Source organism: Treponema sp. OMZ 803 (genome assembly GCF_024181165.1).
In the GTDB taxonomy this organism is placed as follows: domain Bacteria; phylum Spirochaetota; class Spirochaetia; order Treponematales; family Treponemataceae; genus Treponema.
Window position 1 is genome coordinate 980,415 of record NZ_CP051195.1, and the last position, 57,671, is coordinate 1,038,085.

Below are 57,671 nucleotides of genomic sequence, written 5' to 3' on the forward strand. Positions count from 1 at the left end.
AACAGCAGTTAATAGCACACGAAAAAGCATCATTGATTAAAAAATCGTTACAGCTTTTTCTACACTTGTTTTTTCTATACTGCTATCGTACACCATATTCATAAAAAGTCAAGCCCTTTTTGATACATTTTATATATTTATGCAATAAGCGTCTCACGTGTAATTGCTTGTGCAATTGCCCTGCTCATCTCTCGCTTCTTTTCTTTCCTCGCCTGCGTTTCATGGTTGCAGTAATGACGTAATACCCAAAGGCTTTTATGTCCGGTAACCATCATAATTTCACGTTCTAGGTATCCTTTATCCCATAAAATGACAGCCGCTAAATGACGATAGGAATGAATACTCAAATGCGGCACATAAAAGCCAAGAGTTTTCATCACGCGGATAAATTCTTTGCGTATTGAATCATAGCCGATCGGTCTATCGTCTCTTGTGCTATTATAGAATAAGAAGGCTTCCTCATTATCTTTTTGAGGGTGGGTATCGATAAACTCTTTTAATAAAGCGGTCAGTTGAGAAGAGATGGGAACTTCTTTATAAGATTTGTTTTTTGTGTCTTTCAAGATATGGCTACTGAAATGATAGTTTTTTGTGATACGTACGGTTGCCTGCGTTTCGCCGTCATTAAAAAGAATATCGGAAATTTTAAGAGCCGCGACTTCACCGATACGGCAGGCTGTTTCCAGAGCGAGTTTATTGATACAGTAGTGCATTTTATTTTTAAAATGTTCAGTAGTAGAAAAGAGCTGTACCGATTGATCGATTGTTAAAATGGGCTTTATCTCACATTCTCCTTTCGGCGGATGAATTTGCGGAGATATATCAGTATCGAGTAATCCTTCTTTATAAGCGAACTTAACCGTCTGTTGGAGCCATTCACTCATTTTTTTGAGGCTGCTTACTTTAAGAGAGCCCAAAAGGGAGACGAGAAATTTATTGATGTCTTTTGCCGTTACTGTATGAAGCGGGGTATTCTTAAAATACGGGAATAAACGCTTTTGCAGCATATAGCGTATTTTTTGAAACCGTGTTTTCCCCGGAAGGAGTTTTTCCTGTACGCCTTCCTCACGAAGGGTGGCAATGTAGGGGGAGCATTTCCAATCCCAAAAGGTTAAAGTGTAATCGACGAATGAAAGAGATGAATGACTATTTACGGTAGCGTTTTTTTTTACGTCTAGCGATTCAATGTGCGATGATTGTTGAGGATGTCCGCTCTCTTTTTGATTATCACAAGGATGAACGGAAGCGGCGAAACCGTACATATAAGAAGCGAGGGAGAGAATTTGGGAAAGCTCATCGGAAGGGATACGCTTATTTACGATCATTTTTTTGAATGTTTCGATAACTGCATGAACTTCAATGGCTTGTTTCTCTTCTTTATTGTGCTTTTGAGGTATACCGCCATAGAGCCAGCCGATAACAACTTCTTCAGCTTCTTGTCTGGAAGACTTACCCGTTGAGCGGGCTGTTAAGGGTTTGCCGGTTACCGGATCGATGAAGCGGCAATACCAAATACTGCCGCGGAGATAAAGGTAATATTTTTTTGTTTTCATAGGTTCGTGTGCTCCTTAAAAATCCTTCTATCAGGAAATAAAAATACTTATGGAAGGGCGGTATTCGCGTTGTATACCGGGGGCAATTGTTTCATAATGAAATGAAACACCCCTCCCTGTCCATATTTTTCCGATAAAGGCGGCGCATACTTACCGTCGTATCTTTCGTTCTTTTGATGTGTCGAACGATAAGGTTATTGTACCATTAACAAGGGAAAGAATGCAAGAGAAAACTTTTCCGGCTTTGCTTTTGCAGTTCTTTTTGCGTACGGATTTTCCATTTAAAAGTAAAGCTGCATCAGAAGCAGATAAAAGTGTGCCGTATGTTTTTTTCCATATGGTGAAGCGGCAGCCGGTAACGGGATACTGATTACAAGAGAATGCTTTTTCCATTTCAACGACTGCGCCGCCGCAGAGCGGACAGGTACCAATTTTTTGTTTTTCAAATACGGCTATGGAAAGCTGCTCTTTGCAGACATTTGAGACAAACGCTTCTATTTTTTCTAAGAACGTTTTTGAATCGGTTTTTAAGGCATACTCCCATTCCGCTGTTTCCCGTGCTGAAATAAGTGGAGAAAGAAGCGGAAATTTTTCAAGCTGCTGAATTAAGAAAATCCCTTTTTCCAAAAGATGAAGATTCTTTTTTTCCTCATGTATGTAGGCGCGATCCAAGAGCGTTTGAATAATTGCAGCGCGGGTTGCTTCGGTGCCAAGGGAGGCACTGTGCTTTCCGTTTTCTTTCGGCTTTTCCATAAATTGCAAAAGCGAGTCATAGCGATAGGGCTTTTTACTCTGTGTTTTCTTTTTTTCTGTCCGTACTTCCTTGCAAAGAAGATGCGTTGTATCAATATCATCAAAAGTATTTTCTTCACCCTTATCCGGTACACCGGTTTCATCGGAGTTTTCACCTTCCTTTGAGAAAAGTGATTTCCATCCGCTTTGAAGCGTCTTCCGCCCTCGTGCAATAAAAGGCACACCATCTATCGTAAGAAAGAGTGTTTGCATTTCATAAACAAAGAGATGAGAAAAAGAAGCAAAGAATTGTTTTACGACAAGAGAGAATACCGCCTTTTCAGTTTTTGAAGCAGTATCTGGAATTGCTTGCAGGGGAATTAACGCATGGTGATCTTCAAGCTGCGCATCATTAAAGAGACGGGTATTACGAGCCTCCAGTAACGCAGTATCAACAGCGCCCGTATATTCAGGATATACAGCACTCATGCGTTCAAAGACATCTTTAATAAGCGGAACGTCGGCACTTCCCATCACACGGCTTGGAGTGCGGGGATAAGAGAGGCATTGATACTTTTCATAGAGTGTTTGTGCAATGGCAAGGGTTTGATCGGGAGAAAGGGAAAGAGAAGAAAAGGCAGCACGTTGCAGTGCACTTAAATTAAAAAGGAGCGGAGGGACTTCCTTTTTTTGTTCTTGTTTTATTTCTTGTACGGCTACCGGTTTTTTTGAAAACCGGTCAGGAGTAAAACAGTCGTTTTGGAAAGCAGTGGTAATCGAGGCGTCTTCATTTTTTGTATAGGCCTTTGCCGTGAAAATAGCCTCACTTGAGGCTATTTCCGCGACATACTCATAATAAGGAGTTGGGATAAAGTCCGCGATTTCTTTTTCCCGCCTGAATATTTCGGCGAGTACGGCCGTCTGCACTCTTCCGACCGAAAGGAGTGTTTTTGCATGGAGGGATAACAGACGGGAAATATTGATTCCGACAAGCCAATCGGCTTTTTGGCGGGCATAGCCTTGACGAGCGATATCATTATAGTCGCTTAATGGTTTCACCTTTTTTAAGGCCTCTGTAATGACAGGCGGTGTAAGCGCAGAAGATGTCCAAAACCTAAAAATATTTTTCGTATCAGTGATGCCTGCTTCGTTTAAAACGATGCGGGCAATAAGCTCCCCTTCACGGCCTGCGTCGGTCGCGATGATGATAGTGTCACTTTGGTGTGTTTGTAATAATGACACGACAAGGTTAGCTTGTTTTTTTGACGCTTCAATTTTTTTAAAACGTATTGTGTGAGGGATAATCGGCAAATCCGAAAGGCTCCACTTTTTATAGTGTACTTCATAATCTTCAGGATCGAATGCTTGAAAAAGGTGTCCGAGACAATTGGTAATAAGATAGCGGCTGTTTTCATAATAGGAGCCGGTAAAGGGAACCGCGAGGGCGTGGGCAAATGCTTTAGCGACGGAAGGTTTTTCAGTTAAAATAAAAGTCATAAAAATAATATAAAGTATTGCAGTAATAACATCAATATGCTATACTCACAGGTGTCCTAAAGAGGCAAGATAAAGGAATGTTAACGCATTTTTTTTTCTGCCTAGTGCATGGGATAGAAATTTGTGAACACCTGTGCGCAATGTTATCTGAGCAAACAAAATTATATTTGGTGCATCAAATATAATTTTGTTATACATGGGGCGTTTTGGTGATTTTTCAGTTCTTACCGGTTTTTAGCAATACACTTGAGGCTTAAATAGCCTCAAGTGAGGCTATTTCATTTTGAGGAAAACGATGGCAATACAGTTGAACCTTGAAAGGCTTGGTGCATACGAAAAAGATCTTTTTAAGATCAAGCGCGTGCATAAAAAGAATGACATGAAAGAAGCGCAAAAGCTTTTTACTGCACTAAAACGCCGACTGCACAGCGGTGAACAAATAGGGGTGCCAAAAAGCGGCGGTAGAATAGTCGGCTCTTTACGAAAGCGTCAGCAGCGCTGCATGGTGAAATTTTTTTATGGGACAAAAATGAGTGCGCATCAAAAATATCTGGAAGAATATATGCCGCAAAAAAATAAAGAAGCGGTTCTTGAAAAACCTGAACTATTCGGAAGCGATAGCGAAGAATATAAGGCGCACATGAGTGATAAACATTTTAAGTTTATTATTTCTCCCGAGCGAAGTGATATAAACTTAAAAGTCTTAACTGAAACACTGGTGAAAAAAATCAATACGCTTTACGGGCTTGATGTTTATTATCAAGCGGCAGCACATTACGACACCGCGCATCCGCATGTGCACCTTCTTATCAATGGCGTCGATAAAAACGGGCGTGTCATTGAGCGGTTTCCGAAAGATTTTATCAAACACACCTTTCGTGTGATGGCACAGGAAGTATGCACATCACTTTCAGGGTATCGTACGGTCGAAGAAGTTCGGCAAAGTAAAAGCGACTTATATAAAAGCAATCGCTTTACCGCAATTGATAAAGCAATACAGGCAAGTGCATGGAGACGTGATGAGCGAAGTAAAGCAATTATTTTCACCCATGATTCACTGTTAGTAAAAAAGCGGCTTGAGTACTTATCAGCGCTCGATCTTGCCCGTCATACCGGAAGCGGTCGGTATGAGCTTAGAGACGGATGGGATGAATCGCTTAAAAATATGGGTAGGTATAACCGCTTCCTTGAAGTATGGAATACTTATAAAGGAAGCGGAAAACAGTTAAGTGTCTATCAAGGAAAAGAGGAACTCACCGGAATTATAAAGAAGGTGTATACGATGAATGATGAAGATACATGGAATAACGGATTTGTCCTTGAGACGGAAAAAGGAATTTATTATGTTCCGACACTGCACAATATCGCAGAGCGTTTTATTGGTAAAACAGTGAAGTATCGCGGAGGAAATATCCACGGGGGTGGAAAGCAGCGAGGAAAGATTACGCTTTATGGCAGAAATGCGTAGGTATTTTATATGAAAATGTAAGGAGCAAAAGATGAGTAAGAAAAGTGAATTTATACGAGGTAAACCGACTCGAAAAAAAATAACAGTTATTATGGATATCCTTAATTTTGTTATTCCGATTATCACCGTAGTCGGCGGCTTTTGGTGGAGTACACAAGTTTTCGCACGCCTTATGCGCTATAATCCTCATATTATCAGGTATCCGTTATTTCGCTTTCCTTCAGGATATCCGGTGTATAATCCGTTTGTGTACTTCGGCTGTTTCATCAAATACTTTCTTCGTCCCGGCTTTGATGTGTATTTATTCCGCTCAATAAAGCCAGCTCTCATTGGAACAGCAATCGCGATCGGTTTTATTATTCTGTATGTCATTCGCTCGTTACGGCAAAAGGAAGAACATCTTTATGGAACGGCGCGATGGGCAACAGAGAAAGACCTTAAAAATGCAGGGATGTTTCGTGAAACCGGCGTCGTATGCGGGCAGACGGCAGATGCTGAAATCAGTGCCGAGTACAATGCAAAAGATGATGCCGTACGCCTTAAAACAATATCCGAAGGCAGAAGGCTCTTGTGCCATTCGGGGAAAACCAACACCCTCTGCCTTGCTCCGACACGAAGCGGGAAAGGTGTATCCGTTATTATTCCAACACTTTTAAACTATCCGCATAGCGTCATTGTCTTTGACCCGAAGGGGGAAAACTGGAATATTACGGCAGGTTTTCGAAAGAAATTTTCACACTGCCTTAAATTTTCGCCCATTTCACGTGATACGCTGAGGATCAATATTATTGATGAGATACGGGACGGAGACTTTATGTATAGCGATGCGAACCTCATCGCCGATATTCTTTTTGCAAGTGATAGTGCCAAAGATTCAGGGACGGAACAATTCTTTAATAATAGCGCCAAAGATTTTGTTACCGGTGTTATTTTGCATGTGAAGTATTCCGGCCGTTATCCTGCAAAAAATCTTACTACCGTGTTACGGCTCATATCGGAGTCAAATGCCTTTTTCTCACAAGGACAAACGGAAACCGACATTAAAAATCCGCTTGTCGAGGCGATGCTCAAAGATCCTCACAGCAGCAATAAAAGCGCTTGTAAGACAATCGCCGGATGCGCGAGTAGGCTTTCAAAAAATCCGAAAGTGCAAGCGGACGTCCTTTCGACGTGTTTTTCAAAATTGCAATTATTTGAAGATCCGCTTATTGAAAACGCGACGTGCGCAAGTGATTTTTCAATTGAAGATTTTATTGCAACAAAGCGACCGATTTCACTGTATCTGACGGTGCCGTATGCGCATATCAAACGGATTGCACCGGTATTCCGCTTACTCATTGAATTTATGCTCAGGAAATTTTCCGAAGGGGAAACACAGTATGGAGCAGTTAAGCTTTCTGAAGATTTACTTTTTATACTCGATGAGTTTCCGATACTCGGCTATTTTCCGTTTCTTGCAGAAACGATGGGTGTTCTTGCAGGTTATGGGGTACGTTTTTTAATCATCTGCCAAGCAATGAATCAGCTTGTGAAATTATATGGACAGGAACACCCGTTTTTAGACCACTGTGAAAACACGATTGTTTTCAGGCCGAGAAAGCCCAGTGATGCGAAAGTCTTTACTGACTTACTCGGTAAAGAATCGGTCGTGCATGAAAACATTTCACAATCAGGAAGGAGGTTCGGCCCGCTTGATAACCGCAACCTTGCCGCACAAGAGATACAGCGGGATTTAATGAATCCTGATGAGCTTACAAAGCTTGATTGGAATTCACTTCTTTTAATTAACAACGGTATGCCGTATATCGGAAAGAAAGTGGTCTACTTTGATAGTCCTCGCTTTAAAGATCGCGCCAATATTACGGTGATGCAAAAGAGAGATGAGCTATTAAAGGAATGTGTCGAGCTCCCCTCAAATGAGGGTGTCAATATTTTTGCACGGTCAGCTGAAGTCGAAAAGGTGATGGCAAAAGATACGCCACTATTTTTAATGAGCGGACAGGACATCCATGTCGAAGAAGCGACGATGGAAAATGCAACACTTGCCGATTTTCTTGAACCGCTTCCGCAGGAAGGTGAGCGGCATTTTTGCGACCCTTCCGATCCGTGTATCCAAGAATTAAAAAGGAGAATTAGCACACTGGAATTACAAATAGCCAGTGAGAGTGAAAATGAATGGGAGAATCAAGATGATGAGGTTTTCTAAACGAGACTTTTTGCAACGAGATAAAAAACAAAGGGAATACGATGAAAAAGACAAATAAACCATCAGTGCCAGCTTTTTCAGGAAGAAAAGGGCGGTTTATTGCTACACGCGTTGATCAAAAATTGTATGAACTGCTCCAGCTGAAAAGTAAAGAACAGCGTCAGTCGCTTTCCGATATTGTTCGTGATGCACTTGCACTCTATGTTACGCAAGAAGTGAATGATAAAAATTTATTCTATGATGTAATTTCTCAAGTGAAAAGTCTCCTTTATTTTCTTGAAAAAAAGGTCGATTTTCACCGGGAACTATGGTTTTATTCTCTTATTCCGCAGTTTGCTAATTACGTCGATTATTTCGATAAAACGGCAGAAGAAAAAAAACAGATTGGATCTATCGCCGTCAAACGGCGTAATGATCTTTTAAAAAGTTTCACCCAAAGAATGTACCGGCAGCCGTCGGTGATAGAAAATTTTTTACAAGATTTTCTTGAACAAAGTAATGCAGTGGAAGAAAGCCAGGGATAGACAGTATGAGCGATGATGATATTCGATTAAAACGACAATATGATAACCTTATGCGGGATTTACAGCCGCTTGAGTGTTATCTTGCTGACAGTGAAGTCACCGATATTGCAACCCTTGCAGACGGTGAAATTGTCATAGAAAAATTTTGTAAAGGAAAAGAATTCACCGGAATATATCTTACGGAAGGACAGACACAGCGGATTACGCGAAGTCTTGCGACGGTGCTCCATAAAGAGATTGAAAACTCGCGTATTCCAACGCTTGAAGGTGTTATTCCTCATTACAATGCACGTATCCAAGCGGTCTTTCCGCCGTGGACAAAGCGGACACAAGTATATATCCGCCGTCCTGCGCAAAAAGTATTTACGCTTGAGCAGTATGTTGATCAAGCATTTATGACGGAGGAACAGTATGACGTAGTAACAAAAGCAATTAAAGCGAGAAAAAACATTATGGTCGGAGGAGCGACCGGAAGCGGGAAAAGCACATTTTTAAATGCCGTGTTACACAAGATGGTGGAATACACGCCCGATGACCGGTTTCTCATTATTGAAGATGTCCCTGAATTGCAGTGTACGGCACATGATGCGCATTTTCTTTTGACAAGTTCAAAGGAAGCTTCCGAAGCAATCGCCTCGGCAATGCGTATGAAGCCACGCCGTATTATTTTCGGGGAATTACGTTACGGCAGTGTCGCTAACGAGCTCTTGAAGGCATGGCAGACCGGGCATCCGGGAAATGCTACGACTATTCATGCAGAAAGCGCACCGCTCATGCTCGCGCGTATTCAAGGGCTTTTACGGGAAGTTATTATCGGCTCATTACCTCCTGTATCGGATGCAATACATGTATGTGTGCATTTGACTGCAACGGAAACGGGACCAAAGGTCAACGAAATACTCGATACGTCGATAAGCGGACTTGATGAATACGTCAAGGAAATGCAACGCATTTCTTTATAATGCTATTGATGGTATAACCGCAATATATTATAGTATTATAGACTGTACGGTAATAAAGTCTGCGCTATCACAGATGTGGTAGGTATATGGGCAGATGACGGCGGCGGAGCTTCATATCAATGAAGTATTCAATGTGTCGATAAACAGCACGTTTTTTTACAATGATATTGATGTTATTACATCAGTATCATTGCAGTATATCGCGCGCTGTAATTTTAAGGAGTGTTACATGAAAAAGAAAGTGCGTGAAAAACTTTCACACAGCACAAAGCTGTCCTCTAAACGGACAGGGAATGGGAAAAAAATAATCGCATTTTGTATTGTTTTTTTCATCTCAATTGTATGCGCCTATGCAGATAGCGGACGAAGCATTGGAAAGCTTGATGATTATGCTCGATTGATTTTGGGCATCTTTACGAGTTTTTGGATGAAAGCCCTCTGCGCGGTAGCTTTTATCATTATTTGTATACGGGCAATTACCGTCGGTCGTGACGAACCGGGGCTTATCAAAAAATACATTCCGTGGGGAGTCGGTGTTTTACTCCTTTTAAGTGCCGGACAAATTGTGAATTTCTTCTTCAACGGGAACGAAAATATCGCTGACCAGCTCGGATGCTTAGTACAAGCGGTATCGCTGCTTGTTGCATAACAGGCTATAGGTAAGGAGAAAAAAGAATATGGCGAAAGTTGTAACGCATTTATGTGCTGCGATACGGCAATATACGGACAAAGACGGAAAAGAAAAAACACAGTATCAACGGATTGGCTGTGAAATGGAAGATGAAACCGGAAAACGTTTTATCATTCTTGACCGCTTCATCGCCCTTTCAGGGCTTCCTGATTTTTCGAACGGGAAATATAGCGATTCGGTTTTGGTATCGAAATTCCCGGTAAAGAAAAAAGGAGAAGCTGAGATTGAGACAAGTTTTGAAAGTGAAGAAGTCGATAACGGCATCTTTTAAACCTATTTGATACGAAACAAACGGAGCGTATTGAATAGCCAATGCGCTCCGTACTCGTAAGATGTGGAGTGCGAAAAAATGGAAATGATAAGTGATTATTCAATACCAATTCATAGAAGCCTCATACAGGTTGATATGCTTTTTGGTATTGGAACAAAAGCGGCGATCCTTCTTTTAATTGTTACGGTGGTCATAATACAGATTACCGGCGCATGGTTTTTAATCGTTTCAGCGGCACTTTTTTTTCTCATGCGATTACTCGCAAAGAATGATCCATATTTATTGGATATTCTTTTTGATTCGGTTTTGCAACAGGATATTTACTATGGATAAAGAAGACGGCGAAGATCTGCGTGAATACGATTTCGCACTCGCTTTAAGCGAAGAGCGCAGGATAAGCGTACAGGAAGCGCTCTATAGCTGCCAATACCTACGGGATTTTTTCCGTGAAAAAATTCTTGAAGGAAAGTCCGTGTATATCCACGGCATTGGCCGATTCCAGGTGAAAAAAAGGAAATTTCGGCATTGTAGAGATTTTCAGTCAGGGCAAGACATAGGGGAAAAAGAAGTTTCGATTCTTCAGTTTACAAGCGCCCATTCATTACGAACACAGTTAAGAAAAAAATAATGGAGGTGGAAAAACGAAAAACCTATTAAAAAGCCTTTTTAAACCACGCCGGTTTATTGAAGGGTTCGACTTAAAAAGGTACAAAGAAAGAAAAAATATGTTTTCCTCATGGTGTCCATGGGCGACACTGTTAGCAGATGGACTCGTTCTTTTAAAGAATGGAGCACTGTTACAAAGCTTTGCCTTTTCAGGGCCGGATCTTGAATCGGCATCGGCGGCAGAAATTGCAGGAGTATCGGCACTTTTTAATGACGCTGTAAAACAGCTCGGCGGACGATGGGCGGTACAACTTGAGGCGCAACGGTATAAAACAACCGTGTATCCTTCAGCGCAGTTTGACAATCCTGCAGCATACATTATCGATAAAATACGGGAAGGCATATACTCAGCCGGTAAGGAAAATACGCATTTTGCTTCTTCATATTACCTTTCCTTTACGTATGAACTGCCCTCTGATTTAAAACGAAGCAGTACTCGCTTCTTTTTTTCCGGAGGAGATAAAAACAAAGGAAGTTACACGCTCAACATCGATGCAATTATGGGGGAGATAAAAAGTTTTCAATCGGTAACGAGTAAAATAACAGACACGCTCAAGCGCGCGCTTGTTATTGAATCGCTCAATTCCGATGAAATGCTTACGTATCTTCACACGTCCGTTTCACTGAAATGGCATCCGTTAAAAGCGCCTGAGTACCTTTTGTTTTTGGATAAGATTATTACTGATTCAAATATCGAAAACACGATTCCATTAAAGCTCGGAGACTATTACGTGCCGGTTATCACAATTAAAGATTTCCCGCAAGAAACGTATCCTGCCATTTTTGACCGGCTCAATCGCACCGGCATTGAATACCGCTGGTCAACCCGCTTTATCTGTCTTGATAAAAAAGATGGATTAAAAGAAATCGACAAGTGGCAGGCGCGTTTTCATGGGGGAAGAAAAAGTGCGAAGCAAATTATGACTGAGTACACCGAAAAGCACGAATCAAGCCGCGTAAATCAAGGTGCGGTTGCCCTTGAAGCAGATGCTTCGGCTGCACAGGTAGAGGCGATGACAGACTTATACCGGTTCGGCTATTACACCTCGACACTCGCCGTATGGGATCGCGATCTTGAGAAAGCGGAAGAGAAAGCGCGTATTTTGGAAGGTGAAATAGCCGCTTGTATGTTTAACAGCATCCAAGAGACGGCCAATGCATTCGAAGCTTTTCTTTCGATGATGCCGGGTAATGTCTATGCGAATATCCGCCGCCCCTTAATTTCAAGCGGGAATCTTGCCCATATCATTCCGCTTTCTGCCGTGTGGACAGGGATTATCCATAATGATTTTACCGAAAGTATTTCAGGATGTGCATCGCCTCTTTTAACCTGTTCGAGTAATTATGCAACACCGTTTTTCTTTAACTTAAATGTCGGTACCGTCGGACACACGTTCTTTTTCGGGCCGACGGGATCGGGAAAATCGACAATCTTAGCGCTCATTGCCATTCAATTTTTAAAGTATCCGGATAGTAACGTTATCATATTTGATAAGGGCAAAAGTGCACGCAGCGTTACGATGTCCGCAGGCGGCGTCTATGCAGAGCCCGGTATCGGAGACATCGGCTTTCAGCCGCTTGCAGACCTTACTACCCCGTCAGATATTTTGTGGTGTGCAAGTTTTATCGAAGTACTTTTAAGCGAACAGGCGGTTGCCGTTGATGCTTCAATGCGGAACGCCATTACCGAAGCGTTGAAGCTCATGAAAGATATTCCGCTTGAAGATCGTACCCTCACCACCTTTACCACCTATGTGAGCTACACAAATCCTTCCACTGGTATAAACGACATTAAAGCCGGTTTAAGCCCGTACCTGAAAGGAGGACAGTTCGGCAATATCTTTGATGAATCGGAGACGTCGCTTCCGTATTCAAAGTGGACAATGATAGAGATGGGCTCCCTTATGGACTTATCTGAAAAGGCGGTTCGCCCTGCACTCGTTTTCTTATTTAAATACATCGAACGTATTTGGAAAGGAACGAATGCGAAACCGAAACGGAAAAAAGAACTCACCCTTTTAATTCTCGATGAAGCGTGGCTGTATCTCGATAATCCTGTTTTTGCGACTCGTATCAAAGAGTGGCTTTTAACGTGCCGTAAGGACAATGTGTTTGTCGTTTTTGCGACGCAGCAGGTAGAAGCAGCTCGCCGATCAAGTATCGCTCCTGAAATTGTACAATCGTGTCTGACAAAGGTCTACCTTGCAGACCGCAGTGCACAGGATGCTATTCAGAAAGAAGCGTATCGCTATTTCGGCTTAACCGATGCGGAAATTTATGCGATTTCAAAGGCACAGCCGATGCGTGATTATTTTTATAAATCTTCGCTCGGAACACGCATGTTTAATCTTAATCTCGAAAAAGGGCAGCTTGCAATTCTTTCAAGCGATCATGCCTACCTCGATTTACTTGAGCAAAAGTACGGAAGGAACTCAAAACGGTATCTTGTTTTTGAAATATTAAAACATCGAGGAATCCCATTTACTCATTTTTTTGATCGGCAAACACTAACTGAATTATTGAATGAAAGGAGCTTACTATGAAAAAAGTACAGTGTATTATTCTTGCCATTCTTCTTTTCGCAGCTCATACCCATGCACAAATGGCGGTTTTTGATCCGACCAATTGGTTAACAGCTATCGATACCCTTTATGCAACGTATGATCAACTGATGAATACGGTTCAACAGCTCAAGACACAGTACGAGCAGCTGCAACATGCATACGAGATGGCAAAGACATGGGATTTTTCAAAACTAAAATGGGATGGAGACTGGGATTTCCGTAATGAAATTAGTAATGCCGGAGCTGCGGTCAACCGGCAGCTGGCAGGCTTACGGAACATGAAAGAAGCGCTCCAAAGTCAAAACATTCGATTGGGAGGAGTAAGTTACAGTATCGCCGATTTAGTCGGTGCCGGAGATGTAAATAAAAATATTTTGCGTTTTATTGAGCATGGCGCCGAGTGGATGAGTAATGATCAGATGAGCCGCGCGGTACGCGGTGTCACCGGAAAAATGAGCGAAAGAGAAAAACGCGCTATTTGGAGCAAATACGGTATAAGCCCCGAGAACTTTGTTTTTGTCAAAGAGACGGAAAAGTTTTTGAAAAAACAAGCCGATCGGGTAATTGCCGCAGGACTTGATGAAAATACCAATGAGCTCATTGAATCAACGACAAAAAAATACGGAGACGTGTTTGCTGCTGCTATGAACGGTAAAAACCCGACGGAACTTTTACAGCAGATTGCGGCAATGTTTAAATTGCTTGGAGAGCAGGTAAACACCCTTAATACAAGCTTAAATCAAATCGGAACGCTGTACGCAACCCATACCCAAAGAGAAAAAACGCAACAAGACATTGCTCGCGATACGGCAAATACCATCAATGAGGCGCAAAAACGAGGGACGCCTTCCAGCATGTTTGTTACCACAAGTGAGGATAAATAAAAGGAATGAATTATAATTGGATTGACGTTCCATTTCTCGATGCGATGGAATATTTTTCGAGCATCTTTTATTACTTTCTCACTGTTGCAAAACGGCTCGGCTACATCGTTGCTCTCGTCGGGATCGGCTGGACGGCAATACAGCTGATGTTCGCATCCGTTTCGACGGAAAAAGCCTTGAAAGGACTCTTTTTTAAGTTCGCCCTTTTCTTTTTTGTACTCGCTGTCTATCATCCGGCAGTTACCCTTCTGGCAAAAACCGTCACGAAGTGGGGAGTGAGAGCTGGAGACGGGGATAATGTTATTCAAACAAACCTCGAAACGTTATTAAAGAAAGCCGAACATGATTTACAGATTGCAGAATCTCTTGAAGCAGGTGGAAATAATACAGCTGCCTCAAGCGTCACGGCAATACCGCAAATGAAAAGCCTTAAAAACACTCGCATAAACGGATCGCCGCTTGTAGGATCAGATGTTATCGATTCTCAAGGGAGAGAACAGTACATCAATACGGTCAATAAATACCGCAGTACGGAAGAAAACCGCGAATGGGCTGAAAAGACTATTAAAGCAGTTAGTGCTGTATTAAAGCCTACTTATTATAAAGATAAAAACGGCAACCTTATCAAAGCATATTACCTTGACGTTATGATGAAAGGGAAAGGCGGCGTTGCAAGTTCCTTTGTTTCCCCGAATGCGATTTTACGCATCGCACTTTTAACGGCAAATATTTTAAATAGCCGTCAGATGGATTACCTCACCGTTAAAATGGAAGAAGGAAAAAAAGATGCCGGTTGGCTTTCGATGAATAATATCGGCATAGTTCATTTAACGATGGGCGACATCGGAAACACGCTTCTTACGTGGTTGTGCTGCCTTTGTCTTATCGTCGGCTCTATTTTTGCCATTATTCAATACGTTATGTGCATTTTGGAATACTCCATTATTGCAAGTATCGGCATTGTATTCGTGCCATTTGTACTATTTGACGGAACAAAAAGTTTTGCTCAAAAAATTATTCCTGCCCTCACCGGTTTTGCCATTAAGCTTTTAGTGATGACGTTGTGTATTTTCTTTGTCTTTTATCAGTACCTCTACCTTGCAGGGACACAAATGGGAGAGACAAGCCCGCTTGATTGGACGGTTTTTGCCTACATCGCGTTTATGATCATTATCAGCTGGGTGTTAACGCAAAACGCACCACAGATTGCAATGACACTTCTAACGGGAAACCCGCAGCTTTCGATGGGAGAATTTATGCAGGCGGTCGGAACGGGGGCGGCACTCGGAGGAGCAGCCGTTACCGCTGCTGCCGTTACCGGTAAGGGAGCGCAGATGATGAAGTCAGCAGGTGCAGCGCTTATTGGCGGAACGACGAATGCAGCTGTCTCAGGAGCGGGAATGTTGGCAGAAGCGAAAGCGGCAAAACAAGCGGCCGTACAAGATTTACGTGCTAAAGGATATAGCGCCGATGAAGCGGCAGCCGTTGGTAATAGAGCCTACAGAACATCAGTCGCAAGCCATATTAAAACCGGCTTTAAGAGTATGGCTCACAGGCTCTCTCATGCCGAAGGTTCTGCAGGCAGTAATGGCGGAGGATTTGCAGGAGGCGGCTCTCGCTTTGTAAACCGCTATAGCGGTAAAGACGGAAGCGGTATGGATGCCGTCAAGCAGCCTGACGCTAATCACAGCTCGTTTAAATACGCAAAAAATCCTGAGACAGGGGCGTCGCTTACCGCAGCCGAATTTTTAGCGGAACGGCGAAATGCCGGTACGGCTCAAGGGACAGCAATGAGTGCAGCGTATGCACCGAAAAACACACCGCCTCACGGGTCGCAAAAAAACATAAAAAGCTCTATCGAGTTACCGCAAGCCCGTGAACAAAGAAGTCTTTCTGAACCTTCACGTGAAGCGTTACCTGAACCGAAGCCGCGTCTTCCGGCTCCGTAATAGAGGATTATAAAAAGAAAAAAAATTTTTCTTTAAGGAGAATAAAAAGGGACACTACTATGGGAAGTAAAATTTATTTACCGAAAGGGTTTAATACCACACCATTTAACCGGAACATTAATAAAAAGGGTGTTGAAGTAGGTTTGCGTCATTACGATGAACTTATCGGCGCAGAAAATGAACACAATATTGCATGGCGTTTCGTAGCGCTTTGCTCAATACTTGCCTTCTTTCTTTCTGTCGCCGTTAATTTTTATGCCGTTACGAGACCTGCAACGGTACCGCTTGTGATCACCGTCTCTGAAACCGGAGAAGCAAAGTATGTCGGAGACATTTCACACCTGTCGTACGGAAACATCAAAGTACCTGAAGTCGCCATTAGACGGCAGCTTGAAGACTTTATCACCTACACAGGAACGCTTTCAACCGACGGCGCGGTTATAAAAGCAAACATTGCACACTGCTATGCGATGTTAAACGAAACGGCTGCCAGTAAATACTCAAATCTCTTACGTGACAAGCATCCGTTTGAGCTTTTCGGGAAAGCAAAGAAAAATATCCTTCTTGAAAGTACCTTAAAGCTTTCTCCGCAAACCTATCAAATCGATTATATCCAAAACACCACCACCCTTGCAGGGCAAATTACCTCACGCATCCGCTACCGTGCTGTTATCAGTATGGCGTGTATGCAGCCGCCTGAAGGAAAAGAAAAAACAAACCCGCTCGGTATTTATATTACCGATTTTGACATTACCGAAGTCAACGTGCTTCAAAGCTCAAAAGAGTAATTTTTTTGCATAAGGAGTTTATGATGAATAAAAAGTATTGTATTTCAGTTTTTTTTATTGCTGCCCTCATGGCAACGAGCTGTATGACAACCCGTTTAGTCAATGAACCGATTCCGGCAGAACGTGTCAGTGAAGGAAATGCGCAGACACGTGAAGAGGAAGAAAAAGCAACCGAACGCGAAGATGAAAAGCATTTGGTTGAACTTCTTGAAAAAGAAGTTGATGTTGCAAAAACGGTTGTCTATGTTGAAAAGCCCGTGTACCGGCCGGCTGAAGCAAAAAATGATCCGCTTGCACGGGAAAATGTTCAAAAAGGACTTCCTGCAGCAAAGGCGGCAATCGATGGCGCCTTACGGATGCCTGAAAAATATTCAGGCGCAAAGATGCTCTATGATTACGATGAGCGCTTCGTTTATGAAATTTACTGTAAACCCTACCACATCACCGACATTGAACTTGAACCGGGGGAGGAAGTATGGGAAGCCCCCTTTGTTTCTGAGCCGGACGTGTGGCAAATAGGTGCGGGGGTGAGTAAAAAAGGAGGAGCGGATGTCCAGCACTTTTTTTTAAAGCCGTCATATTCAAAGCTCGCAAGTAACATGATCATTATCACAAACCGCCGGATCTATCACCTCAACTTGCGAAGCTACAAAGACGATTATATGGCGATGGTGCAGTGGAATTATCCGCCTTCCATGCCATACGTTATGGCAAAATCTGAAAATGCGGTTAATTCCGTTAAAAGCGTTTTAAGCGGTACTTCTCCTGAATTTTTATCCTTCGATTATAAAATCAAGTATTCACCATTTAAAAAACCGGCCTTTATCCCTATTCGTATCTACGATGACGGAGCAAAAACGTATATCGAAGTAGACGAGCAGGTACTGCACGGACAGCTGCCCGCCCTTTTTGCTGAAGACAAAAACATTATCAATTATCGCGTAAAGGGTAATCTTTTTATTATCGACCAGCTCATTACCAAAGCAACGCTCCGTCTTAATAAAGAGAAAGTCATCATTGAAAAACTCAAAAGCAAAAGTAAATAATGCAGGGAGAAATTAAGTATATGAGTGATATATTCGGCTTTGACGACGTTCTTGAAGGAGCGGAAAACGATACCGGCAATGAGTTTACCGGAGGAGCGCCGGTTACGAACGATGAGCTGTCAGGAGAACCGGCAGGTGATAATGAAAAGAGCCCACCACACGGCGAACAGACAAATGGCGATGAAATTATTGCGGACTTTTTTGGAGATGAAGAAAATGCCGCTTCATCCGATTACGAACGAGCAGGTGAAATCCCAGTAAGCGATTCTGATGAAAGCGATAACGATGCACAAGGTGCGTTCGATACGCAAAATCCAGTACTGGAAGCAGCTGCTGAAATGCAAGAAGCATCGAGCGAGGCTGTCCATGCAGATGAAAAATACTCCGCGCAACAGGCTCTCTCAAGCGGTAAAAGTGCGTTAAAACTGAACCGCCAATTAATCTTTTATTTTACTGTTATGGGCATTTTATTGCTCGCTGCTATCCTTATCTTTTTCACTTCATTTCGGAAAAAACCGGAAGAAAAGAAAACCATTGCAAAAGCATCAGAACGCTATGTCCCGGACTTTCCGCTCTCTCAAGGAAATGAAAAAGAAGGAGAGAAAAACACCGCCCTTTCTGAAACCCTTGCAAAAGAAGATCCTCCCGATAACACGAGTCCCTATTATTACGAGGAGCCTGTCGCCTCTTCCGAACAAAATACTTATACCTATCAAGGTGCGGCAGGAGGTGGAGCTTCGCGATCAAAAAGGCCTGATACGCGCAATAACGCAATTCAAAAACCAATCCAAGGGATTAAAGGCTTAACCCCCACTGGAAGAACAGCACAGAGTGCTGCACAAGGCTCCTATCAAAGTGGCTCAGATTCCGCAATAGCTGCTTCTCAAACAAACCCGTATGCGCAATTCGGCCTACCTGCAAAAGAAGATTTAATGAAGCAAATCCTTTCTCAGCAAGGCTTACGTGGCGGCTTTATCAATAGTTATGATTCTCAGAATAACCAAAGCGGCAAGGAAAACTTTTATACGAGCGGAAAAGGAACAAGCGATGCCGGACAATTCCTTTCTGCCTTTTCAATTTTTCAAGGTACGATTATTCCCGCGGTTCTTATTACCGGCATTAACACCGATTTACCCGGAGACATTATCGCACGGGTAACGAGTAACGTATATTCTTCGCAAACCGGTCAATTTTTGCTCATCCCGCAAGGTACACTTCTTTTTGCCTCCTATAATTCGTCTGTTTCGTATGCACAAAATAGAGTCCAGATTGCATGGCATACGCTTATACGACCTGACGGGTTTATGATGGAACTGGGCAATATGCAAGGTGCCGATGCACAAGGCTATGCGGGAGTGCGCGGAAAGGTTGACCACCATGTATGGGCATTTTTAGGCGGTATGCTTTTAACAACCGCTGTCGGACTTGGAGAGACGGCGCGTAAAGTCGAACATAAAGTCGAACAGTTACCAAAAAATTCATACCTTAATAGTGCGACTAATAGCGCCTATGATGCAACAAAGCGGCTCGCTGATAAAATTATCGACCGTGCTCTTGATATTCAGCCAACCATTGTTATCGCTCCCGGTGAGAGTGTGAATGTTTTAACGAACGCGAACCTTGCGCTCCCACCGGTTGCCCCTCCGGCGGTCACTCGCCGCTATATTCGGCATTAATATATATCATATATTGATGTTATAACATTATAATAAGGAGAAAATGATGAAACACCGCATCACCCCACTTTGGAAAGCGCTTTCACTGCTCATTGCCCTACAGCTCAGCGCTTGTTCGCTCTTTATGAAGCCCGACATTTCAAAAGGAAGTGATATCGAGCTCAATCAACTCGAATGGGAAAAATCCATCCTACAAATGAAAGCAGGCGGCATGGAACACGTAAAGCTCACCGCCTCACCACGGGAAAAACAGCGTAACGCCAAAATTACGTTCGAGTATGATGAAAAGATTATTAAAGTGATAACGAATAACTATGGCGTCGTTATTGAAGCACTGAAAGCCGGCCGTACTGTTCTGACAGCTCGAAACGGTTCCTTAAGTACCAACCTTGTTATCACCGTCGACGGATATGCAGAAGGATATACCCGTCCGCCATACATTTATTCGCAAGCAAAAGTATTAACTTTAAGACCTTTTGTCCAAGAGCGCATTTCTGTTTCCCTTTACGCAGGGCAACCGGAAGACGGAAATCAATTCAGTTGGACGAGTGAAAATCCGTCTGTCGCTGAAGTTATTCCGAACGGTCAATTTGCCCTCATCGAAACAAAAGGAGAAGGAAACACCCGTATTAAGGTAACACATCCGAAGGCTGAACACCCTTATACGATCCTTGTCTATGTCTTTGCCGATAACCAAAAACCGACCTTTATTACGACGCAAGAAAATGTCGTTACCCTTCAAAAAGATAAGGGAGAGCGTACGATTACCGTTGACCTTGAAAATCCGCAAGGAACCGTTAACCCTGCAAGTTATCGCTGGACACTTTCCACTAAAGACGGTAAAAATCCGTGCGTCAAAGTCGAAACGAACGGCAATAAAGCTGTTCTTACGCCACTCGAAGAGGGAAGTTCCCTTCTACAGGTTTCTCACCCACAGAGCGCTTACCCGCTTGAAATCCTCGTTCGCACCGTCGAAATCGTTAAAAACGTGCATATCGAATTGACGAAAAAATATGTTGAGCTTTCAGGAACGGCGACAGAGACAATTACCGCGACATTAAAAGGGTTACCGGCAGATGCTTCTTCCTATGATACCAATGCGTTCGTATGGAATATCGAAGAAAATACCTGCCTTGAATCCGTCGCTCATGCCGACCAGCTCTACCTTTCGGGAAAGGCAAACGGTATCGTCCGCATCTCCGTCTCACATCCGAAAGCGCAATATCCGCGAGAACTGTTTGTTTCCGTTATTAATCAACAAGCCGATGCCCTTGATGCCTCACGCTATATCACTACAACTCAAAACTTTATTCGTACTAAAGTAGGAGCTTCCGCTATTCAGCTTGATGTTCAGCTTTTCGGCGGCGAAGAAGGTGATGAGCGAGATTTCGTCTGGACGGTTTCAGGAAAAGACGTTGAAGGAAGCAAGGCCGCTATTATTAAGCTTGAAACGCCGACTGGTACCAGTATCTCCCGTGCAGCAGCCCCCACGTATGCGTTCGGTAAAGCGCTTATCACACCATTGAAAGAAGGCACGGCAACGATCTCAATTACCCATAAGAAAGTAAAATACCCGACCGATATTATCGTAAAAGTACTTCCCTCTTATGCCGTTCTTGAAGATCCCCTCTATTTTACCGGAACCTCTCTCGAAACACTCGTCAACGGTGCGGCAAAAGATATTTCTGTCCGACTTGCAGGCGCTCTTAAAAAAGAAAGCGATAACGAGAAAATCAGCTGGAAGTCAAGTAACGACACGGCTCTTTCCGTAATCGGAACCGGAGAACAGGCTCATATCAAAGCCACGGCGAGCGGAAATACCGTTTCCTTTATTACCGTAAGCCACCCAAAGGCCGAAGAAAATAAAAAAATTACCGTCCTTTCGGCAGACTCAGAACAAGACCTTCAAAATATGAAAGTCCTTTATGCTGATAAGTATTCCTACGGACTAAAGGCAAAGGCGGAAACGGAAGCGTTTATCTCATATTACGGATTATCGGAAAGCGAAATCGAATCCCTCGTCTGGATGGTACAGGATAACCGCATCATATCCCTCGAAAACCCGACCAATGCACAAACGCACAAAGTGCAGCATACGATGGCAAAGTTACGCGGTTTAAAAGCAGGGCAAACAACCGTTACCGTGAGTGTTAAAAATATCCCGACCATTAAGCCGGTAAAACTCACCGTCACCGTTTACCCTGAAAACGCCGACCTTTCCGTACAAGGGCAAGCGCCTTATCTGACCACCGACCAAAATGTATTGGTGCTTTCAAAAGCCGGACAAACCGGCTCTCTACAGGTACGAGCCATCGCACTTTCTGAAAGCAAACAGCAGGCGATTACTTGGACACTCGAAAAGCCCGGCATCATCGCTCTCGCTCCGAACGGCTCATCAGCTCATGTAACAGCCTTACAGGAAGGAGAAACAAAAGTCATTGTTTCTCACCCTGATAGCCAAAATGCACTCACCCTCTTTGTCAAAGTCGGAAGTGAGTATATTCACAATAACCCTAAAACGGCTTTTATCTCACTGAGCGCGGATACCGTATCGCTCGTAAAGGATGCAAAACCGGCTACCTTAAAGGCAACCCTCACCAATGCACAAGGTGCTCAAGGCGGCTTCTCTTTTACTATCGACCATCCTGAAATCGCTTCTCTTTCAAGTACCGACGAAGGAGTTTGCGTTATAACGCCGGTAAAAGCAGGTCAGGCGCAGATTGAGGTAAAAAATAAACACTGCCCCCTCTCCCGCAAAGTTCTGGTTCTTGTCGCAAATTCTCCTGAGGAACTGAAAGGACTGACCTATCTTACGACCAACACCAATGTCGTAACGGTTTACAAGGGGCAAAATAGAAATGTCTCTGCTGCAGTCCGCAATAGTGACGCTCCAATCCTTGACGGCTTTCGGTGGGAAAGTGCCGATAAGGGAATTGCAACCGTTGAACAAAGTTCCGGCGCTAATGCCGTTATCCACGGCAATGAAATCGGTACCACCCGCCTTACCGTCTCGAATACTCACTGTATCTATCCGCTTGAAATTATCGTCCAGTGTGTCGATCCTATCCTTGCAAAGAATCATCCGTATATTGACACTCCGGCAAATATTGTTCCTTTGACTGTACGTGCAAACAATATGCCCGGCGGATGGCAAACCATTACCGCTTCCCTTGAAGGAGGAACCGAAGCGGATAATCAGAATTTCAGTTGGGCAATCGAAGATTCTTCTATCGCCCAGATGTATGGACAAGGCTCCTTATGTAAGGTGCGTGCACTCCTTGCAGGTTCGACCCGCATTGTGATTCGCCACCCAAAAGCAGAAGAGCCGTGTTACGTTCTCCTTCTCTGTGATGCAGCCCCTCAAACGAATTGCTCCATCTCCGTTCGTGAATCGATTATCACGATGAAGCCGTCGGAAGGAGATAAAACGATTACGGCAACCCTCATCAACGGTACCCTTGAAGATAAATATGCCTTTAAGTGGTGGGCAGATACCTATGATGTTATTAGCCTTAATTATTCGGCAAATATCGCCAGTATCCGCCCCATCGGCGAAGGGGAAACAACCATCCATATCACCCATCCGAAAGCACCTTATGAACAGGAAATTAAGGTACGCGTTAGCGAATATACCGAATTTGCCTTTGCTGCCGACTTTATTACCCTTACCGAAGGAAAGACTCAGTTCCTTTCGATGAAAGTCCCGTCTTCTTCGATAAAAACGCATATCGAGTATATCAGTGAAAAACCGACGCTCTGTATGGTAACCGGTACCAATAAGACTGCTCAGCTTACCGCCTTAAAACAAGGTTCTACGAAAGTAAAGGCACGCCTTATCGCTACTAAAACCGGCGCTGTACAGGCAGAAGCCGAAATTCTGGTAACGATTGAAAAAGCCGACCCCGATATGGTCTATATCACCGCCTCTAAAACCGTCTATATGATTGAACAAGGCGCGACGCAAACTATTACGGCGAATATTCAAGGGAAAAATATTACCCCTGTTGACGTGCAGAATTTAAAGTGGAAAAGCTCTGAGCCTTCCATTGTCAAGCTTGCCGCGGCTTCTTCTACCGGCATTTCCATGGGACCGGAAGCGGTCTTACAGGCGGTCGGACAAGGAGAATGCACCGTTACCGTCAGCCACGAAAAAGCGCAGTCGGATTTAGTCTTAAAAATAATCGTTCCCGGAAAGGATAAACAAGAGATTACCTTAAACAAAACCTATATTCGCCTCGAGACAGGTTCTCAGACTGAAGTAAAGGCGAATATTCCCGGCGGTAAACCGAACGATTATAAGATGATTGAATGGTCGATTTCAAAGTATAATGGAGAAACGATTGCAAATGTGCTTGGCAAGGGACAATCCGTTGCCGTCTATGCGGTAAAACCCGGTAAGTCCGCCTTACGTGCGACACTTCCGAACGGCAGCGTCGCAGAGTGCGAAATCCTCGTCGAAGCAAGTAGAGACTTACAGTTTTCAACACAAAGCATCCGCGTTGCTCCCGGCGCTACACAGACCTTTACCTATCAAGTTTCTCCTTCTGATGTCGCCGTTGAATGGCGCACCTCTTCGGATGATGCCTTCTCTTACTCCGTCGATACCGTTAAAAAGGAAGTGGCGGTTACCGGCCGTAATGAAGGAAACGGTATCCTCACCGGTGTTACCCAATACGGCAATAAGGCGTCCATCCGTATCGTCTGTGCATGGGATTATGCCTTGACCCTCGGAAAGTCTGCAATCATAAGCGAGCCGGAAATTAACCCCGCACGCCCGGAGGACTTCGTTATCCCCTATACCGTTAATCCGAAAGACGCCGTCTTAGAAATCAATTGCGACACCGATATCGCAGGTTTCATCGTCGATAAAGAGAAAAAGAAAATCTTTATCACCCCGAAAAAAGAAGGGGAGACAAATCTTACCGTTACTGCAAAAAATCCGCATAAAGACGACTATACCTTTGCTACCCGTAGCTGTATGATAAAACTACGCTACGCGAAGGTGCACTTGACGGTTGAAAAAATTACACAAACCGGAAACTTCAGTCGCTTCGATAAAGGCATAAACCGTATCACCGTCGGCGACGGAGAGGACTTTACCTTCCGCATCGTTGCCGATAAAGAGCGTGCCGACCTTACCGTTACCAATGCAACCTTTACAGCAGCAAATGGTACTGAGATAACCCTCAAAGAAGATACCTCAGGCGCAGCGGATATGTATACGCTTTCGCACCCGACCGATTACCTCGAATATCGCTACCTTATCGATAAAGATGTAAAGTGCTGGATAAATATGGGCTGGATGAGGGAGAATGATTGGAAAGAATGTTCAAATATCGGCTGGCGGTATTTTAATACCGAATACGAAGGAGCGCCTCCGGGGAAAAAAGGACGTAACGGAATGGCTTTTTACGGCATAAATAACATAGGATACGAAATAAAATTAGACCCTCAAAGATATTCCAATAAAGACAATGAGATATTTTTAACAGTACGTGAGGATTCGATGCTTGCTAACTTTGTAAGATTCGAGACAACTCCGTGTACGCCATATTATGTTCTCGAAGCGGAGTTTAAACGCAACGGTTTATGGTATAAGCCGGCAATTCAATATGAAAATACAATTGTAAGGCAATGGGGTACATGGGTGTGGCAAACTAGATATGAACATGATTCGTATGACAACCATCCTGAAAAAAACTTACATAATTTTGCACGTTCTCCGGTTGATTCAAAGGAGGTAAAAGCCAATAATTTTGTAGGAAACCTTACCGTTACCTATACGCACCTCGGAAAAGCCGGAAGTCAAAAAATACCGGTTTATTTTGAACAGAGAGGCTGTGCGAAAGATCAATAAAAAATAAAAAAGGCTGCCTGTCATCATAACGGGCAGCCTTTTTTAGGCATTATTTACTAAAAACGTTCAACAATCCGCTTGATTGCGTGAGGGTGTATATTGGTCTCATACCTGAAGCACTTTTTTGTTGAGGCGTATCAACCGATTTCAATACTAATTTTTCTCCGTCATACGAAATAAGATATACCTCTTCATACGTATTGCCTTTAAATTGAAACGAACGGACTAGCTGTCCGTTTGAAATTGAATAAGTACCTGTAGAGTTATCCGAATCAATCACATCCTCTGTTTCCGGGTTAATAAGCGTTTCTTTTAGACAATATGTTTTATCCCTCCTAAAAGTTAAAGAAATATCTTTGAATGCATATTTCTTACTGATGTACATACCATCTTTATATTCAGCCTTACCTTCGGTAACAGCTTTCTGTGCATATTTAAATGTTTCTTTTCCAGACCCTTGAGTCTCTAGATCCGGAGTGTAATAAAGGATGGCGCTGCCGGTGAATACCGCTTTATCTTCTGGGGCGACGTCTTCATCCTTATGATTTGCCTTCCCCTTTTGAACACCGGAGGTCATACCCATCCCGCAAGAGAGCACTGCACAGACTAAAGTGATAAGCGCTATGAGCTTTATTCCTTTTTTCATACAACAACTACTCCTTCACTTTTTGTTGTTTATTCGATACTCGATAGCCATTCGGTTATCGTTTGTTATACAAAATTAAGTATACGTTACCGGCACACAAAATGCAACAAGAATTGATCATTCGTTCTTCTGCTCTTTTTTATTACTTTCTTTGCCATAAATAAAAACCCCAATCAGTGAAGCTACTGCCCCTATGAGCACAGAAAGTCCAATAATACTTTTTCCCAAAAAAAGTAACCCAAGTCCACCACATATGGCAATAACACCCAGCAGGAAAGCAAAAATTTGACCTTGATGAGTTCTTTGAACTGCACCGGTAATAACTGTTTTTTCTATTACCATACGATGTTCTTGTTGCTTTTCATAAGCAGCTAAGAATCTTTCTGTAATACCGGGCTGTATTGCCTCATACGCTGCCAATTCTTCAGCCGGAGGAAGAATTGATGCACGTGCCTGAAATTGTATAATAGATTGGTGGTGGTTATACGATACATCAGGAGTATTTTTTGTTTTAGGAATTAGCGAGCTGTGCTTTTTTGACATTGATTCGTTATTCCTGCAAAAGCAATTGCGGCATCTGCCCGTAAAGCATCCATATCGGCTTCCAGTGTCTTTTGATCATTGGGATATGATAGGACAATATCGTCATATGGAGTATATACACCAAATAAATCGATAATACTTGCAATGCCGTCTACAACCGATGGCTTTGATAATAAAAGTTTTGTCATTGAATAGTACTCCAAAAGAATTTTTTGATTGAATGCTCAAGCGAGCCGACAACCTGACCTTCCATAGGTAGCTCTTTTCATCATTTACTACCTCCCTTGTTATACATAAAATATGTTAGTGTATTAAGCAGTTTTTTGCAAGCAGATAACAAATTGTTACTTTTCTCGTTTTTCATAGATGAACCAAAGGTCTGGGTCGATCCAGTGCCGTAAGGCGCGTATCATAGAATACGAAGGAAAGCTAAAAGCCTTCCTGGTCTTCAAGTTATAGAGCTGATCATAATTAATACCGTTTTCAGCACACCATGAGTAAGTAAGCGGCTCTAAGTGATTATGCCCTGCTGAATATTCCCTCACTATTCGGTAATCATCCGGGCCGGTAAAGTGTTTTTGCTCAGGCTTCGCTTCTGCCGTCGAGGTTACCCACCAAGAAGGCGGAATAACATTCCGTAAGCGAAACATCGTCTCGTAGGTCGGTTTTGTCATACCGGTGATATTTCTAAAGAAAGAGATGTACTCAAGTCCATTCTCAAGCGCAAAGGAGCGGATACTCCTCCCGCTATTTTTTACAAATTGAACTGCATACAGTTCGCTTTTATCTTCAGCGGGTTTGGTTGCTTCTGCAACAGGTTCTTGTGTAAGGTACTGCATCAAGGCCGCTTCGATAATCTTTGATTGCGAAACGCCGGTCTCTTGTTCTTTCTTAAGCAGTTTATCATAGAGATTTTTCTTTATATTTGCACTTATTTGTTGCATCGTAGTGTTCCTTCAAACATGCTACTCATCGTAAACCTCTTTGCGATGACCTACTTCAACAACAGTAATTACAAGCTCTTTATCAACAATTCTGCAAAGAAGCCGATAATCGCCCACCCGATACCGCCAGAAGCCTAAGAGGTTTCCTACAAGCATTTTCCCACTAGCTCGTGGATCGCTCATACCTTCCAGCTTCAAAATAAATTTTTGTATTTGCTTCTGAATAGGCGTATCAAGCTTCAAAAAAAACTTTTTCGCCTTATCAGAAAAAACAACTTTCATAACCCAGCCTCAGCAAAAACATCTTCCGAAGAAAAAGACTTTTTACCAGACTTTTCATAATCAGCCCAAGCAGCGACAGCAGCTTCATAATCTGCCTTATCTTCAAGGCATTCATTCAGGAACAACTCCGCCGCCTTGTTCATAAACCAACTTCGAGAGCAACCACGATAATCACAAAAATCATTGATTTTCTGAAACATATCGGGCTTAAAACTCACGCTCATACTCTTAGCTTTAGCCAAAACTGCCATAAATACCCCCAAATAACACCCCTTACGGGGCTATCATCTGATACTAAAAATAGTACTTATTTAATAATTTTATTAAAAATATTAGAATTATTCATATTTGTCAAGCAGTATGGGGTAAAATAACAACCGAGAAAGGCTTCAAAGGACTAAAATTTTCTAAAACAGCATCGATTGTATTGTACGGATAGCTTTTGCGATCAAGAAAGGAATATTGTAATAACAGAAGATGGCTAAAACCGCCAGCATACTCAGCTTGAGCGCGAACATAAGGAAGCGTAACAACCGCGACCGTCGCCGGTATGACTGGTGCGGAATAATGATAATATACGACTCATCATCGTCAAAAAAACGCATCATTGTTTTCCTTACAGGCCGCTGTGTACCGCAGGCTTATGGGGACTATCGGTGAAACGGTCGATATAGTGTGCAAGGCGCATCAAATAATGAATATCGATCGGCTCTTTTATGCGGACAGCAATATATATCCGTTCACTTTTTTTAAAAAAACGCACTAGAGACAATTGCAAAAAGGATATTAAGGAAGGAGAAGCAAAGGTGAGCCGTAAGCCCATCGGATCGCGGATATTCATTTTATTTTCCTGCCTGCAAGAAAGGAGTAGACCATGCTCGGCAATGTTTTCAATGATACAATCATATTCATAGCCGTCTATCAAGGCCGTTTGATAGAGTTGTTTAAGTCCGAATGTTTTCCAATAAGTAACTCCTACTGGAAGCCGTCTTTCTCCTCGTTTATCTGCTGTTTCAAAGCGGCTTTGAAGAAATGCAAGTTTATATGCTAATTCTAACGGTAAGGTATGAGTGAAGACTGCTGTGTAATGCCGCCTTTTACCGCGAACGCCGGTTAATTGTACCGGCACCGATAAACGTTCCCCTCGATAGGTAATAAGCAGTTTATCATGTCCCTGTCTCGGGGACAATTCCGTAATACAGTAAAGCTGCCATGCTTCTTGAAAGAAAAAAACCGGAATACACGAATGAGGTGTTCCAGCCTCCTCAATTACAATCTTTTCAATCCCTAAATAGCTTAATACCTGTTTATCGACATGAATCACAGGGGACACTCCTTTTTCCTTGTTTGGCATACCAATAGCCGTATTTTTCTAACAACGTGATAAGCGTTCTTTTACCCATCTTTTTTTGATCGAGGAGCAGCCCCAACTCTCGATAAAAAAGTGCATCAAATCCAAAATACGCACCATAAGTAAGGTTATCTAAAAGAAATAACATCCGCTTTAATACATCAATACGCCTCCCAGTCGCGGTGTATAAAACGGTTACCGCAGGCCTTACCAAAGGAAGTATCCGTTTACATCCGGCTTCTTTCCCATAAATAATGTATGCACGGCGCATGGAAGGGAAGGTGTAAAAAAGGATGACGGGGCTTTTATCATCAAAGGTAAAGACGGTCGCATCCGGAAGCGTTTCAACATGGGCGGCTCCTCCGTGTGCGAATAAAGACAGTCCCTTTTTTTCAGATGGAATAGATATGGTAATCATACTATATAAGATAATGTATTGTAGTAATAACATCAATACGATATACTAAGAGTATAATATTGTAGGAGGAATTGTATGCAAGGATTCTTGCCTCCGGCGCCTGAAGTGCGCGTTTTAACTCAAATTACCGAATCATTTCATCTTTCAAAAGATGAAGCGGAAACCGCTTTGTTACTCCTGAAAGCCCGTGCCGAAACCCTCGATATGTCATTCGATGAGTACCTTTCAACGTACCATCCGAAAGGTTTTGTCGTTTCCGATACGAGCCTTCCGGATGATGTAAAAGGCTATACAGCCTTTTTATCAGGTGATGCCCGTGCCCTTATCGGGGCAGGGAAAAATGCGGACTTTTTCACCTTTGTCCATGAAGCCGCTCATGTCTTCAGGCGGCAGTTAACCGGAACGCTTAAAGAAAAGGCAGAGAAAGTCTTTAAGGTAGAAGAAAGTACATGGACTGAAGCGCAGGAAGAAGCGTTTGCTTTCGGGCTTGAACAGTATATCCGCTTACGCCTTGCGGCTTCCGAAGACCACCACCTCGTCTTTGAAAAAGGAGCGGCCTTCATACAGCGCGTTTATAACGGCCTTGACCGAATTATTCCGCTTAATCCCGAAATGATCCGGGTATACGATGAGCTTTTTACAGCCGAACGGTTTATGTTTAATCAACAGCGCTTTGATGAAGCAGTCGATACCATCAGTACTCAAAAAGATGCATCGCGGTTTGCTGAAAGTCATCTATACCTCGGTATGACGCCGCCTATCTATCAAGAACTCGGCTTTGAACGTTTACCGGTGATGATAACTGCTCGTCATATTCAAAATATTATGCAGCCGGAAAAAGAAGGAAGCGTTCCCAATTACCACGGACTTACGCCTGAGATGATAAAACAAATTCCGGATGCGTTAAAAAAGCCGCTTCTTGTTATGCAATCGCAACGGAGCGATAGTAAAGAAGATATTATTGCGGTTGTTTCATTAAAAGATAGTGAAGGCCGCCCGATCATTATCCCGCTTTCACCGAATAAAAAAGGTTTTTTCAATGGTATCGAAATTGATATAACGCTTGCAAAAACAATATACGGAAAAGATCGCTTTACCACTTTTTTACAAAAGGCAGTACAAGAACAAAGAATTTTATATATAAATGAAAAAAGCCGAGAATTAGCAATCCCGGAGCTCCAATTGCTCCGCAACTACCATTCTCAGCTTCTGTATGAAAATATAGCAGCATATCATGATTCTGTCAAGCAGAAAAATCCCGGCATTCCGCTTCTGTATCAAAAAACAGCGTATTATGTAGGGCAGCAGGGGGCATTTGATTTTTTAAATGATCCGGTAAAGCAGGATGCTGTAGCAATGTCTCACAGTCCTCATCATACCGTTTCGCATATCGATATCGCAGCGGATAAAAAAGAGGCAGACGGTATTGCGAATGCGAATACCCTAAAAATAGTCAATAATACCGCACTCAAACGCGTGCAGCTCTTTTTTCCGGATAAGCCATCTGATGACGTCAGAAGCGATTTAAAAGCGCATGGCTGGAGATGGTCGCCGCGCAATTTTTGCTGGCAGCGGCTCAATACCGAAAACGGTCTTGCCGATGCCGCCAGAATTCAAAAAACATGGTATCCTGAAAAAGAAGAGAAGCAAACACCGAATATAAAGCTGGAAAACGTACCGCCGGTTTCTACAGAAAAGCAAGAGTTGCCTGTTACCACTGAAAGAAAAGAGATAGTTCTTACCCGGAAAGACTTTGCTAATGCCCAAAAGGTTATTCCACCTTTGCAGTACCGCACAACGGTCGCTTTCGCACGGCAGTCAGAAGATGCAGAATTCTTTAAGGGAATTATTAAAACTGTTTCCGAAACAGTTGAAACAGATCGCACTACCTCTGACAAAAGACGAGGAAGGAAACAAGGACATCCGATTCTTTTCCGCTATTTTCATCCATCCGGTACTGAATACTACGTGTCTGACATTGATAAAACAAACGGAGAAGTCTATGGCTTTAGTATTTTAAACGGAGACCTTGAAAACGCCGAATGGGGATACAATAGCCTTGACCATTTACGTTCGGTGCCGAACATAGAGCTTGATTACCATGTCCCTGAAGGGATGACCATCGAGCGGCAGCTGCATAAAGCGTATCCTTCTTACTTCCCTGAACCGGAAGATGAGATTAAAAACAGAGGAAAAGACCTTAAAAAAGAAATGACGCAAACGCCGCAACCGATAGTAGTAGCACCGCTTATACAGAAAGGTGAGTATCCTCCGATACAAGAAGTCGATTGGTTTGAGGCTTCTAGAGGATCGTGGAATCAGTTTTATCCGAACGGTACCGGTTCTAAGCCATATATCGAGGTTTATTATCAAGATGCAAAAAATCGTATCATGCAATATCATCATAAAGGCGCATCAAAAACTGATTTTGGCGCATTGCTCGAGGGTGTGAACGATGTGGTATTTAATGCAGAACACCTTGGGAATACGGCAACCGATAATTTTTTAAAGAGGTTTAAAGCGTACGGTTTTTACCTTCAAAAACAATATACCAATGAAAGAGGTGAGCGGCAGTTTATTCTGATGATCCGTGACGGCTCAAAATCGGGGAACGTCGAAATGATCCCCGAGCGGAAAGGTACTGTTTTGCGCTATACAGTATTAACCAAAAACGATGAGAAAACGATACTTGAAACAAAAAACTTTGAGAAAATTGATGATGCGCAAGCCTACATGGACTTCAAGCGGAGAAGATTAAATGAAGAGGTTGAATATGGACGGAACATTGATAGCGGAATACCGGACGGATCGGGGAACCGTAATACGGAAATGGGAGATGCCGGACGGACAGAAGGTGCAGGAAGAGATACCGGCATGGATGACGGAGCGCTTGAGCGCGGAAGAGAAAACACTGACAGAGCGAATAGCGTACCGCATTACGTCGGAGAATTTCAGCCGCATTCTCAAGGCGATGAGCAGAGAGGAAGCACTTTTGTGGGCGGTCCAGATGAACCGCAAAATGGGAAGATCTCTCACCGAGGAACATCTAATATCGACTCTGATCAACCTCGAAATGGATCTGTAAATGCAGAAGGTGGCGACCAGCCAACTGTCGGGGCGGTAAAACGTATCAGGGAACAGTGCCTGACGCTCTTAAACGAAAAGAGCGCCGATGAACTTACGGCCGAAGATAAAAAAGTTCTTGCCCGGTATGAAGGAGGAGGCGGAACGGGAGAGACAGAACGAAGTGCCAGCGAAGTCTTATATGCCTTTTACACGCCGAAAGCCGTTTGCGATACACTGTGGCGTCTTGTAGATGCGTATGCTCCTGATGTAAAAACCGTTCTTGAGCCGGCAGGGGGAACGGGGCGTTTTTTAGAAGGGCGAGAGCTCAATGACTGCACCCTGATCGAACCGGACGAGACCGCAAGCCGCATTGCCCGCCTTTTACATCCTGCAGCCCATGTGAAAACACAATCATTTCAAGAACTCTTTTTTAAAGACGGTGTTATTCATCGCCCGCAGTATACGGAAAAACCGTTTGACCTTGTAATCGGTAACCCGCCGTACGGTGTCTATAGCGGTTTTTATAAGGGCAAAGGAGAAGGAGCTTCTCACAGCCGGTACGAGCAGTATTTTCTTGACCGAGCGCTCGATGTGGTAAAGGATGGCGGACTTGTTGCATTTGTCCTTCCTTCTTCTTTTTTACAGAGCGCAGAAACGGAAGGAAAGCGCCTTATTGCCGCAAAGGGAACGCTCATCGATGCGTGGCGCCTCCCTTCCGGCGTTTTCCCTACAACCGATGTTGGTGTTGACCTCGTTATCGTCAAAAAAGAAAGAGGATATGAAAAAGATTTTTCACTCGATTCTTTTTTTACCCGACACCCTGACCATGTTCTCGGAGAAGAAAAAGAAGGAGTCAATCGGTTCGGCCGGAAAGAAATAAAAGTAATTCCATTTGAAGGAGAGACGCTTGAAGCAACGCTTGCGCGGGTTATCCCTGAAAACATGCTGAAACTGGAAAAAGAAGAACCACCGCTCCAAGAAGCTGCAACAAGAGAAGCACTGCAGAATGAAACGCAAAAAACGCAAGAACAAATCATGCGTGAAAATGTCGAAATGGCACAAGCACTTGCCGATAGCATTCCGGTTGAACCGGACGGTAGTTTTTCACAAGAAAAACAAGCAGCACTTGCTCGTATGGAATATCTTCGAATGCACTACCTTACGGTAACTGGAATGCGGCAACAAACGCAAAACGATACGGCAGCAGCGGCAGCGGCGAAACAAGAACGTACACGACTCTTAAAAAAGCATGCCGATAGCAAAAATGAGTATATTTTGACCCTTATTGCTCAAAAGGAAGGGTATATTGACTATCTTGAAGACTGTAAGAGCGGGACGGTCAAAGACCCGTATCGGGAGCATGAAACCCTCATCACCGAAACGGTACAAGCACAGCGTACGCAAAATGAAACACGTAAAACGGTGCACGCGGATATACTTGAAAACGAACCGATCCAGTCTGCTCATGCACCACAGGCGCGAAAGAACATACCGGCAGATGAAGTCCATGCAAAGGCACCGATAAAAGAAGCGACAACAAAACCGCATACAGCGCAAACACAAAAGGCTCAGCGGCAGCCGGTACCGAATAACGATAAAATGAAACGGCATGAAGGTAAGCTTCTATCCGCTTCTGAGTTTGCTGCTAAGTACGGTAAAACGCTCGATGAGCGGGAAGCTCCGCTTTGGAAAGCGACCGACTATGAAGGGAAAATTGATGCCGCCGCGTTGACGGATGAGCAAAAAGCCTTTATTGCACAGCACCCCGATTATATCAAAATCAGTGAAACGGCATGGATGCACACGGTCAATTTTACCAAAGGTAATATTTATGAAAAGCTTGAGGTGCTTGAAAAAAATAAAGAGTCGATTGGCGATGCGCTGTACCAAAAGCAAAAAGAGATGCTTGAACACGCATTACCGCCTGAAGTACCGTATGAAAAACTGACCATCCCCGTCCATTCAAATCTTGCCCATGAGTTTATCGTTGCTCGTGATGACAATGGAGTTCCGTATAACCTGAGGGAAGGTTTTATAAAATGGGCAACCGGTGAGCAGTTCCTTTTTGAAGCGGGACTGCCTCTTTCACACCCCTCACGAGTGACGCTTAACGATGAATCGCCGGTACGACCGGAAGACTTCCCGGCAGGCATCTACTGGAGCTCTATTGTCTCGTATATTGATCGGGATCCGGTACGAGCACATCAAGAGTATACGCCCCAAAAAAAGAAGGCGGCCCAGCTTGAAGCTAACAGAACGCGCACTCTTCGGCGCGAAACGGCTGAACGACTTTTTAACCGTTATATCCAAGAAGGGGTACCTGAAGGAAAACGGAGTGAGCTTTTGAAGGCATGGAACCGCCGCTTTAACGGGTATCGTGCTGCCGATTATGCCAAGCTGCCGCTTTTTGTTTCCGGTATGAGCGAGAAAAAGGACGGGGAAGTGTTTACCCTCTATGAGCAGCAAATAAAGGGGATTTCATTTTCAACCGACAAAGGAAACGGTATCCTTGCCTATGACGTCGGCGTCGGTAAAACTGCTTGCGGTATTGTTGCAACCGTTAATCAAATCCAAGCAGAAAGAGCTCATTGTCCTCTTATTTGCGTTCCAAAAACGGTGTATTCAAAGTGGCTCCATGATATAAAAGAACTGTTCCCGACCATCCCGGTAAACGACCTTGGAAATTTCAGTGAAGAAAAGCTCAAACCCTTTTTGGTCGGCGAACACGGACTTTCCCTCGAGAAGGGCAGTATATCCTTATGTACGCATGAAGCGTTACAAGCGATAACCTTTAAAAAACAGACGCTTGAAGGAGACTTAACCGTCGATTTACTCGATGCCCGCAGTACCGTAAGCGGTAACGCATGGGATAATGCACAAGAGAAAGAGGAGATACAAAAAATATTAGGAGAAGCCTCTTCCGTAAAAAACGGGTACGTCTATTGGGAAAATACCGGATTTGACCATATCACTGTTGATGAAGCGCACCGGTTTAAAAACCTTTTTACTATGCCGCGGCCGCAGTATGATGATGGGGCAAAACGGCAAGCCAATGAATTTGAAGGTATTGGAAGCGGCACGCCTTCAAAGCGGGCACAAAAGCTTTTTGCCATTACCCAGCTTATCCAAAAGGAAAATAACGGTAGAAATGTCTTTCTTTTAACGGCGACACCCTTTACAAATTCGCCGACGGAAATCTATTCAATGCTTTCATATGTCGGGCGGGAAAAACTGAAAAGAATGCACCTGTATAATCTCGGTTCCTTTATGACCGAATTTGCCGAAACGCATACCGAATGGGCGGTAAAGCCGAACGGAGAAATACAGCCGAAACAGGTGATGAAAAACTTCCGCAATGTGCAGAGCCTTCAAAATCTTTTGACCGAATATATTGATAAAGTCGGCGCAGAAGAAGCAGGCGTTATCCGGCCGATAAAACGCGTTCATGCGATTGAGCTTGAAGCGACGGAACTCCAGAAAAAAATTATCGAAGCAGAAACAGCGCGCTTAAGCACAATTTCAAAAGATGATCCGGGCGGAGTGCTTGTCGCGATGAATAATATGCGCATGGCGCTTTTATCCCCGGCACTCGTGAAAGCAAGCAATTATGATTTTGCGCTGCCTCCCATGAGTGAACTCGTTGAAAGTTCTCCGAAATTAACTTTTGTCTGTAATGCCATCGCGGCTTCTTATAAAAAGGTTCCTGCAGGCGGGCAGGTAATGTATATGCCGCGCGGGGTACAAGAAGCGGAAGAAGTAAAACGGTATCTTATTGCGCACGGAGTTCCGGAAAAAGCAATCGGCATTATCAATTCCGGAACATCAAGTAAAAAGAAAGATGAGATGACCGAACAGTTCAATGATAAAACAGCTCCATTAAAAATCATTATCGGAAGCGAGACTATCAGCGAAGGAATCGATTTAAACGGTAATTCTTTTGCCCTCTATAACTGTATGCTCGGTTGGAATCCGACTGAAAGTACGCAAGTTGAAGGGCGTATTTGGCGGCAAGGAAATGAGCAAGGTCATGTCCACATTACCTATCCCCTTATTACCGATTCCATCGATTCGCTGATGTATCAAAAGCATGACGAAAAGTCCTCCCGCATCAATGCCTTGTGGAGCTATAAAGGAGATGTCCTCGATGTCCAAGATATTCGCCCCGAAGAATTAAAGCTTGATCTTATCAAAGACCCTGAAAAGAAAGCCTCATTTATCATAAGCCGAAAGAAAGCTGCATTAGAAGGAGATCGGGCAGTCATTGACCTCAAATTGAGCACCATCGATTCGATTATCGAAAAAAAGCATGCCATAGCTATCAACCTTGCTGCAGCCGAAAGATGTGATGCCAAAGGAGAAGTACGCTTTTATAAGACAAAACTACAGCTACTTGAAAAAAAAGAAGCTGCTTGCGATATCGATAGTGAGCACAGCGCCGCTATGCGAATTGCCGAACTCAATGAAGAAAAAAGAAAACTTACTGAACGCATCGATTCAATCGAAAAGGAAAAACCGCGCCTGATTGCCGAGGCGAAGAAAGCACAAACAGCGGAACGTTCTCTTGCAGGCTCTCTTGCTGATATTACCGAAAACTATGTACAAAATCTCTTAAACGACTTAAAACCGATGGCAGAGGTAAGAAAAGAAATTGAGCTGGACAGGAAACGCAGCGCTCTTTCTACAAAAGAAGTAGTTGAAAATATACCGAATGAAAAAATTCTCTCACATAAGAATGTCGAGATATCGCTTGAAGCGGTTAACAAAACGCAATCGGTGCAGCCGATTATTGCACCGCTTCGCTCATCTTCCGGTAGCACGGCAGAGACGGTTACGCGAGCTGTATCAGGAACAGTCAATACAAAAGCCACACAAAAGAGTGAAAACCAAGCGACACTATTTGAGCGAGCAGTCCCTTCGTGTTACGCACGCATTGGAGGCAGAACGCTTTCAGTCCAGTCTCTCGCACAATTACAAACACACTTTTCTTTCCGTACTGTTGCGAGCAATAATACCTCACCTTTACAACCGCACGAGATTACCGCTGTCGCTCATGCGTTCGCCGATATGGCCGATGTCTTACACCTACCTGATAAACAAATCGGAGTTTTTTCAACGCTTGCCCTTTCACTCGCCGGAACACAACAGAAAAGAAGTGGAACTCATTACGATCGGAATAAACAAACACTCTCCTTAATGCATGGAAAATCAGGCGGCCTTTTAGCTGAAAAATGGTTTTCTGCCTTCGACAATCTTCTTTATAGTGCTGCTACCGGTCAAAAAAAAGATGTGTGTCTCACTGAGATTCCTCAAGGAAAAGGAAAAATCAATCAAGCGTTTCAAAACCTTATCACAGCTATTACGGAAAAAGAGGATAAAACCCCATCCGATTATCTCCGTCATGCCCAGCTACTCGACGGAAAAAAGGCGGCTCATCCGTATTGGGCTCGGAAGCAGAATTTAGCAGCACGTGCATTTTCTGCGTATGTCTCCGATAAGCTTGAAAGCTTAGGGAGAAAAAATACGCTTTTATGCTTTAAGTCGGATAACACCTTTTATAAAACACGTACTCCAGCGCAAGGAGTACCAAAGCCGTATCCTGAAGGGGCAGAGCGTGCCCGCATCAATAAAGCGTTCGATGCACTGTTTGACGCGCAGCGGCAATTCCTCTACATGAAAGAACACCGACCGCTTGTCGCACAGACGGTAAAATCGCATCGTACTGTTACCTTTGAGCGATAGGCTTTCATCTACTGTATATTGATGTTATAACATTTATATTGTATACTGCTGATAGAAAAGATGTTAATTGATAAGCGGCTCCGGAAACCAGTTGCCGCGTAAAAGATGCTTTTCAGACCTTTCATTCTTGTACGGTGATAATGATGAATACTCAAGAAGAAAAAATGACCAATCAAACAAATGACCGTAAAACAGGCGTTACTTTCAAACCCATTACGGAACTACAAACCGAGCATATGCTCGATCTTTTGGAAAAAGGAAATCTGCCCTTCATTCCGGATAAAAAAGGATTCTGCGATACCCGTGCTGTTCGTAATGCCCTGACCGGTTATGAGTTTACCGGTATCAATCAAATCCTTGCAAAAGCATATTTGCATGAAAAAGGCTTAGACGGACACGATATTTTAACCTTTGATCAAGCGAATAAGTGCGGCGCCGGTATCGAAAAAAATGCTAAAGCGTTCTCACTTTCCTTTCAGGATATGAGTAAACGCGATGAAAACGGGAAAGCAAAGGTCGTGATAAATCACTACTTTGCCGATTCCCACGTAAAGCGGCCGGAGAAATTACCATGGCTTGAAACAGTGCCGCAATCTACAAAAGACAGTATTGAACCGCGCTCTTCAGATCCAACAAAATATCTTGGGTGTTATCTTCTTAGCATGCACTATGGTATAAGTTTTACTCCTCCTGCTGCACTTGCAGCAGAATTTTCTCAAAAATTTAAAGAAGCACTCCAAGCTTCCCCCTCCAATTTATTTAAAATCGGACGGGATGCACAAAGATGGATGAAAGAGGATCTTGCACAAACAGCTGAACGAGTTGAACGAGCTGAACGAGCTGAACGAGCAGCGCCGACTCACAGCGCATCTCCTTCTTTTTCTCGGTAACCGTATACCGCACAACGACATCTACGGGGAACCGCTTAAAACGGCAGTTTTGAACGGTTCCCTCTATAAGGAGCAAATACTACTATGCCTTCTTTTTTTGACACTTCAACACCAATTGATAAAAATGCCTATCGTTCAACCGTCTATCTCGGCGAGAAAGATGAAGTCCTCGATCAATGGACATCCAGCGATACTGCCCGTCACGGAAGCCCTGAAGAGTTTTATACCGATCAGGTCAATAAACTCCTTTCCGTTTGCGTGAGCGAACATAATGTTCCTTTTTTCAGGCAGGGAGATAAACCGGTGCCGAACAATCTTTTAAACGGTACGGTAATGAAAGATATCAATAAAGCTGCCGCTGAACTGCATGCGACAGCGACCGGTTGTAAGAAAACCGACTATATCTTCGGTCATGAAGCACGTTCTTTAGGACTAACTCTTGACGTAAGCAAAAACACGGCGCCGCTTTTAGTTTGTAACGACACAAAATTCGCTTCCCGCAGCCCGCTTTTAAACGAAATACGGGTTGCCGGAGAAGGGACAAAGACAGGCTTTCAGTATATGTATAATGTTGAACAATTTGACGATCGCAGCCGGAAGCTTTTACACAAAATATTGCCTGAGCGGAAAACGTTTGAAAGTGAACAAGTACAAAGCCATGCTCAATCTCAAAAGAACTTTCTCGATAATACCCGTAACCCTGCTATCAAAGAAGCGATGCGTCTTGAAAACGAAAAGCGGAAAGATGAACTTTCCGCTGTAGGACTTTTAAATGTCTACAAAGCCATACAAACGCATAATATTGTACAGCAACATGGATCGTATGACCTCGTAGGCGGCGTTCCTTCTTTTGACGCTGATGCCCGTATGAGTGCACTTTTTTCTATGGAAGTGCAAAATGCTTTAAAGAAAATTGATAAAGGAACACTTCCAAAACAAGCGCTCCTTTACAGTATGTATCAAGGGCAAGATTTTTCAAACCGCGCGGTAATGCCTCAATTCTCCTATGAAACGAAACATCAAATGGATGAAAAGCTCAAAAAAGAGAAAAATATTCACCTCTCCGTTGCTCCATCCGTCTCTATAAGCCGATAAGCAAAGTATGACACTTTCTCGCTATGTAAAACAGCACCGGCATCCTTTCGATTTTCCCGACTACCTCGTCGAAAAACCGATTGATATTACTGCTGATGGAACCCTTTCTGAAAAAGGGCTCCATCAGGCCTATCACCTTTTATATCGCTACCGCAGTAAAAAGGTAGAAACGTTCCGCCATATCATCGTCGATGCATCCGGTACTATCCGAGATCAAATCGCCATCACCAATAAAAGCCTTGTCTCCGCTTCTTTTTCAGCAGAGAATAAAGATGCAAATGCCAAACAAAACCACTACTGGAATGCTATTAAATCCTATTTAAAAGAGCATAATTATTCGCTGCTTATTGCGCATAATCACCCGACAGGACAAATTGTCCCTTCTACACGCGATGAAACATTAACTGCCCAAATCGAACTTGAGCTTTCTTCACTTGGTGGCACTTCCCGCTTTTTAGGACATATCATCCTCGATCATGGCAATTTTGCTTTTTATAAGCCGGGTAAGGGCTGGCAGTATTCCGCAGATCCCGAAACTCGTAAAATACACGATCCGCTCATGCATCCTAAAAAAAATAATAGCATTATTCCCTTTATGATAAGCGGAGATGATACGCATAAAATGATGTGGATTTTAAACGATATTGATGGAAAATCACACTGGAAAACGGAAGGGAAAACACCTTTTTTTGCTCTTGATCAGCGGTATGTCATCGCAGGTATTTATTTTTTTAATAACCGTGATATTATTGCAGCCGCTCAATCGCCTGAACAATGGAACCGTTTTTTCATTGATTTTCATAAAAAGGCAGCCTTACTCGGCGCCGATTCTTTTTTCCCGGTTAACCGAAGCGATGATGAAAAATTAGAAAAGGCATTGCTGTTTATGGCAGAAAAAAAGATTTTCCTCGACGGCTACAATAAAAACTATTGCTTTTCCGATAAAGACCCTGACCTCGCTTCTCATTACATCGATCCCCTCTATTCGCCGACTGTCATTGCTTCTTCAAAACGCTTTAAAGAATTTACACGGCAAAAAAAACTAAAACAAGTGAGTACGTATATCGAACGGTAACACGCTTCATTTACCACAAGCTCCACAGTCAAAAGTCAGCTCCGGGATGTTTTGGGCATCCCTTCACCCGCCTTTTTCGTGTGGATTTGTGGAAAATGAAGCAGAAAGTCTTTTACCGAGCGTTTTTAAAAGATATCGAAGTTACTTCTCTTCAACCGAAACAAGCCGGACACTGCCATCGGCATTTTTTTCATACTTTTCAGTTCGCTTAAAGCCGTTCGTACTGATTTCTTTCAAAACTCCTTCCTCCCAGTACTCGATATGTCCCGGCCCCTCAATTGCCGGATACGCCTCATTTCCGTGTAATAACCCATTTTTTAAGCGGCAGATGTATCCTTCAACGAGCATATGCTCCCCGTTAATTGGAGTCGGATCATTCCCTTTCGTAAAAACCGCTTTCCCCTTTAACGCATGCGGAAGAATACTTGATGTTTTCTCATTCATATTGATCTCCTCTTTTATCGGTATCATTTGTACCATAGTTCTTTGTGTTTAATTTACTCAACGATTTATGCATCTTTTGCTGATGCTTCATTGAATTCCATTCGTAGGCAAGATACAGTGTGCCAATACAGAATATTACTATGAACGCAATACAAAAAAGAGCGCAGAGTTCACCTGCTGCTTTGATGACAATCATTCCTCTTCTTTGTACACGCTCAACAGCTTGCCCTCCTCCCAATATTCTTGCACACCGGTTGCAAGATCATAGAGTGCCGGTAATCCTTTCCGGTGTAAAAGTCCTTTTTGGCGATATTCGACATAGCCGGTTGCACTTTCTATTGCCGGCTGCGTTCCTCCGTCCAAATAGCCATTCTCGTCAAAGCGGAATATTGTCCCGTCTGCGCTTATCATATCGTCAGTAAATATATGCCCGTGCCGATCGGTAATCTTTTTCCCGCTAAACGCTAAAAACCTACATATCGTTTTCAGTTCACTCTCTTTTGCAGTCATACCGGCTCCTCATCATAGTATTGCTCAAACCGCTCTACTTCCGTCTTTCGCCACTGGCATTTCTTCTTAATCCCCTGCATAACATGCACGAGTATCCGCTCAGTTTCAGGAGAAATACCGCAATCCCGATTTTTTAAATCTTTCCTGATTTCATGCAGCTGCTCCGGCCGCACATCAATCAACACTCTCATGAGTTTCACACCTCCTTAAAAAACTTTTTTCTCAGAGCCGTTTTACAAGGCTCTTTTTAAAGCAAGTATACAGCGCTTAAAATACAACCCCGCTCAATAAATCCTGTTCATCACAAGAGTTTTCAAGACGACTGTGTTTAAAAAGTTCCGGTAACGCTTCCTCGCTAAAATCTTGTTGAGGGGGTGGAGAACGTGCCGTATCTTGAAGCTCAAATGCAGCCATTTCGAAATGATCAGGTAAAAACCGCGAAATAATTTTTTCACTGCAAAAACCGCTAAAGGGTAATCGGCTTTTCCACCACGTTTTACCGCTTTTTTGCAGTGCTAACACCTGCACATAGTTTTTACACGCGCTAAGAATATTGGCATCAAGCGGAATTGTCCGCTCTTGCAGTTTGGTAAGTCCATATTTAAAATCGCGTTGTAAAAATACCGGAAACTGATCGGCTTTGTTTATTTCTGCCTCTACAAACAGCGCATAAATCTCTTCTGCCAGTTTTGTAACAGACGGATTTATTGCTTTTTGATAGGCAATCTTTTCTTCCTCCTCCTTTTTTTTTCGTATCTGTGATTTTTCTTCATCTCCGTCTAAGCTTGATCGTACTTCAAGGGAAGGAGAAGAAGTAATCGTTGAAGGTAATTGATGTATGTAATCGATGTTATTAGTAGATTCGGACAATTTGTCCGAATGGATTCGGTCATTTTGTCCGGATGGATTCGGACATTTTGTCCGGATGGAACCGGTCATTTTGTCCGGATGGAACCGGTCATTTTGTCCGGATGGACTTTTATCAACTCCTCTGGATGACGGCAGAGTGTTTTGTACGCCCTCATCCTTATTTGAATGCGGCATAATACAATTATCTATCACACCTTTTTCAGAAGGCGAGCGGTGTTGCTCTTCTTGTTCAACCGGCGTAGACTCATATATCGCCTCGTCTTGTGTGTTGTCACAAGATACGACAGCGTCTTGATTTTCATCGCTATCATGTACACCATGATCCTGTGATTCCTCTTGATTTTTTCCGGTATAGAGCATAAGAAGACTGTCGATTACTTTTACCATCACTCGCCAATGACATACCGGTATTCCATTCCTGTGCAGAATCTTCATTTCGATATAGCCTTTTGCAACAAGGTAGTCTTTAAGCCTTCTAAGCTTTCGCTCTTTGATAAAAAGCTCTTTTTCCCATTCTGCATACGTTTTATATATCCAGCCATTTTCAAGGTACGATTTATCAGACCAGTAAATAATTTGGCTTAAAAAGACTGCTGCCTCATAATCATAATCGCACAAAACGAGGTATTCTTTTTGAATACTTACTACGTTCCCTTGCCCTGAAAAGGCAACGAGTAGTGCAAAAACATCTTTTTTATCTACATATTTTTTATCATTCATACTCATATTATCCGTGATTGATTAAACTGGTAATATGTCCACGTCCTAAAAGCGGCCGGTCGGATCGAGTACTGCGTACGTATCCCTTTTTCTTTTGCGGCTCAGGAAGCAGTTTTTGCGCATCCTCGCGTTTTACTTGTACTTCTTGGCGGATATTTTCAGTAGTAGTCATTATTCCTCCTTTAGAAATTCAAGCATCGTTTCCCGCATAACGCTCACCGGAATATAATTTCGCTCAGCGAAATCCGTAATGATGGCATCAAATATTCCTTTTAAACCTGTTAAAAGCACTTCGTTTGTGCCGCTTGCAGATAAATACGCTTTATCAGAGCTTTCGTCTAGTTGCCAGCTAATATGTGCCCGTTCTTTCATGTATTCATTCCTCCTTCTTTAAACCTTGAGCGTTTGAAATTCTGCCCATGCAATGACGTATGGATTATTCCTCTTACGTTCCCATGTGTCTGAGATAATCATTCCTCGCTCTCCTTTAGAAGCAAAATAAAACAGGTACTCTTTATCTTCTTGAGGAGGGGTATCTCCGTCTTTCAAAAAGTGCCAACTGTATTCATTAAGGCAACTTTGGTAACCGCTGTTAAAAGCCGCTTGCAGTTCATCCTCTTCTTCCAAATTAAATGCCATACTTATTCCTCTCTTTGTTTTTCCTTTTTGATACATTCATTTTTATATTCCGTTAGTTTATCTTTTACATACTGTACGTATTTTATTCTTGTCACTTTTTTACCAAGTTCCGTTGCTTTATAAAAACAACCTTTACCTTTTTCCATAAGTGATAATTTACAAAGATGTTTTAGAACTCCTTTATAGTAGTCACTGGCATTTTCATTTTGATAAAAGTTTATCCATTCGGCATACTCTATACTGATATAAGGATCACTAATATAATTAGATCCATAATCACGCTGATAGTATCCCAATGTCTGTAGTAACATTTCTATTTCATCAGACGTCAAATCAAATTGTAAATTTTTATCATCTGCATGAATTTTAACAAATTTAAAAGACTCATTAACTTCTAAAAATGTATCCATATTATTTTTTTTCAAACCAGAAAATAACATCATTTCCAGTCTCTTTTACCAGCCCAAAATCGGCGGCAAGTTTATAGTTATAATCCCTCTCCTTTAGAATTTCGACTTGGTGTTTAATTGCTTCCCTAAACTTATCAAGAGTTAATGTATGCTTATGCAAATTGCACCGTTGACAGGATGGGAAAAGATTGTCCTTTACATCTTCTCCAGCTATCGCAGGTTTTTCATCTAAACCTCTAAAAATCGGTTTTATGTGGTCTACACAAAATCTATCAGCTAACAGCTTTCCACAATAGGCACACCGGCCGTCGAACATCGCGCGAACTTCCTCCCGCTCTTTTTTGGTAAGTTTCAATTTAAAACCTCCTCTTTATTTTAACAACCTGCGCAAGTTTTTCTTTTGCACGACGGTTGTGAATTTTTCAAGCTCTGCGATAAGCTCTAAGATTTTTTCTTTCGGCGGCTCCGGCAGTTTGTTACGCTTCGGACTTGAGTCCGCTCCAATGCTGACTTTTCTAGGATTGCAATGTTTTATCATTGTGATAAATTCCGGTAAATCAAAATCCATAATAGGTTCAACTGTGATATATTTACGTTCTGCTGGTATTTTTGCAAAGCTTAAAACTCTATCAAGAATGGACGGACTTGTGTTCATTATTGCCCTGTACGTTCTATTTGTTTCTAAGGTAATACATAAAGAAAAATATTTATTTAGTAGCATTTGAAAAAACATTGCAAGTTTATCAGGATTTTTAGTTTGTAATAGATATTCGTTTTCAGGGTGCTTTTTGCAATGTTCTAATGTTTTATGCACCCAATCAAAGGGAACTTTTTCAGCAAACATATCGCAGCTTGAACCGACAAAAATAAAATTACCTTCTCCTAAATCGGTTTTCATCTCTTTTTCGTCAAAATGAAGCGACGGTTGTTTGCCCCAGCGCTTCATATAACAGTAGCTGCATCCGTGCGGGCATTCACCTTTTATCGTATTCCACGTATGCGTAATAAAGTTGTACATATTTCCGGTCGATTTATTTAACGGCATTATTTATCTTCCTCTTTTGTCTTATTTGAATAGCGGCTATCAATTTTCATTTTCCCTGTGTCAAACAAATACATTATGAATATCGCCATAGGGGAAAGTAATAACGACGCTGCAATCAAAAAAGCCCACATTTTTTTATCTCTTTTTGCCTCTCTAAAAAGCACAGGAATGTCCTTAAGCTGGTCTATGTAATATTTCGTAAATGTCATTTTATTCCTGCTTTGTTGTAAAAATAGTTTTCAAGTTCTTTTTCAAGATAATTAGTCTTGATTTCCCTCTTCAATAAACGTAAAGCAATCAAAGAAAAACAACTCAGTAATAACCCGCTTATATTTATTGGAAAGGTGTTAATTATTATTCCTACAAGAACTGCATAAATGATAATTATAAAAATAATTGTTTTTTTCATTTTATTTCCCCCTCTATCCTTTTAATCCTTTCCCCGATCCAACGCATGACAGGAACCGCCATACTGTTGCCGATTGCCTTGTAGCGCAAACTGTCGGGGCATTGTTCAGCAGGTTTTCCGTGCCATTCAATCTGTGTATAATCGTCTGGGAAGCCTTGTAACCGTTCGCACTCAAGCGGGGTAAGGCGGCGTATATATTTTTTTTCTCTTGCTAAAACTAAATCGAAACAATCGGATGCAGCACTACTTCTTAATGTTGCGGCTTTCTTATCTTTGTGATATTTGAAGTTTCCTCCGCGACGGAAATAATTAACGCCTTTTCCAATAGCGGCGGTAGCTTCCTTTTGTGTTTCGCTGCCCGCCACAATATTCCCGCACACGCCTTGCTGCTCAAATAATACTTTTGCGGCAAGGTCTGTTCGGTTATCAATATGTCCAATAACGAAGACTCTACGGCGGCGCTGGGGAACTCCGAAGTATTGAGCGTCAAGCACCCGGTACGTCCACCCATACCCGCATTCTTCCAGCCCGGCAAGGAACGATGTAAAATCATATCCGCTGTTCGAGGATAAAACGCCGGGGACGTTTTCCCATATAACCCAGCGGGGGCGGTATGTTTCCACAATTCCCAAATAGGCATACATGAGAGCGCCTCGCTCGTCAGCGGTTCCTCCTCGCTTTCCGGCAATACTGAAAGACTGGCAAGGTGTTCCTCCGGCCAGAATGTCAAATTGTCCGATATTCCATTTTTCATATTGCGTAATATCTCCATAGTTTTTTACGGCAGGGTATTTTTGCTTCAACAATTCGCAAGGAAACGGTTCTATCTCTGCAAAACCTACAGGCGTAAACCCTAACAGCTCCCACGCGGCTGTTGCTGATTCAATACCGGAGCAGACTGATAAGTAGGTCATTTAATAACTTCCATCACAAGGACTAAATCCACATTCCTCACACCAGATAGGAGATGTAAAACAGCTAAAAAAAGCCTTTCCATCAACTGTAGGGCATCCGCATTTTTTACATAGCCCATTTATAGTATCAAAATATAAATTTCGTCCTTGCTCTGCTTTGCAATGGCTATACCGCCATATATCAGGATCAAAGGTTATACCGTGTATATTGGTCATGTTGTTTTTACGTCTCCAAAATTATATTTCTCACCACAAAAAGGACAGAAAGAAAAAACGACACTGTCTGTTGTTTTGTTTTTGTAAAACTCACCTGTTTTAGTCTTCTTGCGAAAACTATAACTTCCAGTCATAAATGTCTGAATCTGATTATTATTACCAATACAAAACGAAATCCCATTCATTTTCGCTTCATTATCTCCGCAATTCTCTTGTAAAAGTTCTATAATTTTTTCAACGCAATCGCACATTTACTCCTCCACCAATTCCCCGCAGGGGCTGCCGTCGTCGGCAAAGACATAATCCAAAAACAAAACTGTATAGCTACAGGAATAGCCGTTTCCTAAAAAAAAACCATTATCATCATCAAATCCCACAACCAATAATTGAACGTTATTCTTTTTATCTTTTACCCATCCGCCGTGTTTTTTACTTGCTTCTATCGCTTTTTCAACGCTTTCAAACGGCTTGTACTTCGGTTCGACGGGCGGTTCGATAAGATAGGCTAAAAGAAACACTGCATTATCATCTTCTTCAAACCGTTCCATTTTACTGCTATCACAGATAGATCTAAGCACATACACAAACCGTTGCACACTATCGCTTTCCACCTTCTTGCGTAGGTCATGTATCGTATCAGCAAAAACACACCTACTCCCAATCGGTAACTCATCCGCATTAAGCGCGGTGTATACTCTCGATTTGTCAAATTCCATGTTTTATTTCTCCTCTTTCAATTTTCCTTTTGCCGATAAAAGCGCTTTGTCAGGACATCCGTGATAATTTCTCGTACTGCAAGAATAATTTTTGTCTTGATAGCTACAATCTTCACCGGCAATACTGCGACCGTAATGGGTATAGCGGTGCGGAGCAAAACAGGGACGCTTTACACATTCCTTGTCAGACACATCACAAATAACTCTTTTCCCTTCTATTTTTATTTTAATCTCCATGATTTATTCCTCCTCGCTTTTGTAAAAATCTTCGTTACAACGAGCGAACACCCCTTGTCCGTCAGCTTTTATTGGAAGATCTCCTTCACATTCACCCAGCCCTAGAACTTCCGTATATTCACGGTCTGCAAAACAAGAATCAAAGATTTCATCAGCGGAACATTCAAATATTTTATAGGCGTCTTCAATGTTCCTTGCCCATACTTCGATTTCCTCTGTATAGATCAGTTTTTTGATAAACGCCGAATACCGCTTAAACCCTTTTGCTTCCATTTCTTCGATTGTCATGTTGTTTTTTCTCCTTTTTCCCAATCTACCGGGGTAAAGATTCTATCAAGCTGCAATTTGTCTTTAACAAATACTGTTACGTGTCCCAAATCAAAAAGACCGTAAACTTTCCAATCACAAGGTTTGTTATCTTTTTTGATCCCTGAATTACACTCGTAAGGATTTTTCGTAATTCCTTTACAGCAAGGGCAAATAAACTTCTTAGAAGGAATGGATTTTAGAAAATCATCTACAGTGTCAAAAACAAAAACTTTACCCTCTTCAATTTTTGGCATATTACAATCTTGATAATAGTTCATATACCAATAACTTCGTTTTTCTTCCCATTTATCCAAAAGTTCAGAAGCTGACAGATTTAGTTTTTCTGCATAATGCAGCACTCTGTCTATTACCCAGTTTAATTTTTCTGCATATTCTGTATTTTTCTGGTTGCGAGCAATATCTTGCTCAACCGCTTGTGATAAAGTCTGATACCCTTTACATTTTTTCAATTCAATTAAATCTTCTTTTTTCATTGTTTATTCTCTTTTTTCATTGTTTATTCCTCCGTTATCAATTTATTTTCCGCAACTTTGCCCGATAGCTTTCCCAGTTACAAAGGACAACTTCGCCGACTTCATCAATGCGATCTTTCAGTGCATGTTTACCACTCTGATCGATACGGCTGCAGAGGGCTTCAAGATCGATATTACCGCAAAGAACGAGTGGCAACATATCGTTATATCTTTTGCGCAATATGATATTGAGCCAATTGATGCGACCGGCTGTTGGGTTTACTTTGTCCACTTCATCAATAACTAACATTGGGGCGGATGCATATTTAGAAATTACTTTCTTCATCCCCTCTCCGGATCTTTTTTGTGCATCTTGCATATCGATAGCGATATCATCGAACTCACGAAATATTCCACCGGTCATTTTTAAGACCGCATGAGCGAGGTGAGTTTTTCCGGTGCCATTCTCTCCGAGTAATAACAACCACGTGTTTCTCGGTTCTTTTGCAAACTTCAAAACACGATTAAATGCAGCTGTCTTTTTTTCGGTTAATTCAAAATTTTTGAATCCTGCATTCCGATACTTCGCCGGAAGACCGTCAATTCTATTAAAGATTTTTTTGAGTTTCTCATGTTCTTGTTTTTCCTTTTTTTCTGCTTCTTCCTGCTCTTTCCAACATACCGGACACAAACCCTTTTCACCAGAAGAAGTATCAAGCATAGTTTGATATGTACCGTGTTTTTCACAAAACGCTTCAGCGGGTTTGTATTTATCAGGAAGAAGACGCATAAGAAACGCTTCACGAGGTTGAACAGTACGCATGGTAAGGGTGCCATCTTGATAAACCGGTGTTTCTGTTCGCATTATTTAACCCTACCTTTCAAGGACTTCCTCAAGTGCCGGAATAAAAAAATCATCACAGCTCTTTTTTGTCTGTTCACACTTTTCTTTCCACTTGAGCTTTTTGCAGAGAGAACAGTCGTGTGTCGCGATAATATCTTGTATCACGATTGCGCGCTCATCGATATTTTCTTTGTCCGGATTTCCATTAAACCATTGTATAACTAATGTTTTTTCATACGCTGCCAGTTTCGGTGCTGCCCATGTGGTAAGTTTTTTCTTACAGGCCGGACATAACAATATTTTGGTATACCGATGGACGTCATATTCGCTAACACCTATGGTATGACATGATCGCCCTTTAATTTTTTTGCCACATTTTTGACAACAAATCTCATCTACGATATTGAGGTCTATCTCACGTATCCGATTGTTTTCCAAATCAACTTCAACCATTCTTTTATCCTTTGATCCCATCGAGACGTTCCTTAAATTCATACATACATCGCGGATACTCTTTCCGTGTACGGTTTAAATAACGCATAATACTGGCCGCAAGCTCTGAAGCTTCCTCTTCCCGCTGTTGCGTGAGTAATGAGCAAACCATAACCAGCTCTTCAAGACAGACTAGTTTTGCCGTATTCATCCAGACCGTTAATTCTGTTTTCCCTTGTGGATTACACGACGTACATCCGGAGGTAAAGGTAAGTTCTTGATTCCCAACCCCGATAAATACTTTTCCATCTTTTATAATCGGTGCTATCTCATACATCTGTTTCATCCCCCGTATCCACAAGTTTCGCAGGCTTAGTCGGTAACGCCGAAAGCGATATCCAGTACAGGCCGGTTAAAAATGTATGGAGTGTTTCAAATTGTCCAATATCGTGCTGATATATTCCTTCGTGAATATATCCGCTGCTCTGTTCATTCGATGAACTTGCAATAAACAATACCGGTGTATTTTCTTCAGGTTTCTGTTCTGTTATCGATATCCATTGTTGCACCGGTGTTTTTTTAGTGGAGTCGTTCTTTTTGCCTATCTGTTTCATTGTGTCGCTATAGGCAGCATGGATACTCATTGTTCCCGACTCAACCGCTGCCTTTATTTCAGGGCTCGCTTTATTCTGTATGGTACGAGCTTTCTCAACCTTTGATCGTGATATACCGATTTTCTGTGCGGTTATTTCTGCTGATTTTCCTTGTTGTCGAGGCTCATTATCATCAGTTGTTCGTCCACGGCTCTTTAAACTATCCAGTGTTTGCAGAGTTTTATAAATCTCTGCATCAGACAAATTACGTCGGTCGGTTTGAAGTAAAATGGCATATTCCAATGCTTCTTCCATACTATTAAAGTGATGGTAAAAAACCGGAACTTCACGTAATCCTGCTTTAATAGCTGCAAGCCGCCGGTGGTGGCCATCAACTAAAAGCATTCTTTCTTTCCATACATGAAGAGGTTGGCTTGTGTCATAACCTTTCTTTTGCATCGATTCACTGATTCGGCTAACCATCCCCCCATTAACCGGAAATAAATCCTTAAAATGAGTATCAAGCTGTATATCATCAATCGATACAAGAACTGATAATTCTGCGGCTCCCGAATTGGCGATTGATGCCTTTGCTAAATTACTTAATGCGGTTAGTGTTGCCATTGATCTCCTCCTCCAATAATTCTCATTTGTGTTTTAAGAGCTGATGAAAGTGTTTTTCGGTAATGCTTTTTTATCACGACACCATTGACAATAGCGTATATTTGATGTGTGTATGCCCGAGTCGGGGTGTTCATCACAATCGATTCGATAAAATCGGTATGCCGTAGTATATGCTTCCGGTTCTGCTCGTATGATGGATAACCGGCTTTCATAATGGTTCTCCTTCCATAATAATACCCCCGAACAATATTAGACTCAGTACGCAAGAAAGAGCAAAAAAATACGGCAGTATGGAACGCCTCTCTTTTCCTAGAACCTTACATTCAGCCTCACTTGAGGTTATTTCTGTATCAGGAAATAAATTAGGATATTTGTTTGTATCAACTTTTGCTAATCCCAAAAACGACAGGTTTACTATCTTATTATGCTTAATAATATCTTCCGCTATCTGTTTCCTATCTTTATCGTTTAGTTCAGAAACAGTTTTACACTTCTCCTCGATAGAATATTTATTCATGAAGCAGAGGCCTGTAAAATTACCCCATACTATGATAAATACAGCTAGTCTGATGAGAATACTGCGCGGTGTTTTTGTAAAACGAGATAAAACAACCATAACTAGTAGCGTAAAAAAGAAAAACATTATTCAAACTCCTTTTATTAAACTTTTTATTTAGCCTCAGTTGAGGCTATTTTTATTGGCAAAAAATAGAAATCATCAAATAGGAAACCAACAAAATCATATTTATTATGATGAGATATCTTAGTACAACGACAAATAACGATACAAGAAGAGAAAATTTCACAGAATAACTTAGGCCATTGCAATATATAAAATGCATGATAAACAAGAGCAATAATGCCCCAAATACAAATAGAATAAGATAAAAATACTGCATTTTACTTCACTCCTTTGAGTCTATTTTTATTGAAGAAAAATAGAAAACATCAAATCTGAAACCAAATAAATTATATTTATTATGATGAGATATCTTAGATTCACGTGTCGGTAGTTTTTTATAAAAATAAAATCAAACGTAATCGTGATAATAACGAAATAAAGTGTTATATAATATCTCTGGTCTGAATTATTTTGAGGCCGCTTTGTTGTCTCAGTTGAGTTTATTTCCGTAGCAGAAAATAAATCAGGATATTTATTTGTATCAACTCTTGCTAATCCAGCTAATCCAAAGGCAAAGCGATCTATGAACTTGTTATAACTAACAATATCTTCTGCTAATTTCTTTCTATCTTCATCCTTTAGTCCAGAAATAGTTTCACATGCTTCTTCAGCAGCGTATTTATACATAAAAGTAAAACAAATCCCCGAACCCAATATAACGACACATAACGATACAATAAGAAAAAGTTCCACAGATGAACTTAGGTTCTTGCAAGATATAAAATACATGATAAACAGGATCAATAATAACCCAAATATAAATAGAATAAGATAAAAATACTGCATTATTTGCCTCCTTTATGATTTTTTAGTCGATTGATATGCTCAAGCAGGAAAAGGCAATGACTGGTACTGCGTTCCTGTTGTTTGTTGCCCACCATAAAACTATAGCCTGCTGGAATGAGTTCAATGTCTTTAAGAACACTCCCGTCATAGTTAAAATAGGTTTGTTTGATAGGATAATATTCCTTGCCATATGAAAATTCTTTTACAAGGAAAACCATTGCAGTCGCCATATTACAATTTTCGCAAATAGTAATAGTATCCTCTTTATCATCGCCTACGGTTACATAAACAGGGTATGCTTCTTTATTTGCAACAATCTTTTCAAGAAGTTTTTTTGCTCGCTTTGAAATCGGTTTAAGAAAAACACCCGCTAACTGTTGTTCTCGTTTCCGTGCCTCCATACTGACAGCTATACGGTTAAGAGCCTTTTCAATTGTTTCTTTCATATTTCGACCTTTTAAAACTTTTCGGGACGAATCTCTTCTTCCAACAAGAGAGAACACAAATCGCACACAGCATTATGGAGCTTTTCTGTTTGCCCTTTACTGCAAAGTAACTCATTCGTATCGGCGAATTTTCGCATATTTCGGGTAAAGGGGAATCTTACTGGTAGCAGCTTTTTCCCTAATATATCATGCTGTGAAAATAAGAGTTGATATTGATTTTGAAGACTTTCAAGGTTACTGTCATAACGACTTTCATACCCATTGAAAAACAAGAACCACTTATCAAAACTTTCCGTTTCTAAACGGAGCTTTTGACCTAAGAAGACTGAAGTATTGAAGTTAAACTGATCATAATTGATTGGCGTAATAACATAATCTGCTGCGTTTATTGCATTTAAGACGATATTATCGTATGTCGGTGCTGTATCGATAAACACGGCGTCATACCGATTGTTTAACGTTACCATCAAGCGTTTCAAGATACTTATTGACATTGCCCGAAGGTCAACAAGCCGTAAACTTGACGGGATGATGTTAATATTTCCATTCTTTGTTTTAATAACAAAATCGGACAGGTTATCGCTTTGTAATGCATAAGCGATATTGCTCCGATCGCTTTCGTTACTATCTTGTAGAAAATAGAACGAACATGAGTTATTAATGTCCATATCGAGGACAAGAACTTTTTTACCGGCAGCCGCGCAGCATTCCGCAGCTGTTATCGTTGTCGAAGATTTGCCGGTGCCTCCTTTGAGGCTTGCAAATGTATACACCTTCATCTTTTGCTCCTGTGAGTGTAGATAAGATTAGTCGATAGGATAAAAAAACGCCCTCAAAGGCCGTTTTCTCTTTGAGGGCGTCCCGGAATAATAGTCTTTAAGAGAGAGCTATTATCCCTATTAACCAACGACTAGCCGTCATTGATAAAAATAAATACATGGAAAAACGGCAAAGCCATATACTTATTTTTCACTACAATGGAGCGAATCGAGCCTTTAGACCGCCGAAACAGGTTCTAAAGAGCGCTATCCGCGCTTTGTGTGTAAAAATAGCTTTGTCAATTTTTGCTACAATGAAGGTATGCTCTTTTTCGTGATTGTTATAAATACTGTTTTGATAATGACTTGCCTGTTTTTATCGAGTTTCGCGTAAGCGCGAAACTCACTACTGGTTAATACAAGCGGCATCCTTGCCGCTACTGAAACAACCCTCGACGTATCAGAACCGCCACGGACGGCGGTGGTTCTATGCAGTAGCACGTTTGCATTGCAAACGTGTAGGTAAACAATGTACAAGGACGTATATTGTTTACCGTGCCTGCGGGTGTTTTTTGTACGCTCCTAGCATCTATACCTCCTATTTGCAAAAGGCATTTCAGTATCGCCACGGATGGCGGTGGTTCTCAACAGTAGCAAGTTTGATATACAAACTTGCCATCTATCGATGTACAAGGACGTACATCGATAGAAAGGCATTCTTTAATTGCTTTTTCAAACCCATGTTCCTTATCAACAGCAATATTGCGACGTACTGCATTAACAAATAAGCTGTATTGCTCCAACGGCTTGCAGCGCTTAAGTATTTCACTTGCTTTATCATAATTGATATTAACCACTTTTACGGATAATTCAAGGGCATATTCATTATGTTTTTGAGTGAATGAATCAGATAGTTTTAAGAGCGAATCACCACGATATGGTTCTTTTCCGTTATAAAATATATAAAACTCCGGTCCTTTTGCAAATAGGCGGATATCTACTGCGTTGCTACGCAAATTCCAATCCTCAACGTATCATAGATACGCCTCCGGTTGGAATTTGCTAAGCGCCTTGTATCTGCTCCGCCTATTTACAAAAGGTATTTCAGAAGCGGCATGGATGTCCGTGGTTTCACGCAACGGCGACGTTTTTGCTCCGTAAAAACTCGCGTCCAGAAGTGTACACGGATGTACACTTCTGGACAGGCTATTTTCAAAAGGCTAACGGAAAGGGTGCAGCTGCACATAAATTAATCCTCAACGTGGCAGAAGCGGCACGGATGCCGCTGGTTCTAAACAGTAACCAGTTTGCTTGCAAACTGGCAGCCCAAAAATGAACAAGGAGGTTCACTTTTGGGCGAGGGTGGCGGTAGTTCCACGCATTAACGTGTTTGCCCTTGCAGCCAAGAATGTGGACGGACGTACATTCTGTGGCGAGGAATGTCGAGGGAAAGATAAAAATTAATGGATTAGAGGTGTATTTCAAGCCATTTTTGCCTTCGTGATGAAGAAAAATCTATTTGTCTTGAACTGCTCGTTAGTTTTGTTACATAATCGGTACAATTAATTGTAAATCCAATTCTTCAATTTGCTTAAAACCTTTATCAGCAGTGATAAGGGGTGAGCCATTTACGATAGCAGAAGCTGCAATAATTGCATCAGGGAGTTTTGTTCTATATTTCTTACGAATTTCTATTGTCTTTCCTTTTATATCATTTGACAGGGTGATTTCAGTGCAGTCATTTATAAAAGCTCTTGTACTTTGACTTTCCGTTTCAGTCATTCCGGAAAAAGATAAAAGTTCCATTGCAGAAATTATTGATAATGCAAGATTTTTCTCCAGATAAGGAAACATACAAGAATTGGATGCCCTTACACTAGGCATCAATTCCCCGGCTAATTTTCGTGCTCTAACTTTGACAAATAGGATAAAGACGTTATAATAATTAGTAACACGATTTCACCAGGAGTTTGTCAGCATGTTTGACAGGGCTAAAAACTTATCCTATGAAGATCTTGCAGCGATGTTGGCGGCCGGTCCCGATCTTAACAGTATGAATTTTGCCGGTCTTACACTTACCGGCATTGATTTTTCCGGAAAAAGGCTTTCCGGCTGTTCGTTTGCGCATACCTGTTTTACGGACTGCTCCTTTACGGGAACGCGGGTTAGGCTGTCGTTTTTTGATTTTGCCCGCTTTGTACATTGTATCTTTGATAAAGCCGATATTCAGCTTTCCTGCTTTGCAGGGGCGTCCTTTGATGATACCGTTTTTACCGATTCGGAACTGCTTATCAATAATTTTACCGGGATTACGACGCATGAATGCACTTTTAAGGATTCGGACTTGTATGCTTCCCGTTTTATTCACTGCTCGCTGCACAAGACGCCATTTGAAAATTGCAATATAAAGAAAGTTCATTTTACAGACAATGTGTATGATGATGTGTCGTTTAAATCTTCCAATACGCGCGTCGCTTATTTTGATACCGAGGAATTCATAAAATGAAAATATACCCTCACTACTCACCTCAAGGCTCTGTGAACAGTTATCTTGTCGGGAATGAGGTAAGCAAAGAAGCGTTAATTATCGATCCGGGAAAGATAACCGGTGAAGTAATCAACCATATCGAAAAGAACGGATATACGCTTGTCGGCGTATTCATTACGCATAATCATATCCGCCATTACGGGTACGGACTTCCGACTTTGTTAAAAATTTACAATCCGCGTGTATATGCGGCGGATCAAGCGCTTGTCGGTAAACATGGAAAGATGTTGTGGGGAGATTGCACGATCCCGATTGCCGGTTTTTCCGTTGAATGTTTTTCGGTGCCCGGTCATTCGCCCGATTCTTATTTATTTAAGATAGATAACTGTATTTTTACCGGTGACAGTCTTACCGCGGGGATAACCGGCAGCACGCTGCATAGTTTTGCGGCAAAAACGCTTGCGGAACAGCTGGAAAAAAAGCTGTTTATTCATGATGATGCACTTCTCCTTTTTCCGGGACACGATCCGCCGACTACGATCGGAGCAGAACGGAAATTCACGCATCTATCGATTTTTAAGGTTGACAAAAGTATGGTAAACTTTATACCATATAAAAAATAGACTATAGGAAATCCTAAAATCAAACCAAGTTTTTAGAGATGCCCTATGCATATTATGTAAGGAAGATGCTCATGAAGAACAAGATTATTTGTTTGCTTTT

63 protein-coding genes (1 of these 63 only partly in view) are annotated in these 57,671 nt (G+C 42.1%); 22 read left to right on the top strand and 41 right to left on the bottom strand.

The window, feature by feature from the left end:
• Positions 1-137: 137 nt before the first annotated feature.
• Both ABH09_RS04505 and ABH09_RS04510 read right to left on the bottom strand, forming a co-directional pair.
• Complete coding sequence (locus tag ABH09_RS04505; protein WP_253715365.1) at positions 138-1,553, bottom strand: tyrosine-type recombinase/integrase; 1,416 nt, start codon at positions 1,551-1,553, stop codon at positions 138-140.
• A gap of 150 nt (positions 1,554-1,703) precedes the next feature.
• Positions 1,704-3,782, bottom strand: a complete 2,079-nt coding sequence (locus tag ABH09_RS04510) for a DNA topoisomerase (protein WP_253715366.1) — start codon at positions 3,780-3,782, stop codon at positions 1,704-1,706.
• A gap of 295 nt (positions 3,783-4,077) precedes the next feature.
• Between ABH09_RS04510 and ABH09_RS04515 the strand changes: the two genes are divergently transcribed.
• The 15 genes from ABH09_RS04515 (at position 4,078) to ABH09_RS04585 (ending at position 25,334) form a co-directional block, all read left to right on the top strand.
• Positions 4,078-5,250: a relaxase/mobilization nuclease domain-containing protein gene (locus tag ABH09_RS04515; RefSeq protein WP_253715367.1), complete on the top strand. Its 1,173-nt coding sequence runs from the start codon at positions 4,078-4,080 to the stop codon at positions 5,248-5,250.
• Between the two features lie 31 nt (positions 5,251-5,281).
• Entirely contained in the window at positions 5,282-7,456 is a 2,175-nt protein-coding gene (locus tag ABH09_RS04520; protein WP_253715368.1) for a type IV secretory system conjugative DNA transfer family protein, read from the top strand.
• Between the two features lie 41 nt (positions 7,457-7,497).
• Positions 7,498-7,980, top strand: coding sequence for a ribbon-helix-helix domain-containing protein (locus ABH09_RS04525; RefSeq protein WP_253715369.1), 483 nt, complete (start codon positions 7,498-7,500; stop codon positions 7,978-7,980).
• A gap of 5 nt (positions 7,981-7,985) precedes the next feature.
• Entirely contained in the window at positions 7,986-8,942 is a 957-nt protein-coding gene (locus ABH09_RS04530) for an ATPase, T2SS/T4P/T4SS family (RefSeq protein ID WP_253715370.1), read from the top strand.
• Between the two features lie 229 nt (positions 8,943-9,171).
• The gene (locus tag ABH09_RS04535; RefSeq protein WP_253715371.1) at positions 9,172-9,591 is read left to right on the top strand and encodes a hypothetical protein; all 420 of its coding nucleotides are present in this window, start codon (positions 9,172-9,174) and stop codon (positions 9,589-9,591) included.
• Between the two features lie 28 nt (positions 9,592-9,619).
• Complete coding sequence (locus ABH09_RS04540; protein ID WP_253715372.1) at positions 9,620-9,904, top strand: hypothetical protein; 285 nt, start codon at positions 9,620-9,622, stop codon at positions 9,902-9,904.
• Positions 9,905-9,982: 78 nt separating this feature from the next.
• Positions 9,983-10,237, top strand: a complete 255-nt coding sequence (locus tag ABH09_RS04545) for a VirB3 family type IV secretion system protein (protein WP_253715373.1) — start codon at positions 9,983-9,985, stop codon at positions 10,235-10,237.
• Complete coding sequence (locus ABH09_RS04550) at positions 10,230-10,532, top strand: HU family DNA-binding protein (protein WP_253715374.1); 303 nt, start codon at positions 10,230-10,232, stop codon at positions 10,530-10,532. The genes ABH09_RS04545 and ABH09_RS04550 overlap by 8 nt, the downstream gene beginning before the upstream one ends.
• Positions 10,533-10,629: 97 nt before the next feature.
• Positions 10,630-13,113, top strand: coding sequence for a VirB4 family type IV secretion/conjugal transfer ATPase (locus ABH09_RS04555; RefSeq protein ID WP_253715375.1), 2,484 nt, complete (start codon positions 10,630-10,632; stop codon positions 13,111-13,113).
• Positions 13,110-14,018: a hypothetical protein gene (locus ABH09_RS04560; RefSeq protein ID WP_253715376.1), complete on the top strand. Its 909-nt coding sequence runs from the start codon at positions 13,110-13,112 to the stop codon at positions 14,016-14,018. The genes ABH09_RS04555 and ABH09_RS04560 overlap by 4 nt, the downstream gene beginning before the upstream one ends.
• A 5-nt stretch (positions 14,019-14,023) precedes the next feature.
• A complete protein-coding gene (locus tag ABH09_RS04565; protein WP_253715377.1) occupies positions 14,024-15,967 on the top strand; it encodes a type IV secretion system protein in 1,944 nt (647 codons plus the stop codon).
• 59 nt (positions 15,968-16,026) lie between these two features.
• On the top strand, positions 16,027-16,755 hold the full coding sequence (locus tag ABH09_RS04570; protein WP_253715378.1) for a VirB8 family type IV secretion system protein: 729 nt from the start codon (positions 16,027-16,029) through the stop codon (positions 16,753-16,755).
• Positions 16,756-16,778: 23 nt separating this feature from the next.
• Positions 16,779-17,801, top strand: a complete 1,023-nt coding sequence (locus tag ABH09_RS04575) for a TrbG/VirB9 family P-type conjugative transfer protein (RefSeq protein ID WP_253715379.1) — start codon at positions 16,779-16,781, stop codon at positions 17,799-17,801.
• A gap of 20 nt (positions 17,802-17,821) precedes the next feature.
• Positions 17,822-19,477 (top strand): TraB/TrbI/VirB10 family type IV secretion system protein, encoded by a 1,656-nt coding sequence (locus tag ABH09_RS04580; RefSeq protein WP_253715380.1) that lies wholly within the window; start codon positions 17,822-17,824, stop codon positions 19,475-19,477.
• Between the two features lie 43 nt (positions 19,478-19,520).
• Positions 19,521-25,334, top strand: a complete 5,814-nt coding sequence (locus tag ABH09_RS04585) for an Ig-like domain-containing protein (RefSeq protein WP_253715381.1) — start codon at positions 19,521-19,523, stop codon at positions 25,332-25,334.
• A gap of 49 nt (positions 25,335-25,383) precedes the next feature.
• Here ABH09_RS04585 and ABH09_RS04590 read toward each other — a convergent pair whose 3' ends face one another.
• From ABH09_RS04590 to ABH09_RS04630, 9 genes are all read right to left on the bottom strand, one after another.
• Positions 25,384-25,980, bottom strand: a complete 597-nt coding sequence (locus tag ABH09_RS04590; protein ID WP_253715382.1) for a DUF5004 domain-containing protein — start codon at positions 25,978-25,980, stop codon at positions 25,384-25,386.
• Positions 25,981-26,097: 117 nt separating this feature from the next.
• Complete coding sequence (locus ABH09_RS04595) at positions 26,098-26,523, bottom strand: DUF2335 domain-containing protein (protein ID WP_253715383.1); 426 nt, start codon at positions 26,521-26,523, stop codon at positions 26,098-26,100.
• Complete coding sequence (locus ABH09_RS04600) at positions 26,499-26,711, bottom strand: hypothetical protein (protein ID WP_253715384.1); 213 nt, start codon at positions 26,709-26,711, stop codon at positions 26,499-26,501. Before ABH09_RS04600 ends, ABH09_RS04595 begins: the two co-directional genes overlap by 25 nt.
• 156 nt (positions 26,712-26,867) lie before the next feature.
• Entirely contained in the window at positions 26,868-27,467 is a 600-nt protein-coding gene (locus tag ABH09_RS04605) for a ribbon-helix-helix domain-containing protein (protein ID WP_253715385.1), read from the bottom strand.
• A gap of 21 nt (positions 27,468-27,488) precedes the next feature.
• Positions 27,489-27,749, bottom strand: coding sequence for a type II toxin-antitoxin system RelE family toxin (locus tag ABH09_RS04610; protein WP_044013453.1), 261 nt, complete (start codon positions 27,747-27,749; stop codon positions 27,489-27,491).
• Entirely contained in the window at positions 27,746-28,000 is a 255-nt protein-coding gene (locus ABH09_RS04615; RefSeq protein WP_044016929.1) for a hypothetical protein, read from the bottom strand. Before ABH09_RS04615 ends, ABH09_RS04610 begins: the two co-directional genes overlap by 4 nt.
• A gap of 156 nt (positions 28,001-28,156) precedes the next feature.
• Positions 28,157-28,357, bottom strand: a complete 201-nt coding sequence (locus ABH09_RS04620; protein WP_253715386.1) for a hypothetical protein — start codon at positions 28,355-28,357, stop codon at positions 28,157-28,159.
• Positions 28,358-28,365: 8 nt separating this feature from the next.
• Entirely contained in the window at positions 28,366-29,073 is a 708-nt protein-coding gene (locus ABH09_RS04625) for a hypothetical protein (RefSeq protein WP_253715387.1), read from the bottom strand.
• Complete coding sequence (locus ABH09_RS04630; protein ID WP_253715388.1) at positions 29,057-29,551, bottom strand: hypothetical protein; 495 nt, start codon at positions 29,549-29,551, stop codon at positions 29,057-29,059. Before ABH09_RS04630 ends, ABH09_RS04625 begins: the two co-directional genes overlap by 17 nt.
• Positions 29,552-29,593: 42 nt before the next feature.
• Here ABH09_RS04630 and ABH09_RS04635 point away from each other — a divergent pair, with 42 nt between their 5' ends.
• From ABH09_RS04635 to ABH09_RS04650, 4 genes are all read left to right on the top strand, one after another.
• The gene (locus ABH09_RS04635; RefSeq protein WP_253715389.1) at positions 29,594-38,323 is read left to right on the top strand and encodes an LPD1 domain-containing protein; all 8,730 of its coding nucleotides are present in this window, start codon (positions 29,594-29,596) and stop codon (positions 38,321-38,323) included.
• A gap of 143 nt (positions 38,324-38,466) precedes the next feature.
• On the top strand, positions 38,467-39,213 hold the full coding sequence (locus ABH09_RS04640; protein ID WP_253715390.1) for an ArdC-like ssDNA-binding domain-containing protein: 747 nt from the start codon (positions 38,467-38,469) through the stop codon (positions 39,211-39,213).
• A gap of 84 nt (positions 39,214-39,297) precedes the next feature.
• A complete protein-coding gene (locus ABH09_RS04645) occupies positions 39,298-40,308 on the top strand; it encodes a hypothetical protein (RefSeq protein WP_253715391.1) in 1,011 nt (336 codons plus the stop codon).
• A gap of 7 nt (positions 40,309-40,315) precedes the next feature.
• Positions 40,316-41,383 (top strand): JAB domain-containing protein, encoded by a 1,068-nt coding sequence (locus ABH09_RS04650; RefSeq protein ID WP_253715392.1) that lies wholly within the window; start codon positions 40,316-40,318, stop codon positions 41,381-41,383.
• A gap of 141 nt (positions 41,384-41,524) precedes the next feature.
• Here ABH09_RS04650 and ABH09_RS04655 read toward each other — a convergent pair whose 3' ends face one another.
• The 30 genes from ABH09_RS04655 to ABH09_RS04800 all read right to left on the bottom strand — a co-directional run bounded on the left by ABH09_RS04655 (position 41,525) and on the right by ABH09_RS04800 (position 56,344).
• Positions 41,525-41,827: a hypothetical protein gene (locus ABH09_RS04655; RefSeq protein WP_253715393.1), complete on the bottom strand. Its 303-nt coding sequence runs from the start codon at positions 41,825-41,827 to the stop codon at positions 41,525-41,527.
• Positions 41,820-42,023 (bottom strand): hypothetical protein, encoded by a 204-nt coding sequence (locus tag ABH09_RS04660; RefSeq protein ID WP_253715394.1) that lies wholly within the window; start codon positions 42,021-42,023, stop codon positions 41,820-41,822. The genes ABH09_RS04655 and ABH09_RS04660 overlap by 8 nt, the downstream gene beginning before the upstream one ends.
• Entirely contained in the window at positions 42,020-42,337 is a 318-nt protein-coding gene (locus ABH09_RS04665) for a hypothetical protein (protein WP_253715395.1), read from the bottom strand. The genes ABH09_RS04660 and ABH09_RS04665 overlap by 4 nt, the downstream gene beginning before the upstream one ends.
• Positions 42,334-42,528, bottom strand: coding sequence for a hypothetical protein (locus tag ABH09_RS04670; RefSeq protein WP_253715396.1), 195 nt, complete (start codon positions 42,526-42,528; stop codon positions 42,334-42,336). Before ABH09_RS04670 ends, ABH09_RS04665 begins: the two co-directional genes overlap by 4 nt.
• 76 nt (positions 42,529-42,604) lie before the next feature.
• Complete coding sequence (locus ABH09_RS04675) at positions 42,605-43,927, bottom strand: hypothetical protein (RefSeq protein WP_253715397.1); 1,323 nt, start codon at positions 43,925-43,927, stop codon at positions 42,605-42,607.
• A gap of 7 nt (positions 43,928-43,934) precedes the next feature.
• Complete coding sequence (locus ABH09_RS04680; protein ID WP_253715398.1) at positions 43,935-44,099, bottom strand: hypothetical protein; 165 nt, start codon at positions 44,097-44,099, stop codon at positions 43,935-43,937.
• Complete coding sequence (locus tag ABH09_RS04685) at positions 44,099-44,299, bottom strand: hypothetical protein (protein ID WP_253715399.1); 201 nt, start codon at positions 44,297-44,299, stop codon at positions 44,099-44,101. Before ABH09_RS04685 ends, ABH09_RS04680 begins: the two co-directional genes overlap by 1 nt.
• An 18-nt stretch (positions 44,300-44,317) precedes the next feature.
• On the bottom strand, positions 44,318-44,566 hold the full coding sequence (locus tag ABH09_RS04690; protein ID WP_253715400.1) for a hypothetical protein: 249 nt from the start codon (positions 44,564-44,566) through the stop codon (positions 44,318-44,320).
• 2 nt (positions 44,567-44,568) lie between these two features.
• Positions 44,569-45,009, bottom strand: a complete 441-nt coding sequence (locus tag ABH09_RS04695; RefSeq protein ID WP_253715401.1) for a hypothetical protein — start codon at positions 45,007-45,009, stop codon at positions 44,569-44,571.
• The gene (locus ABH09_RS04700) at positions 44,978-45,331 is read right to left on the bottom strand and encodes an HNH endonuclease (RefSeq protein WP_253715402.1); all 354 of its coding nucleotides are present in this window, start codon (positions 45,329-45,331) and stop codon (positions 44,978-44,980) included. Before ABH09_RS04700 ends, ABH09_RS04695 begins: the two co-directional genes overlap by 32 nt.
• Positions 45,332-45,346: 15 nt before the next feature.
• A complete protein-coding gene (locus ABH09_RS04705) occupies positions 45,347-46,021 on the bottom strand; it encodes a DUF5131 family protein (protein WP_371922124.1) in 675 nt (224 codons plus the stop codon).
• Positions 46,021-46,230, bottom strand: a complete 210-nt coding sequence (locus ABH09_RS04710) for a hypothetical protein (RefSeq protein WP_253715403.1) — start codon at positions 46,228-46,230, stop codon at positions 46,021-46,023. The genes ABH09_RS04705 and ABH09_RS04710 overlap by 1 nt, the downstream gene beginning before the upstream one ends.
• Positions 46,227-46,430 (bottom strand): hypothetical protein, encoded by a 204-nt coding sequence (locus tag ABH09_RS04715; protein ID WP_253715404.1) that lies wholly within the window; start codon positions 46,428-46,430, stop codon positions 46,227-46,229. The genes ABH09_RS04710 and ABH09_RS04715 overlap by 4 nt, the downstream gene beginning before the upstream one ends.
• Entirely contained in the window at positions 46,427-47,344 is a 918-nt protein-coding gene (locus ABH09_RS04720; protein ID WP_253715405.1) for a DNA cytosine methyltransferase, read from the bottom strand. Before ABH09_RS04720 ends, ABH09_RS04715 begins: the two co-directional genes overlap by 4 nt.
• Before the next feature lie 212 nt (positions 47,345-47,556).
• Positions 47,557-47,811: a hypothetical protein gene (locus tag ABH09_RS04725; protein ID WP_253715406.1), complete on the bottom strand. Its 255-nt coding sequence runs from the start codon at positions 47,809-47,811 to the stop codon at positions 47,557-47,559.
• Positions 47,812-48,276, bottom strand: coding sequence for a hypothetical protein (locus ABH09_RS04730; protein WP_253715407.1), 465 nt, complete (start codon positions 48,274-48,276; stop codon positions 47,812-47,814).
• A gap of 3 nt (positions 48,277-48,279) precedes the next feature.
• Entirely contained in the window at positions 48,280-48,513 is a 234-nt protein-coding gene (locus tag ABH09_RS04735; RefSeq protein WP_253715408.1) for a hypothetical protein, read from the bottom strand.
• Positions 48,514-48,516: 3 nt separating this feature from the next.
• Positions 48,517-48,801, bottom strand: coding sequence for a hypothetical protein (locus tag ABH09_RS04740; protein WP_253715409.1), 285 nt, complete (start codon positions 48,799-48,801; stop codon positions 48,517-48,519).
• Positions 48,798-49,316: a hypothetical protein gene (locus ABH09_RS04745; protein WP_253715410.1), complete on the bottom strand. Its 519-nt coding sequence runs from the start codon at positions 49,314-49,316 to the stop codon at positions 48,798-48,800. Before ABH09_RS04745 ends, ABH09_RS04740 begins: the two co-directional genes overlap by 4 nt.
• 37 nt (positions 49,317-49,353) lie before the next feature.
• Positions 49,354-50,160, bottom strand: coding sequence for an ATP-binding protein (locus ABH09_RS04750; RefSeq protein WP_253715411.1), 807 nt, complete (start codon positions 50,158-50,160; stop codon positions 49,354-49,356).
• A gap of 9 nt (positions 50,161-50,169) precedes the next feature.
• Entirely contained in the window at positions 50,170-50,592 is a 423-nt protein-coding gene (locus ABH09_RS04755) for a hypothetical protein (protein WP_253715412.1), read from the bottom strand.
• A gap of 4 nt (positions 50,593-50,596) precedes the next feature.
• A complete protein-coding gene (locus ABH09_RS04760) occupies positions 50,597-50,917 on the bottom strand; it encodes a hypothetical protein (protein ID WP_253715413.1) in 321 nt (106 codons plus the stop codon).
• Positions 50,901-51,788 (bottom strand): ParB/RepB/Spo0J family partition protein, encoded by an 888-nt coding sequence (locus ABH09_RS04765; protein WP_253715414.1) that lies wholly within the window; start codon positions 51,786-51,788, stop codon positions 50,901-50,903. The genes ABH09_RS04760 and ABH09_RS04765 overlap by 17 nt, the downstream gene beginning before the upstream one ends.
• Complete coding sequence (locus tag ABH09_RS04770; RefSeq protein WP_253715415.1) at positions 51,776-52,000, bottom strand: hypothetical protein; 225 nt, start codon at positions 51,998-52,000, stop codon at positions 51,776-51,778. The genes ABH09_RS04765 and ABH09_RS04770 overlap by 13 nt, the downstream gene beginning before the upstream one ends.
• A complete protein-coding gene (locus ABH09_RS04775; protein WP_253715416.1) occupies positions 51,997-52,431 on the bottom strand; it encodes a hypothetical protein in 435 nt (144 codons plus the stop codon). Before ABH09_RS04775 ends, ABH09_RS04770 begins: the two co-directional genes overlap by 4 nt.
• A gap of 282 nt (positions 52,432-52,713) precedes the next feature.
• Complete coding sequence (locus ABH09_RS04780; RefSeq protein ID WP_253715417.1) at positions 52,714-53,256, bottom strand: hypothetical protein; 543 nt, start codon at positions 53,254-53,256, stop codon at positions 52,714-52,716.
• Positions 53,256-53,702, bottom strand: coding sequence for a hypothetical protein (locus ABH09_RS04785; protein ID WP_253715418.1), 447 nt, complete (start codon positions 53,700-53,702; stop codon positions 53,256-53,258). The genes ABH09_RS04780 and ABH09_RS04785 overlap by 1 nt, the downstream gene beginning before the upstream one ends.
• 11 nt (positions 53,703-53,713) lie before the next feature.
• Positions 53,714-54,481: a ParA family protein gene (locus ABH09_RS04790; protein WP_253715419.1), complete on the bottom strand. Its 768-nt coding sequence runs from the start codon at positions 54,479-54,481 to the stop codon at positions 53,714-53,716.
• A 623-nt stretch (positions 54,482-55,104) separates the two neighbouring features.
• Positions 55,105-55,476 (bottom strand): hypothetical protein, encoded by a 372-nt coding sequence (locus ABH09_RS04795; RefSeq protein ID WP_253715420.1) that lies wholly within the window; start codon positions 55,474-55,476, stop codon positions 55,105-55,107.
• 529 nt (positions 55,477-56,005) lie between these two features.
• Entirely contained in the window at positions 56,006-56,344 is a 339-nt protein-coding gene (locus ABH09_RS04800) for a type II toxin-antitoxin system VapC family toxin (protein ID WP_162663017.1), read from the bottom strand.
• A 94-nt stretch (positions 56,345-56,438) separates the two neighbouring features.
• Between ABH09_RS04800 and ABH09_RS04805 the strand changes: the two genes are divergently transcribed.
• From ABH09_RS04805 to ABH09_RS04815, 3 genes are all read left to right on the top strand, one after another.
• Complete coding sequence (locus ABH09_RS04805) at positions 56,439-56,966, top strand: pentapeptide repeat-containing protein (protein ID WP_253715421.1); 528 nt, start codon at positions 56,439-56,441, stop codon at positions 56,964-56,966.
• Positions 56,963-57,571 carry an MBL fold metallo-hydrolase gene (locus ABH09_RS04810; protein WP_253715422.1) on the top strand — a complete coding sequence of 203 codons (609 nt, stop codon included), beginning with the start codon at positions 56,963-56,965 and terminating at the stop codon, positions 57,569-57,571. The genes ABH09_RS04805 and ABH09_RS04810 overlap by 4 nt, the downstream gene beginning before the upstream one ends.
• 71 nt (positions 57,572-57,642) lie before the next feature.
• Positions 57,643-57,671, top strand: partial view of a S1C family serine protease gene (locus tag ABH09_RS04815; RefSeq protein ID WP_253715423.1) — the 5' portion only. It continues 1,759 nt past the right edge of the window; only the first 29 of its 1,788 coding nucleotides appear in the window; the start codon lies at positions 57,643-57,645; the stop codon falls past the right edge of the window.

Excerpts from the sequence above, each read along its gene's own strand:
- ABH09_RS04505 (WP_253715365.1), bottom strand. The coding sequence starts at position 1,553 with ATGAAAACAAAAAAATATTACCTTTATCTCCGCGGCAGTATTTGGTAT.
- ABH09_RS04510 (WP_253715366.1), bottom strand. The coding sequence starts at position 3,782 with ATGACTTTTATTTTAACTGAAAAACCTTCCGTCGCTAAAGCATTTGCC.
- ABH09_RS04515 (WP_253715367.1), top strand. The coding sequence starts at position 4,078 with ATGGCAATACAGTTGAACCTTGAAAGGCTTGGTGCATACGAAAAAGAT.
- ABH09_RS04520 (WP_253715368.1), top strand. The coding sequence starts at position 5,282 with ATGAGTAAGAAAAGTGAATTTATACGAGGTAAACCGACTCGAAAAAAA.
- ABH09_RS04525 (WP_253715369.1), top strand. The coding sequence starts at position 7,498 with ATGAAAAAGACAAATAAACCATCAGTGCCAGCTTTTTCAGGAAGAAAA.
- ABH09_RS04530 (WP_253715370.1), top strand. The coding sequence starts at position 7,986 with ATGAGCGATGATGATATTCGATTAAAACGACAATATGATAACCTTATG.
- ABH09_RS04535 (WP_253715371.1), top strand. The coding sequence starts at position 9,172 with ATGAAAAAGAAAGTGCGTGAAAAACTTTCACACAGCACAAAGCTGTCC.
- ABH09_RS04540 (WP_253715372.1), top strand. The coding sequence starts at position 9,620 with ATGGCGAAAGTTGTAACGCATTTATGTGCTGCGATACGGCAATATACG.
- ABH09_RS04545 (WP_253715373.1), top strand. The coding sequence starts at position 9,983 with ATGGAAATGATAAGTGATTATTCAATACCAATTCATAGAAGCCTCATA.
- ABH09_RS04550 (WP_253715374.1), top strand. The coding sequence starts at position 10,230 with ATGGATAAAGAAGACGGCGAAGATCTGCGTGAATACGATTTCGCACTC.
- ABH09_RS04555 (WP_253715375.1), top strand. The coding sequence starts at position 10,630 with ATGTTTTCCTCATGGTGTCCATGGGCGACACTGTTAGCAGATGGACTC.
- ABH09_RS04560 (WP_253715376.1), top strand. The coding sequence starts at position 13,110 with ATGAAAAAAGTACAGTGTATTATTCTTGCCATTCTTCTTTTCGCAGCT.
- ABH09_RS04565 (WP_253715377.1), top strand. The coding sequence starts at position 14,024 with ATGAATTATAATTGGATTGACGTTCCATTTCTCGATGCGATGGAATAT.
- ABH09_RS04570 (WP_253715378.1), top strand. The coding sequence starts at position 16,027 with ATGGGAAGTAAAATTTATTTACCGAAAGGGTTTAATACCACACCATTT.
- ABH09_RS04575 (WP_253715379.1), top strand. The coding sequence starts at position 16,779 with ATGAATAAAAAGTATTGTATTTCAGTTTTTTTTATTGCTGCCCTCATG.
- ABH09_RS04580 (WP_253715380.1), top strand. The coding sequence starts at position 17,822 with ATGAGTGATATATTCGGCTTTGACGACGTTCTTGAAGGAGCGGAAAAC.
- ABH09_RS04585 (WP_253715381.1), top strand. The coding sequence starts at position 19,521 with ATGATGAAACACCGCATCACCCCACTTTGGAAAGCGCTTTCACTGCTC.
- ABH09_RS04590 (WP_253715382.1), bottom strand. The coding sequence starts at position 25,980 with ATGAAAAAAGGAATAAAGCTCATAGCGCTTATCACTTTAGTCTGTGCA.
- ABH09_RS04595 (WP_253715383.1), bottom strand. The coding sequence starts at position 26,523 with ATGTCAAAAAAGCACAGCTCGCTAATTCCTAAAACAAAAAATACTCCT.
- ABH09_RS04600 (WP_253715384.1), bottom strand. The coding sequence starts at position 26,711 with ATGACAAAACTTTTATTATCAAAGCCATCGGTTGTAGACGGCATTGCA.
- ABH09_RS04605 (WP_253715385.1), bottom strand. The coding sequence starts at position 27,467 with ATGCAACAAATAAGTGCAAATATAAAGAAAAATCTCTATGATAAACTG.
- ABH09_RS04610 (WP_044013453.1), bottom strand. The coding sequence starts at position 27,749 with ATGAAAGTTGTTTTTTCTGATAAGGCGAAAAAGTTTTTTTTGAAGCTT.
- ABH09_RS04615 (WP_044016929.1), bottom strand. The coding sequence starts at position 28,000 with ATGGCAGTTTTGGCTAAAGCTAAGAGTATGAGCGTGAGTTTTAAGCCC.
- ABH09_RS04620 (WP_253715386.1), bottom strand. The coding sequence starts at position 28,357 with ATGATGCGTTTTTTTGACGATGATGAGTCGTATATTATCATTATTCCG.
- ABH09_RS04630 (WP_253715388.1), bottom strand. The coding sequence starts at position 29,551 with ATGTTATTACTACAATACATTATCTTATATAGTATGATTACCATATCT.
- ABH09_RS04635 (WP_253715389.1), top strand. The coding sequence starts at position 29,594 with ATGCAAGGATTCTTGCCTCCGGCGCCTGAAGTGCGCGTTTTAACTCAA.
- ABH09_RS04640 (WP_253715390.1), top strand. The coding sequence starts at position 38,467 with ATGAATACTCAAGAAGAAAAAATGACCAATCAAACAAATGACCGTAAA.
- ABH09_RS04645 (WP_253715391.1), top strand. The coding sequence starts at position 39,298 with ATGCCTTCTTTTTTTGACACTTCAACACCAATTGATAAAAATGCCTAT.
- ABH09_RS04650 (WP_253715392.1), top strand. The coding sequence starts at position 40,316 with ATGACACTTTCTCGCTATGTAAAACAGCACCGGCATCCTTTCGATTTT.
- ABH09_RS04655 (WP_253715393.1), bottom strand. The coding sequence starts at position 41,827 with ATGAATGAGAAAACATCAAGTATTCTTCCGCATGCGTTAAAGGGGAAA.
- ABH09_RS04660 (WP_253715394.1), bottom strand. The coding sequence starts at position 42,023 with ATGATTGTCATCAAAGCAGCAGGTGAACTCTGCGCTCTTTTTTGTATT.
- ABH09_RS04665 (WP_253715395.1), bottom strand. The coding sequence starts at position 42,337 with ATGACTGCAAAAGAGAGTGAACTGAAAACGATATGTAGGTTTTTAGCG.
- ABH09_RS04670 (WP_253715396.1), bottom strand. The coding sequence starts at position 42,528 with ATGAGAGTGTTGATTGATGTGCGGCCGGAGCAGCTGCATGAAATCAGG.
- ABH09_RS04675 (WP_253715397.1), bottom strand. The coding sequence starts at position 43,927 with ATGAATGATAAAAAATATGTAGATAAAAAAGATGTTTTTGCACTACTC.
- ABH09_RS04680 (WP_253715398.1), bottom strand. The coding sequence starts at position 44,099 with ATGACTACTACTGAAAATATCCGCCAAGAAGTACAAGTAAAACGCGAG.
- ABH09_RS04685 (WP_253715399.1), bottom strand. The coding sequence starts at position 44,299 with ATGAAAGAACGGGCACATATTAGCTGGCAACTAGACGAAAGCTCTGAT.
- ABH09_RS04690 (WP_253715400.1), bottom strand. The coding sequence starts at position 44,566 with ATGGCATTTAATTTGGAAGAAGAGGATGAACTGCAAGCGGCTTTTAAC.
- ABH09_RS04695 (WP_253715401.1), bottom strand. The coding sequence starts at position 45,009 with ATGATGTTATTTTCTGGTTTGAAAAAAAATAATATGGATACATTTTTA.
- ABH09_RS04705 (WP_371922124.1), bottom strand. The coding sequence starts at position 46,021 with ATGCCGTTAAATAAATCGACCGGAAATATGTACAACTTTATTACGCAT.
- ABH09_RS04710 (WP_253715403.1), bottom strand. The coding sequence starts at position 46,230 with ATGACATTTACGAAATATTACATAGACCAGCTTAAGGACATTCCTGTG.
- ABH09_RS04715 (WP_253715404.1), bottom strand. The coding sequence starts at position 46,430 with ATGAAAAAAACAATTATTTTTATAATTATCATTTATGCAGTTCTTGTA.
- ABH09_RS04720 (WP_253715405.1), bottom strand. The coding sequence starts at position 47,344 with ATGACCTACTTATCAGTCTGCTCCGGTATTGAATCAGCAACAGCCGCG.
- ABH09_RS04725 (WP_253715406.1), bottom strand. The coding sequence starts at position 47,811 with ATGTGCGATTGCGTTGAAAAAATTATAGAACTTTTACAAGAGAATTGC.
- ABH09_RS04730 (WP_253715407.1), bottom strand. The coding sequence starts at position 48,276 with ATGGAATTTGACAAATCGAGAGTATACACCGCGCTTAATGCGGATGAG.
- ABH09_RS04735 (WP_253715408.1), bottom strand. The coding sequence starts at position 48,513 with ATGGAGATTAAAATAAAAATAGAAGGGAAAAGAGTTATTTGTGATGTG.
- ABH09_RS04740 (WP_253715409.1), bottom strand. The coding sequence starts at position 48,801 with ATGACAATCGAAGAAATGGAAGCAAAAGGGTTTAAGCGGTATTCGGCG.
- ABH09_RS04745 (WP_253715410.1), bottom strand. The coding sequence starts at position 49,316 with ATGAAAAAAGAAGATTTAATTGAATTGAAAAAATGTAAAGGGTATCAG.
- ABH09_RS04750 (WP_253715411.1), bottom strand. The coding sequence starts at position 50,160 with ATGCGAACAGAAACACCGGTTTATCAAGATGGCACCCTTACCATGCGT.
- ABH09_RS04755 (WP_253715412.1), bottom strand. The coding sequence starts at position 50,592 with ATGGTTGAAGTTGATTTGGAAAACAATCGGATACGTGAGATAGACCTC.
- ABH09_RS04760 (WP_253715413.1), bottom strand. The coding sequence starts at position 50,917 with ATGAAACAGATGTATGAGATAGCACCGATTATAAAAGATGGAAAAGTA.
- ABH09_RS04765 (WP_253715414.1), bottom strand. The coding sequence starts at position 51,788 with ATGGCAACACTAACCGCATTAAGTAATTTAGCAAAGGCATCAATCGCC.
- ABH09_RS04770 (WP_253715415.1), bottom strand. The coding sequence starts at position 52,000 with ATGAAAGCCGGTTATCCATCATACGAGCAGAACCGGAAGCATATACTA.
- ABH09_RS04775 (WP_253715416.1), bottom strand. The coding sequence starts at position 52,431 with ATGTTTTTCTTTTTTACGCTACTAGTTATGGTTGTTTTATCTCGTTTT.
- ABH09_RS04780 (WP_253715417.1), bottom strand. The coding sequence starts at position 53,256 with ATGCAGTATTTTTATCTTATTCTATTTATATTTGGGTTATTATTGATC.
- ABH09_RS04785 (WP_253715418.1), bottom strand. The coding sequence starts at position 53,702 with ATGAAAGAAACAATTGAAAAGGCTCTTAACCGTATAGCTGTCAGTATG.
- ABH09_RS04790 (WP_253715419.1), bottom strand. The coding sequence starts at position 54,481 with ATGAAGGTGTATACATTTGCAAGCCTCAAAGGAGGCACCGGCAAATCT.
- ABH09_RS04800 (WP_162663017.1), bottom strand. The coding sequence starts at position 56,344 with ATGCCTAGTGTAAGGGCATCCAATTCTTGTATGTTTCCTTATCTGGAG.
- ABH09_RS04805 (WP_253715421.1), top strand. The coding sequence starts at position 56,439 with ATGTTTGACAGGGCTAAAAACTTATCCTATGAAGATCTTGCAGCGATG.
- ABH09_RS04810 (WP_253715422.1), top strand. The coding sequence starts at position 56,963 with ATGAAAATATACCCTCACTACTCACCTCAAGGCTCTGTGAACAGTTAT.